Here is a 57,671-nt window from a genome sequence, read left to right on the forward strand (position 1 = left end):
TCATTTATAATCTCCATTGTCGTAAACATTGGAATGTGGTTTGAGCGTTTTGTGATTATTGTAACTTCTCTCGAAAGAGATTACTTGCCATCATCATGGTCGTCATTCTCTCCAACATTTGTTGACATAGGGATATTTATAGGTACGATTGGATTCTTCTTTGTATTGTTCTTGTTATATGCTCGGACATTCCCTGTAATTGCACAGGCAGAAGTAAAATCAATCTTGAAATCATCAGGGGAAAAATATAAAAAACTAAGAGACGGTAACCATGAGTAGCAAAGTAATACAAGCAATGTATACCGATGACGATGTGCTAATGGCAGCAGTCAAAAGAGTACGTCAAGAAAATCATCATATCGAAGAAGTGTTTACACCATTTCCGGTACACGGACTAGATAAGGCTATGGGACTTGCGCCTACGCGACTTGCCATTACATCATTTATGTACGGATGTGTTGGGTTGACTGTAGCAATCGTAATGATGAATTATATCATGATACAAGATTGGCCACAAAACATTGGTGGAAAACCAAGTTTTAGTTTCATAGAAAATATGCCAGCATTCGTTCCAATTATGTTCGAACTTACGGTATTCTTTGCAGCGCATTTAATGGTAATCACATTCTATTTAAGAAGTAGATTATGGCCATTTAAAGAAGCTGAGAACCCTGATCCAAGAACAACGGACGATCACTTCTTAATGGAAGTATCTGTTCATGGAGATGAAGAAGCACTAAAAGCACTGTTATTAGAAACAGGAGCTACCGAAATTAAAGTCACTGAAAAAAAGCATTAATAAGAATTATGAAAAGCCTTATAAAAATAGGAGTCGTTTTTGGAGCAGCATTGCTGATGACTTCATGCTTTAACAAATCACAGCCAAACTACCAATATTTTCCAAATATGTACGAGCCTGTGGGATATGAAACTTACCAAGAAGTTAATGGCGTTCCTTATGGAGGATATGCAGAAAACAACATGGAAGCACAAATTCCTGCCGAAGGAAGTATAAAAAGAGGTTGGTTTCCATATGAGTATGATAATACCAATGAAGGATACGAAGCTGCAAAAGCAGAATTGATGAATCCATTAGAAGCGACTGAAGAAAATCTTGCAAAAGGTGATGAGTTGTACGGAATCTACTGTGCTGTATGTCACGGTAACAAAGGAGACGGACAAGGAACTTTAGTAAAGCGTGAAAAATTCTTAGGGATTCCTAAATACAATGATCCAGGAAGAGCGATCACAGAAGGAAGTATTTACCATGTAATTATGTATGGTAGAAACAGCATGGGATCACACGCAAGTCAATTAAGTATAGAAGAACGCTGGCAAGTGGTACAACATGTATTAAAATTGAAAGCAGAATTAAAATAGACCAATAACGATATAGAATTATATACAATGTATACGTTTTCAAATAGATTAAGACTTTTTGCAATTATTTCCTTCGTACTTGGGGTTATCATGGTAGGCTATAGCCTTGCCGCTGTCCCAGATACTGTAGAAGAAATGAAAGCAATGGAAGCTGCTCACGGCGGTCACGGCGCAGAACATGCTAATGACGCTAAAACAGCAACTCACGACGATCACAAACCTGATGCTGCACACGCAACAATGGATCATCAAGTTGAAAAAGCACACGATGATGCACATGCTTCCGCAGAAAGTCACGGAGCAGAAGCTGGTCATCACGATTCAGCAAAGCATGACGAACACAAATTGCAACAATTGCAAAACAAGCCTTGGGCAGCAATATATGTTGCAGCTTTCTTCTTTATGATGATATCACTTGGAGTACTCGCATTCTATGCGATACAACGTGTATCACAAGCAGGTTGGTCTCCAGTATTATTCAGAGTAATGGAAGGAATTACTGCGTATATCATTCCAGGAACAATAAGTATCATAATATTAATCATATTATGTATGCCTAGCTTACACTTAAACCATCTATTTCATTGGATGGATCCAAATCTTGTAACTGTAGGACATGAAGATTTTGACAAATTAACTTATGGTAAAAAAGCTTGGTTAAATGTGCCTTGGTTCATTATCAGAGCATTTATATATAGTGCAATTTGGATTGGATATCGTCAAATATCTCGTCGTTTATCATTACGTCAAGACGAATCAAACGATAACAGCAACTTCAAGAAGAATTTCAGACTATCAGCAATGTTCCTAGTATTATTCTTAATCTCGGAATCTATAATGTCTTGGGATTGGATCATGTCTTTCGATCATCACTGGTATAGTACGCTATTCGGATGGTACGTATTCGCAAGTATGTTTGTATCAGGAATCACAGTAATTGCTTTAGTTACCATATATCTTAAATCAAGAGGATACTTAGAATATGTAAACGATAGCCACTTACATGATTTAGCAAAATTTATGTTCGGACTTTGTATTTTCTGGACATACTTATGGTTCTCTCAATTTATGTTAATCTGGTATTCAAACATTCCAGAAGAAGTAACATACTTTATCACAAGAATTGAAGATTACAATTTGCCATTCTTTGGAATGCTTGCATTAAACCTAATATTTCCAATATTAATCTTAATGAATAGTGATTACAAGAGACTTAATTGGATCATTGTAATTGCAGGAATCGTGATCTTATTTGGTCACTACATAGATGTATTCAATATGGTAATGCCAGCAACAGTTGGTCCACATTGGTCACTAGGAGTTCCTGAATTAGGAGCAGTATTATTATTCTTAGGATTATTCATCTTTGTTGTGTTTACAACACTAACAAAAGCACCATTATTGGCAAAAAGAAATCCGTTTATTGAAGAAAGTAAACAATTTCATTATTAATTAATTTCAAAACAGTATAAAATAAGATGACTACTGGTTTACTAACAATTATAGTACTTATCCTAATTGCAATCGCAATATGGCAGCTGACGAAGATATTTGACTTATCACAAGCGAAAGCAGATACTAGTCAAGTTGCAAATGACAAGGATAACAATATCAATGGATACCTCATGATGGGATTCTTGATGTTCATATACATTATCACAATCGTATGTTTTGTAAAATGGGGCGATTTACCATTAGTTAGCAATTCCGCTTCTGAACATGGAGATAGTGTAGATACATTAATGATCATATCAATGATATTGATCTTCTTTGTGCAAACACTAACACAAGGATTACTTCACTACTTTGCCTACAAATACAGAGGGAAAAAAGGAAGAAAAGCATTGTATTATGCAGATAATGATAAACTTGAATTTATTTGGACAATCATTCCAGTAATAACATTAGCAGGTTTAATTCTTTATGGATTATTTACTTGGAATGAAATCATGGATGTAAACATGGATGATGATCCAATTGTAGTTGAATTATACGCACAACAATTTAACTGGAAAGCTAGATATGCTGGAGAAGACAACGTACTAGGAAAAGCAAATGTTCGTTTAATTGACTTAGGAGATAATCCAAACATATTAGGTTTAGATAGAGAAGACAAATACGCACAAGATGATGTAATTACACAAGTATTACACTTGCCTGTTGGTAAAAAAGTAGTATTCAAAATGCGTTCGCAAGACGTATTACACTCTGCATACATGCCACACTTTAGAATGCAGATGAACTGTGTTCCAGGGCAAACTACTGAGTTCGCAATGAAGCCATCAAAAACGACGGAAGAAATGCGCGAAACACCTCAAATTATTAACAAGGTGAAGCGTATCAATGATATCAGAGCAGGAAAAAGTCAAAAATTACTAGCTGCGGGAGAAGAAGCATTAGCACCTTACGAATTTGATTTTCTTTTACTGTGTAATAAAATATGTGGTGAATCTCACTACAACATGCAAATGAAAGTTATCGTAGAAAGTCAAGAAGAGTACGATGCGTGGATCGCAGAACAAGCAACTTTCGGAGCAAAGAAATAAGTAAACAAAATAATTAAAAGATATAATATATAGATATGTCAGCAACAGCAGTACACGCAAAAGATCACGGAGACGATCACGGACATCATCATAAAGAAACTTTCATGACTAAATACATCTTTAGTCAAGATCACAAAATGATTGCAAAGCAGTACCTAATTACAGGTACTATTATGGGAGTCATTGGAGTCATGATGTCTATATTTTTCCGTATGCAAATTGCATGGCCAAAAGAATCGTTCACAATCTTTGAAATATTCTTAGGAAACTGGGCACCAGATGGTGTATTAAGCGCAGATAAGTACTTAGCATTAGTAACCATTCACGGAACTATCATGGTATTCTTCGTACTAACGGCAGGATTAAGTGGTACGTTTAGTAACTTGCTAATTCCATTGCAAATTGGAGCACGTGATATGGCTTCTGGATTCTTAAATATGATTTCATATTGGTTATTCTTCATCTCAAGTGTAATCATGGTTCTATCTTTATTTGTTGAAGGTGGAGCAGCATCAGCAGGTTGGACAATCTATCCGCCATTAAGTGCATTGCCACAAGCAATCTCTGGTTCAGGAATGGGAATGACGCTCTGGTTAGTATCGATGGCAATATTCATTGCATCATCATTGCTAGGTTCACTAAACTATATAGTAACGGTAATCAACCTTAGAACAAAAGGAATGTCTATGACAAGATTGCCACTAACAATTTGGGCATTCTTTGTAACTGCCATCATTGGTGTAGTTTCGTTCCCAGTATTACTATCAGCAGCATTACTATTAATATTTGACAGAAGTTTTGGAACATCGTTCTATCTATCAGACATATTCATACAAGGTGAAGTATTACACTATCAAGGTGGATCGCCCGTATTATTTGAACACTTATTTTGGTTCTTAGGACATCCAGAAGTATACATTGTATTACTTCCGGCATTAGGTATAACCTCAGAAGTCATCGCTACCAACTCTCGAAAACCAATCTTTGGATATCGAGCTATGGTTGCGTCTATCTTAGCAATTGCATTTTTATCAACAATTGTTTGGGGACACCATATGTTTATCTCAGGAATGAATCCATTCTTAGGATCTGTATTTACATTTACGACACTATTAATTGCAATACCTTCAGCGGTAAAAGCATTTAACTATATTACAACACTCTGGAAAGGGAATTTGCAGTTAAATCCAGCGATGTTATTCTCTATCGGATTAGTATCAACGTTCATAACTGGTGGTTTAACAGGAATTATTTTAGGAGACAGTACACTAGATATTAACGTGCACGATACATACTTTGTAGTAGCGCATTTCCACCTAGTAATGGGAATATCTGCACTCTACGGAATGTTTGCAGGAATATATCATTGGTTCCCTAAAATGTTTGGAAGAATGTTGAACAAAAACTTAGGATATGTACACTTTTGGGTAACAGCAGTCTGTGCGTACGGAGTATTCTTCCCAATGCACTTTATCGGAATGGCAGGATTACCAAGACGTTACTATACAAACTCTGAATTTCCATTATTTGATGACTTAGCAGATGTAAACGTAATAATTACATTATTTGCAATCGTTGGTGGAGTGTTTCAGTTAGTATTCTTATACAACTTCTTTAGTAGTATTTTCTTTGGAAAGAAAGCACCGCGAAACCCGTGGAGATCAAACACATTAGAATGGACAACTCCTGTAGAACACATGCACGGAAACTGGCCAGGAGAAATTCCTCATGTTCACCGTTGGGCATACGATTACAGCAAACCAGGTCATGATGATGACTTTGTTCCGCAAAACGTTCCAATGAAAGACGGAGAAGAAGAAATGCATCACTAAAATCTCCATGAAAATGCAGATCTCATGAAAACGGAGATCTAAGGAAAACGAAAATCTCAAAAATAACAACACATACAAAGAGTCGCTTTAAAATCTAAAGCGACTCTTTTCTTTTAAAGAATTTACAAATCTGTACAATACTGTCCTTGTTTAGGTCCGCTACTAAACACACAATAATCATTATAAGCATCTATACAATGGCAATAAGTTGGACATATGACATCACAAACAAAAGGAGGTCTTCTTCCTCCATTAATTTCCTGTTGTGATTTCTTTGATAGCGATTTAACACCATCTAACTTTAGAATGTTTTTTAACATAATTAAATAATTTTTTGGTTATACGTAATATAATAGTACATTTAGTATAAGATAATTCAAAATATATCCTGTTAATTGTGAGATAATTATCAATATCTAATTACATAATGATTCAAAAAGCAACTTTGCTTAAATCATGCCTTTATAAGCTTTTTCTCTTATCTTTGTTTTAATGAATGATAACTTAGACCCAACAAATGAGAACTTTTCTTCAGAAGAATTAGATGTTGAAAAGGCATTACGACCGCTTTCCTTTGAAGACTTTACAGGACAAGAGCAAGTATTAGAAAATCTCAAAATATTTGTGCAGGCGGCAAACCTACGTGATGAAGCACTCGATCACACACTTTTTCATGGACCTCCAGGATTAGGAAAAACGACACTTGCACATATTCTAGCGAATGAATTGGGCGCAAGCATAAAAGTAACCTCCGGACCAGTATTAGACAAACCAGGAGATTTAGCAGGTTTACTTACGAATCTAGATGAACGAGATGTATTATTCATAGATGAAATACACAGACTCAGTCCAATTGTAGAAGAATATCTTTACTCCGCAATGGAAGATTACAAAATTGATATCATGATTGAATCTGGACCAAATGCCAGAACGGTTCAAATCAATCTCAATCCATTCACACTCATAGGCGCAACAACGCGATCAGGATTACTAACTGCGCCAATGCGCGCACGTTTCGGAATTGCAAGCCGATTACAATACTACTCAACAGAATTACTTTCCACCATCGTACAACGAAGTGCGCAAATAATGGATGTACCAATAAGTATGGAGGCAGCTATTGAAATTGCAGGAAGAAGTCGTGGAACGCCACGTATTGCTAATGCTTTATTGCGTAGAGTGCGTGACTTTGCACAAATAAAAGGAAACGGAACTATTGATATTGCAATTGCGAAATTCAGTCTAAAAGCACTAAACGTAGACGCATATGGTTTGGATGAAATGGATAACAGAATTTTAGCTACCATCATAGACAAATTTAAAGGCGGACCCGTTGGAATTTCAACCATTGCAACGGCAGTTTCTGAAAGTGGCGAAACCATTGAAGAAGTCTACGAACCATTTCTCATTCAGCAAGGATTCATTCTCAGAACACCAAGAGGAAGAGAAGTCACAGAATTAGCATACAAACATTTAGGTAGAATAAAAGGAACAACACAAGGCGGACTTTTTTAGAAATTTTAAATTATAAATGTTGAATTTTAAATTTAAAAGTATTTCCATTAAATAAAGAATATAGAACGAAAAGTTAAAAGTTGAAAGTGAAAAAAAATTGATGAAGTAAAAGTCAAGCAAATCAACAAAATAACAAAATAACCAGCAACCAATGTACAAATACCCAAACAAAATCTCATTCTTCAAGTTGTTGTTAAAATCGTCTACAATCACACGAAATCCAATTCCATTTCATAAAGAAGGTTTTGATAAGCATGGCGATTCATTTGCGATTACGCCGCCGTTTGGGAAAACAATTATGTTAACGCGTGATGCGGAAATAATAAAATACATGCTCCGAAAAAATCATCGGAACTATAACAAATCGAAAATACAGACAAAATACCTTTCAAAATACGTTGGGAAAGGGTTACTAACGGCAAGTGGCGATTATTGGTTAAAACAACGAAGACTCATTCAGCCAGCATTTCATAAAGAAAAACTGCAAAAATTAGTTTCCATAATGGAAGTCGAAATTGGCAAACAGCTTCAAGCCATTAAAGAAGATAAAAAAGTAGACGTATATCCAATCATGAACGAATTGGCGTTTCATGTCGTAGCAAAATCATTATTCAATTACTCTTCGGACGATACTACAATGCATCGTTTGCAAGAAATTATTGAAAAACTACAAGACTTTATCATCAGAGAAATTCGTCAGCCACACAAAAAATGGTGGTATCAAGTCAGCGGATTAACTGCAAAACACATGATGTTAGTTCAAGAAAGTCGCGATATCATTAATAAGGTCATTGACGAACGTCGTCTATCTGATAAAGAACATGACGATTTATTAGATATGTTGCTCAAAGCAAAATACGAAGAAGATGGAACTTCGATGACCAACGAACAATTAATTGACGAAATCCTAATCTTCTTTGTGGCAGGACACGAAACTACGGCGAATGCGCTGACGTTTACATTTCATCTCATCGCAAAAAATACTGAAGTATTGCAGAAAGTAATCACAGAAGTTGATGCGATTGATGATAACTTGCCGCCGATGGAAAAATTGGCAAAACTCAACTACGTAAAAATGTGCGTAGAAGAAACGTTGCGTTTATATCCGCCAGCGTGGATTACGGACAGAGTTGCCATAGAAGATGATTCTTTCGAAGAGTACAACATTGAAAAAGGAACAATGATCGGAATTTCGTTTTACGAATTACACCGAAACGAAAAATACTGGAAAAACCCGAATGATTTTGTACCAGAACGGTTCTCGGAAGAAAATAGAAAAGAAACCGCAGGACATTACTTTCCGTTTGGCGCAGGACCAAGAATGTGTATCGGAAACGGTTTTGCACTCTATGAAATGATGTTGTCGGTTTGTGCGATGTTGAAAAAATATCATATCGAAACAGATCAATCAGAAGTGAAAATTGCGCCATTAATCACACTAAAACCAATTGATGTAACTTTAAAATTCACAAAACGAACTTCTTGAATTCAGCACAAAAACATACGGAACTCATCAAAGCAGAAGCAAAACGCTTAGGGTTTTTATCGTGTGGAATCTCCAAAGCAGGATTTTTAGAGGAAGAAGCACCACGATTAGAAACTTGGTTAAACAAGAATATGCACGGCGAAATGCAGTACATGGAAAATCACTTTGACAAGCGATTAGATCCAACGAAATTGGTAGAAGATTCAAAATCAGTAATTTCGTTATTATTGAATTACTTTCCATCGGAAACACAAAAAGATCCAGCAGCGCCAAAAATATCTAAATACGCATACGGAACCGATTATCACTTTATCATAAAAGACAAATTAAAACACTTACTAAACTTCATTCAAGAAGAAATTGGAGAAGTTTCAGGAAGAGCATTTGTAGATTCTGCACCTGTATTAGACAAAGCTTGGGCAGCAAAAAGTGGACTCGGTTGGATTGGAAAACACAGCAATCTGCTCACGCAACAAGTAGGTTCATTCTATTTTATTGCTGAATTAATTATAGATTTAGATCTCGAATACGATTCGCCAGTAACCGATCACTGTGGAAGTTGCACAGCGTGTATTGACGCGTGTCCAACGCAAGCAATCGTAGATCCGTATGTAGTTGACGGAAGCAAATGTATCTCGTATTTTACCATCGAACTAAAAAATGAAATTCCAACACACGTACAAGGACACTTTGACGATTGGGTATTTGGTTGCGATATTTGCCAAGATGTGTGTCCGTGGAATAAATTCTCAAAACCACACAACGAACCCTTATTCAATCCACATCCAGAATTGTTGTCGATGAGTAAAAAAGAGTGGGAAGAAATCACACAAGAAGTTTTTAATGAACTCTTTAAAAAATCTGCTGTAAAGCGTACAAAATACACAGGATTAGTACGAAATATTAAGTTTTTGAAGACAGAGTAGAACTGTGATTCCAAGGCTTTTCGTTAAATAATACTAAAGAAACCATATTAAATTTTTTCTTTCACGTACATACAATTAAATTAGCAAGTTCATATTGCCTATAATTTCACAACCAGCTATAGGCGATGAAACCCAAGAATATGAGTAACCAAGAACGTCTAAGAAGAGAAGCACTTATTTATCACGCGAAGCCGCGACCGGGGAAAATAAAAGTGGTTCCTACCAAAAGATATAGTACCCAACGCGATTTATCTTTAGCCTATTCTCCAGGAGTTGCAGAACCATGTTTAGAAATAGCAAAAGACAAAAAAAATGTCTATAAATATACCGCCAAAGGAAACTTAGTCGCTGTAATCTCTAATGGAACGGCAGTTTTAGGCTTAGGCGATATTGGTCCTGAAGCTTCAAAACCTGTCATGGAAGGAAAAGGATTGCTCTTCAAAATATTTGCAGATATTGATGTGTTTGATATTGAGGTTGATACGAAAGATGTAGAAAAATTCATTGAAACGGTCAAAAATATAGCACCAACGTTTGGCGGAATCAACCTAGAAGATATCAAAGCTCCAGAAGCGTTTGAAATCGAGCGTAGACTCGTAGAAGAATTGGACATTCCAGTCATGCATGACGATCAACACGGAACGGCAATTATCTCGTCGGCGGCATTAATCAATGCGTTGGAAATAACAGGTAAAAAAATTGAAGACATACGTATTGCGGTATCTGGAGCAGGTTCAGCAGCAATATCTTGTATGAACTTATATGTTACGCTTGGCGCGAAATTGGAAAACATTGCAATGTTTGATGCAGATGGTTTATTACATATTGGACGAACTGACTTATCGCCGATGCAAGCGCGTTTTAGAACGTCAAAACACTATGATTCGTTAGCTGACGCGATGAAAGGAGCCGATGTTTTCTTAGGGCTTTCTGTCGGAAACATTGTGTCGCAAGACATGTTACGTTCTATGGCAGATTCGCCAATAGTATTTGCAATGGCAAATCCGACACCTGAAATCTCGTATGAAGAAGCAATCGCTTCCAGAAAAGATATCATTATGGCAACAGGACGATCAGATCATCCAAATCAAGTAAACAATGTACTTGGATTTCCGTTCATATTTCGTGGAGCATTAGATGTTAGAGCAACAAAAATTAACGAAGCAATGAAAATGGCTGCGGTAAATGCATTAGCAGCACTCGCAAAAGAGCCAGTGCCAGAGCAAGTAAACATTGCATACGGAGAAACCAAACTCACCTTTGGAAAAGAGTACATTATTCCAAAACCATTTGATCCAAGACTTATTGGAAGAATTCCGCCAGCAGTTGCAAGAGCAGCAATGGATTCAGGAGTTGCCACAGAACCAATTGAAGATTGGGTCAAATACGAAGACGAACTTTTGCAACGTTTAGGATCGGACAATAAAATTATTCGATTACTGCATAACAGAGCCAAAACGAATCCGAAACGGATCGTATTTGCGGAAGCAGATCATTTAGATGTATTAAAAGCTGCACAATATGTATATGATGAAGGAATTGCAATTCCGATTCTCTTAGGGAACGAAAAAATAATTCGTGAACTTCGAGAAGAGCTTGAATTTGATGGTGATGTACAAATTATTGATCCGAAAAAAAGCGATCAAAAAGCAAAAAGAAAACAGTACGCAGAAATTTATTGGAAATCAAGAAAGCGAAAAGGAGTTTCTATGCTTGATGCAAAAAGTAGAATGCGAGAACGCAACTACTTTGCAGCAATGATGGTAAATGAAGGTGATGCTGACGGATTAATTTCAGGATATTCCAGAAGTTATCCAGCAGTAGTAAAACCGATGTTAGAACTTATTGGAACGGCAAAAGGTGTGCAAAAAATAGCGACCACAAATTTAATGATTACAGAGCGCGGACCCATTTTCTTGTCAGATACCTCTATTAATATTGATCCGTCTGCACGAGAATTGGCAAAAATTGTACAAATGACTGCGTTAACGGTAAAAATGTTCGGTTTAAAACCAAACATTGCAATGTTGTCCTATTCAAACTTTGGCTCATCTAATCATGAAAAAGTGAAAAAAGTGGATGATGCTGTTGATTATTTACACAGATATCACCCAGATATTACTGTTGATGGCGCTTTACAATCCGATTTTGCATTAAACAAAGAAATGCTTGCAGAAAAATTTCCATTTTCAAAATTAGCAGGAAAAGAAGTTAATACGTTGATATTTCCAAACTTAGACGCAGCAAACATTACGTACAAACTCATGAAAGAGTTAAACAAAGCGGATTCTATTGGTCCTATTATGTTGGGAATGAGCAAACCAGTTCACATTTTACAACTTGGTGCTAGTGTTGATGAAATGATAAATATGGCGGCTGTTGTTGTAGTAGATGCACAGGAAAAAGGAAAGTTGCAACAACGAAAAGAAGAAATATAAACCAAAGAAGTATACTGTATTAGTATATTAAAGGCACAAATGGTTAAATAAATGTGAATAAATTTATTACATTTGGGACTTTAACTAGTAACAAATAGATGATTACTCACATACAAGGGAAACTCATAGAGAAAAATCCAACGGATGTGGTTATTGAATGTAATGGAGTCGGATATTTCATCAACATTTCGCTAACTACCTTTTCTCAAATCCCGAACCAAGAAAATATAAAACTATTCACACATTTGTACGTTCGTGAGGATGCGCAAATGCTTTATGGTTTTGTTCAAAAAAGTGAGCGTGCTGTATTTCGGTTGTTAATTTCAGTTTCTGGAATTGGAACAAGCACAGCGCGTACGATGTTGTCGTCCTTAACTGCCGAGCAAATATGCGAAGCAATAGGATCAAGTGATGTAGCAACAATTCAAGGTGTAAAAGGAATTGGTGCAAAAACCGCACAGCGTGTTATTATAGAATTAAAAGACAAAGTCTTAAAATTATACGATCTTGACGAAGTTTCAATGTCTCAAAACAATACAAACAAAGAAGAAACGTTATCTGCTTTGGAAGTATTAGGTTATACAAGAAAACAATCTGAAAGAGTCCTCGATAAAATAATTAAAGAAATGCCAAACGGAACAGTAGAAGAAATGATAAAAATGGCATTAAAAAACTTATAATTACTTTGAAAAACAATACCAACCTAATAACGAAACATATTAAAAATGCGCTAGCCGTATTCGCTTTGTTATTTACCACCATACTAACGGCGCAAGAACCAACAACGCAGCCGCAAGACACAACTAAGACACAAACTGGCTATGCTATTGGGCAAATAAAACTCAAAAATCCATCCAGTATTGTATCGAAATATACCTACGATGCAAAAATAGACAGATACATCTACACGCAAACTGTCGGAGAATATGATATTAGATATCCGTTAATCTTAACGCCAAAACAATACCGTGATTTATTGTTGAAGGAAGGCATGAAAGACTATTTCAAGGAAAAGTTAGATGCAATTTCGGGTAAAAAAGATGGTTCGGAAGACGCACAAAAAAACTTATTACCAAAATTCTATATCAACTCAAATTTCTTTGAAAGTATCTTTGGAGGAAATACTATTGAAGTAATTCCACAAGGTTCGGTAGCAATGGATTTAGGAGTTCGTTTCCAAAAAAATGACAATCCAGCATTATCACCAAGAAACCGAAGCAATTTAAGTTTTGACTTTGACCAACGAATCAGTTTAAGCTTACTAGGTAAAGTTGGAGAACGATTAAAAATTAATGCCAACTACGACACAGAATCTACGTTTGACTTTCAAAATCAAATCAAATTAGAATTTACGCCAACAGAAGATGATATTTTGCAAAAAATTGAAGTTGGTAATGTAAGTATGCCTTTAAACAGTTCACTAATTACAGGTGCGCAAAGTTTATTTGGTGTAAAAACACAATTACAATTTGGGAAAACGCGTATTACAGGAGTTTTCTCTGAACAACGTTCACAAACTAGAACCATTACAGCTGAAGGCGGCGGAACTATTGAAGAATTTGCATTATTTGCATTAGATTATGATGAAGATCGTCACTTCTATTTATCACAATACTTTAGAGATCGCTATGATACGGCTTTAGAAAACTATCCATTTATCAACAGTCCTGTTGAAATCACAAGAGTGGAAGTTTGGGTAACCAACCGATCGGCACAAACAGCCAATGTTCGTAACATTGTAGGTTTACAAGATTTAGGAGAAGCAAATCCAGACAGAACAAGAATCGGTACAGCATTGGGAGGTGGTTTCTTTAACTCAGCAAACCCAACTGCTTTTCCAGATAACGAAAACAACGATTACAATCCAGAAACAATTGGTTCAGGTTCTGTTTTAACACAGCAAATCCGAGACATTGCAACCATTCAACAAGGATTTGGAACAGCTTCAGGAAACGTACAACAAGGATTTGATTATGTATATCTTGAAAATGCTCGAAAATTAAACGAAAACGAATACAAAATAAATACGAAATTAGGATACATCTCTTTAAATCAACGTTTAAGTAACGATGAAGTATTAGGAGTTGCATTTCAATATACGGCAAACGGACAAGTGTATCAAGTTGGTGAATTTGCCAATGGAGGAATTGACGCTACACAAGTAACAACGACAGACGCAAACGGGAATCCAACACAAATTCAAAATCAAAACTTAGTTGTAAAACTATTAAAAAGTGCGATCACTGAAGTAGAAGATCCAATTTGGGATTTAATGATGAAAAACGTGTATGCTACGGACGCATATCAACTAAGTCCAGAAGATTTCAGATTAAATATCTTATACACAGATCCTTCGCCAGTAAACTACATTACGGCAGCAGCATCTGGTCCAGCATTACCTGCGGATGTAGCTGATGAAATATTATTAAAAGTATTCAGTTTAGATCGATTAGATGTATATCAAAATCCACAAGCAGGCGGAGATGGTTTCTTCGATTATTATCCAGGTATTACTGTCGATCAAGAATTTGGACGCATCATATTCACAAAAGTAGAACCATTTGGAAACTATCTATTTGAGAAATTAAGAAATGCAGCTTCTGAAAACTATGACGTTCCTGCCAACTACAATGGCAACCAAACAAAATACGTATACAGAAGTATGTATGTTGAAACAAAAGCAGGCGCGTTAGATGATGCAGATTTAAATAAATTTCAATTAAAAGGACGTTACAAATCACAAGGTGGTGACGGAATTCCGTTAGGAGCATTCAACGTTCCAAGAGGTTCGGTAGTTGTTACAGCTGGTGGACGCGTATTACAAGAAGGAATTGATTACACCGTAAACTACCAATTAGGGCGTGTTCAAATATTAGATGAAGCGTTAAAAGCGTCAAACACACCAATTGATGTTTCTGTAGAAAATAACTCGCTATTCGGACAACAAAACAAACGATTCACAGGAATAAATGTAGAACATCAGTTTAATGATAAATTTTTAATTGGTGCAACTTATTTAAATCTCAATGAGCGACCAATTACACAAAAAGCAAATTACGGTGCAGAACCAGTAAACAATTCTATCTTCGGATTTAATGCAAATTACTCAACAGAAGTTCCTTTCTTAACACGATTGGTTAACAAATTGCCAAACGTAGACACAGATGTAATTTCTAATGTTTCGGTTCGAGGAGAATTTGCATATCTATTACCAGGAAGTCCCAAAAATGCAGATTTTCAAGGAGAAGCAACAGCATATGTAGATGATTTTGAAGGTGCACAATCTACCATTGACATCAAATCTCCGTTAGGTTGGTTCTTAGCAAGTACGCCAGGAACACCAGGAAACACTTTAGGCGATAACTTAGGTGGGCAATTTGGAAATGACCAACTTCAATACGGATATAACAGAGCAAAACTAGCTTGGTATACCATTGATCCTGTGTTCTACGGAAATCAAGCGCCAGGCGGAATTAGTGATAATGATCTCTCAAGAAGTGAAACACGTAGAGTATTTGTAGATGAAATATTTCCGCAAACAGACATTGCGCGTGGACAAACTACGATTCAAACTACGTTAGATTTATCTTATTTTCCAAACGAAAGAGGTCCATACAACAACAATCCAAACTTTGCAGGACAACCTGATCCAGATAGTTGGGGAGGAATTATGCGTCCTGTAACCACGACAAACTTTGAGCAAGCAAATGTTGAATACATTCAATTTTGGGTATTAGATCCTTATTTCTCTGACGGAAACACGACAAGTCCAGGTGGAGAATTGGTTTTAAACATCGGTAACATTTCTGAAGATGTACTAAAAGATGGTCGTAAACAATACGAAAACGGATTGCCAGAAGCAAATGCAATCAATCCATTAGTAACACAAACCATGTGGGCAAAAGTACCGCAAACACAATCATTAATATATGCGTTTGATGCTGATGATGCAAACCGACAAGTACAAGATGTTGGTTTAGATGGTTTGCCAGATGATGAAGAAGGTGCAAAATATACAAACTATGCAGGTGAAGCCGATCCGGCAGCAGATAACTATCAATATTTCTTAAATGCTGATGGAGATGTTTTAAATCGATATAAAAACTACAACGGTACACAAGGAAACTCACCAATTGCAGTTTCAGACACAAATAGAGGTTCAACAACGGTTCCGGATGTGGAAGACATTAACCGAGATCAAACCATGAATACGATTGATAATTACTATCAATTCAGAGTTCCTATCAATCCAGGAATTAGTTCATCGTCAACATACATCGCAGACGAACGTACTGTTGTAACTGAACTGCCAAACGGTTCGTCAATCAACTCGCGTTGGGTTCAATTCAAAATTCCAATCTCTGAATTCCATCAGTCGCCAGATGCTACGGTAACGCAAAATGAAAAAATTCCATTAAATGATTTACGTTCTATTCGTTTTATTCGTATGTATATGACAGGTTTTAACGAGCCAACAGTATTACGTTTTGCAACGTTAGATTTAATTCGTGGTGATTGGAGACGTTATAATCTTACATTACAAGACAATGGCGACAGTCCGCAAGATGGTGTAGATACAGGAACACAATTTGATGTAAATACAGTAAATATTGAGGAAAACGCTAACAAAGATCCAATTGGGTATGTAGTGCCTCCGGGAGTTGTGCGTGAACAATTAAACAATAATAACACCGTAATTCGTCAAAATGAACAATCGCTTTCAATGTCAATTTGCGATTTAGAATCGGGAGATTCCAGAGGTGTTTTCAAAAATATTGATATTGATTTACGACAGTATAAAAACTTAAAAATGTTTGTGCATGCGGAATCATTAGCTGGACAATCACAACAATTAGGAGATCAACAAGCAGTCGCTTTCTTGCGATTTGGAAATGACTTTACGCAAAACTACTATCAAGTTGAAATTCCATTAAATGTAACAGCAGATAATGAATCTTCGCCAGAAGATGTTTGGAAAAATGAATTTGACATTCCATTAGCATTATTAACACGAATTAAAGCAGCAAACTTCAACAATGCCAGTGGCGCTACAGAAGCAGCGTATTATAATGAGAATGCAGATGAAATTACGAATCAATTTGCAGATTACGCACCCGATGAGCGCATGAGAATTGCCATTATTGGGAATCCAACAATTGGTCGCGTACGTTCACTTATGGTGGGTATAAAAAATACAACAGCAATAAATTTAGATGCAACAAATACGCCAGTTGGTGGAATTCCAATTTGTGGGGAATTTTGGTTTAATGAATTGCGTTTGTCAGAATTAGAAAATCAAGGTGGTTGGGCAGCTGTAGGTTCATTAGATGCAAACTTAGCCGATTTTGCTACGATTTCTGCAACAGGAAGAATGAGTACAGTTGGTTTTGGAACCTTGGAGCAATCGCCAAATGAAAGAAGTAGAGAAGATGTAAAGCAATATGATATTGTGACCAATATAAGTCTTGGACAATTACTACCTAAAAAATGGGGAATTAAAATTCCTTTTAATTATAGTATTGGTGAAGAAGTCGTTACGCCAGAATATGATCCGTTTTATCAAGATATTCGTTTAGACGATCGATTGGATTTAGCCGATACGCAGGCAGAAAAAGACAGAATCACAGAAGAAGCTGTTGATTATACAAAACGAACAAGTATCAACTTTATTGGTGTTCGAAAAGAAAGAGGCGCAGAACAAAAGCCACATTTCTATGATGTAGAAAACGTTACACTTTCATATTCATATAACGAAACAGAACACCACGATTACGAAATAAAATCGTTACGCGATCAAAATGTACGTGCAGGTTTAGATTATAACTTCAACTTTCAGCCAACATCAATTGAGCCATTCAAAAAGAACGATTCTTTATTTACTGGAAAATATTGGAAATGGTTAAAAGATTTCAATTTCAATCCATTACCAACAAGTATTTCGTTAAACTCTAACATTACAAGAAGTTTCAACGATCAAGTGTATAGAGATCCATTATTGCCAGATGCAGAAACGGAAAACTTACCACGATTGCAACAACGTAACTTTTTATTCGATTGGTCATATGCGGTTAATTACAATTTAACAAACTCACTGCGTTTCAACTTCACGGCAGCCAATAACAACATTGTTAACAATTACTTTGATGAAAATGATGAAATAGATGTTGATTACGGAATTTGGGACGGATTTTGGGATGTTGGAGATCCAAATTTCCATACGCAATCATTACAATTGACATATGATTTGCCATTAAACAAAATTCCAACGTTTAGTTTCTTAAATGCAACCTATAGTTATACGGGAGATTTTAACTGGCAACGTGGTTCGGATGTGTTACAACAAGTTTCGGGAGAACGCTTAAACACGATTCAAAACGCAAACACACATACTATTAATGCTACGTTGGATATGACAAAATTCTATAAACACATAGGATTTGTGAGAAAACGTAAAACGAATCAGAAAACAAACTTGCGTTCAGGAAATACCAGTAAACCAGGTGTTCCGGGAAGTATTGCGACAAATCAAGACAAGGATAAAACATCGAAATCAAGTGCTGGAGCAAAAATTTTCAATACGGTTGTAGATGTTGTTGGAAGTGTAAAAAGAATCAATATAAGTTACTCAGAAAATAACGGTAAAGTACTACCAGGATATACACCTTCTATCGGATTCATTGGAACCTTAAAACCATCTATCGGATTCGTATTTGGTAGTCAAGCAGATGTTCGGTATGAAGCAGCGCGAAGAGGATATTTAACAGAGTTTTCAGAATTTAATCAGCAATTTACGCAAGTTCATAACAAAAACTTAGACATTTCAGCCTTAGTTGAACCATTAAAAGACTTAAAAATTGATCTAGTTGCCAATCGTAATTATTCTGAGAATTTCTCGGAACAATTCAACGTTCAAAACGGAGAGTACATTTCGTTATCGCCAAATGGCACAGGAAACACTTTTGGAAACTTCGGAATCTCTACATTATTATTAAAAACGGCTTTTCAACAAAGTGATGCAGACAAATCGATTACGTTTGAAGAATTTGAAGACAACCGACAAGTCATTGCAGAGCGTTTAGCCATTGCAAACGGTCAGCCTTTAACAGATACTGATGGCGACGGTTATCCTGATGGATACGGAAAAACGAATCAAGCAGTATTATTACCAGCTTTTTTAGCAGCGTATTCTGGGAAAGATGCAAATGACATCAAACTAGTAGCTTTTAGAGATGTGCCAATTCCAAACTGGACGATAAAGTATACAGGATTAATGCGATTAAAATGGTTTAAAAAACGTTTCAAGCGTTTCTCATTAGCGCATGGATATCGTTCAAGTTATACGATCAATTCATTCAGAAACAATTTAGATTACGAAGCAGATACACCATTTGCTGCCACAAACGTAGATCAAGGAGGAAACTTTCATAATCAAAATATATTCTCCAATGTAAATTTAGTAGAGCAATTCAATCCATTAATCAGAGTTGATTTTGAGATGAAAAATTCTATCAAAATATTAGCAGAGATCAAACGTGATCGAGCATTATCATTAAGTTTTGATAACAACCTACTTACAGAAGTATCTGGAAACGAATACATCATTGGATTAGGATATCGTTTTAAAGATGTTAGAATCGATACACGAATTGCAGGAAAGAAAACCACGCTAAAAGGTGACTTAAACTTAAAAGCCGATTTATCGCTGAGAGAAAACATTACTATCATTAGAAGTTTGGACTTATTCAACAATCAAGTAACAGCAGGACAAACACTTTGGTCGTTAAAATTCACGGCAGATTATGCACTAAGTAGAAACTTAACAGCAGTATTCTATTATGATCATACATTCTCTAAATTTGCAGTATCTACAGCGTTTCCACAAACCACTATTAGATCAGGAATTACCCTTCGATATAATTTTGGAAATTAACAATAATTGGTCTTGAAAACTTAGAGAGAAAGAAGTACATTTGCTTATACGATAACAAAAAATAAACATAAAAATGAATATACCAGCAGACCTAAAATATACAAATGACCACGAATGGGTTAAAATTGAAGGTGACGTTGCAACCGTTGGAATTACGGATTTTGCACAAGGTGAATTAGGAGACATTGTATATGTTGATGTTGATACATTAGATGAAGAAGTTGCCAAAGATGAGGTTTTTGGAACTGTGGAAGCTGTAAAAACAGTCTCTGACCTATTCATGCCATTATCTGGAGAAGTTATAGAATTCAATGAAGGTTTAGAAGATGAGCCAGAAGCTGTAAACAAAGATGCGTATGGTAGTGGTTGGATGATTAAAATTAAACTTTCTGATGTTTCAGAAGTAGAAGGTTTGTTGAGTGCTGAAGCATATAAAGAGTTAATAGTTGGGTAAGTATCTATTTTCAGCGCTAGCAATAGCTTGGACAATTACGATTACAATCCTTAGTTTAATATCGTTAGAAGGAGCGCCTAAAATGGGCATTTCTTTTGCAGACAAACTAGCGCACGGATTGGTATACTTTGTGGCTGCTATTGTTTGGTTTCTAGCATTTTCAAGAGGAATCACCAATACGTTTTTACAGAAAAATGCGCTACTACTAAGTGCTATTGTTTCTATTATTTATGGAATTTGTGTAGAAATCATGCAAGAAACATTAGTAGACAATCGACAAGGAGATTGGCAAGATGTTTTAGCAAATACAACTGGCACAATACTTGCAATACTACTCATAAAATACGCTGTTATAAACAGAAGAAAGTTAAAAATAGGAAATTAATTGTTTTTTTAGTTAATAAATAATTAAATTAGCGAACATTAAAACTAAAATATTATGGAAGAAAAAAAGAATCCAGATGTTGATCTAAGAAATAATAGTCTTTTCTATCTTGCCTTAGGTTTTGCATTCGTTACATTTTTTATCTGGCAAGGTATGGAATGGACAGCTTACGACGAAGTTGCAAAAGAAGAAGCAGTTACCATGATTGAAAATGAAGATGAAGAAATGATCATGACGCAACAGTTAACTCAACCACCACCACCGCCACCACCACCAGCTCCAGAAATAATTGAAGTTGTAGAAGATGAGGAAGAAGTGGAAGAAACTGTTATCGAATCTACAGAAACAACAGAAGAAGAAGTAATTCAAGAAGTTGAAACTGTTGAAATTGAAGAAGAAGAAGAAATTATTGAAGATGTACCATTCTCAGTAATTGAAGATGCACCAATTTTTCCAGGATGTGAAAAATACAGTAGCAAAGCGGAACGTAAAAAATGTATGTCTGAACAAGTGCAAAAGCACGTAAACAAAAAGTTCAATACGGAACTCGCGGGTGATTTAGATTTAACAGGTGTACAAAAAATATTTGTAGTATTCAAAATCGATAGACAAGGTAATATTACAGATGTACGTTCTAGAGCACCACATCCAAGATTAGCACAAGAAGCTGAAAAAGTAATTAGAAGCTTGCCTAAAATGAAACCAGGGAAGCAAAGAGGAAAGCCAGTAGGTGTAAACTACACGTTACCAATTGTTTTCAAAGTGCAAGATTAAATAAAAGTCTTTTAAAAATATACAAAAGCCCGAGCAATTTGCTCGGGCTTTTTTTTTGGTACGTTTCTTGTGTGGTTAACAGAACATTAACATTAAAACCGATATATTATGAAAAATGTCAATCACACAGAAAATGTGAACGCTATTGGTGTACAAGAAAGTCACCTAGCTAGAAAGAACGATTTAAAAATCCAACGAAATCCTTTGTTAAGATTCTCAGTAAGTCTCGCGCTGAGTTTATTTATTGTGTACACCGTATTTCAAATTCAAACTGAAACGGAAGTTGTAGAAGTAGTCACAGCAGAATTGATGGAGAAAGACACTACTCCGTATGTGCCAGTTTTTCAAGAAGAAGTTGTGGTGGTAAAACAGATTGATCCAGAGCCAACAATCAAACCAACATTGATTATTGATGTAATTGAACCTGTTGATAATGATACAAAACTCAAAAAACAGATTTTAGAAACAACTATAACGCCAAAAAAAGTTACTTCACTTGTAAATAAAGATGATGTGCCTGTAATGAGCGAAGGTCGTGATGAGAACATAGAAGTTCCTTTTGCATTTATAGAGGACGCGCCAATTTACCCAGGTTGTGAAAAATATAAAAGCAAAGAAGAACGTAAAAAGTGCATGTCAGAAAAGATTCAGAAGCATGTAAACAAAAAATTTAATACTGGTTTGGCACAAGACTTAGGGTTGGATGAAGGTAAAAAGCGTATTAATATATTATTTGTGATTGATGAAAACGGAAACGTAACAGGAATTCAATCGCACGCGCCGCATCCAGAACTACAAAAAGAAGCAGAACGTGTAATACGATTACTTCCTAAAATGGAACCGGGAAAACAACGAAATCAAAATGTAAAAGTGAAATATACATTGCCAATCATTTTTAGAGTAAATTAAAATAATAGAACAAAAAACTCATCTTAGCTATCTTTTAAGAAAAAGTCAAGATGAGTTCAATATATAAAAAAGGAAAACCGAGTTATTAACTCGGTTTTTTAGGTATACTTTCTGTGACATCTCATTACATTAACATTAAAACCGATTATTATGAAAAATGTCAACTTAAAGCCTTCAGTAAATGTTACCAAGACTTACCAAGGTCATTTAATCAGAAAGTACGCTACAAAAGTACGAAAAACTAACGTATGTTGCTTTTCTTGTGTCTAATTAATCCGTATTTATCAGCATAAACGTGCTTCTTCAAGCTAAAAAACGATCAATTTTCACACTTTTTATTATAAAATAACCAAAATAGCACTTTTGTTTTTTTCTAATGATGAAAAAAACAAACGTGCTTTTTTAAGATTCTAAGCGCATGATTATGGGGAATGAATCAATTTTAAGTATCTTTCGCTTTCATAAAATTCCCAAATATGCTTCGACTTAAAACGTCTCTTTTTATACTTATATTCTTAGCGTTTCAAATCGCGTTTGGACAAATATCAACGAACGATTACGAAAAATATCCTGTATTTACTGAATGTGAAAACGTAGAAATTGCAAATTTGGAAAGCTGTTTCAATACAACCTTGCAAGCGTTCATCAAGGAAAAATTCAAACTACCTGAAATTATCACAAAAGAAAATTATACAGGGGAACTCATCGTATTATTTGAAGTAACCAAAGAAGGCACATTTAAAGTTTTATATGTCGATGCAGTATATGAAGAACTCAAAGAGGAAATAAAACGTGTTTTTGGATTGCTTCCTAAAATTACGGCGCCAACATACAGCGGAAAACCTGCGTACATGCAGTTCACAATGAAACTCAACATTCCGTTGGGAAGTATAAATTCTATAGAAGCTCCAAAAACAATCCAAGAAAAAGAAAATGCGCTTGAAACTGCCGCCAAAAAAGAGTTTGGAAATGTAAATAAAGAATTAGAGCCGTATCAAGATGAATTATATAAAAGCAACTTGAATGTTCCGTTTTCGCATGACATGTACGCGTATTTTGATCGACAAATAAATGTAGTTGGTACAAACAGTCACACGGCTTCAAAACCATATTTGTATAACACAGTTACAAATTATTACGATTTTAACGCGCAACAAACAACACTCAAAAAAGAAGCTTCATCTTGGGTAGGACGTAAATTATGGAACGAACACTTAGTAACTGTCAAAGGAAAAAACTACTGGTTTGTAATAGATCCTATTTTAGACTTACAACTTGGGAAAAATACAGGCGGCGAAGTTGATTATACGTATAATAATACCAGAGGTGTTCAAGTGCAAGGTGGATTGGGCGAAGGATTAAACTTTTCGGCTACGATATTTGAAAGTCAAGGACGATTTGCAGATTATTACAACAGATATGCGGAAAGCATTAAACCATCTGGCGGAAATCCTGCGATAATTCCTGGGCGCGGAATTGCCAAAGATTTCAAAACAGATGCGTATGATTATCCTGTTGCAGAAGGATATATTTCGTATGCGCCAAACAAAATGTTTAATATGCAATTAGGTCACGGGAAAAATTTTATTGGCGATGGGTATCGCTCCTTATTTGTAAGTGATGCCACAAGTCCGTATCCTTTTGTAAAATTGAACACATCTTTCTGGAAAATAAAATACACGAATACCTGGATGTGGCTGCGCGATGTACGACCAGAAGTTACGGAAGATGGCGCTTTTCTAACAAAATATATTGCCAATCATTACTTAAGTTGGAATGTTTCCGAAAAATTAAACATTGGCTTATTTGAATCTGTTGTTTGGAAAAATGATAACAATCGCGGATTTGACTTTAACTATGTAAATCCGATCATATTTTACAGAGCAATTGAATTTTCAACAGGTTCACGAGCTGGAAATGCAATTGTCGGATTGAGTTCAAAATACAAATGGAATGACAATGTAAATTTTTATGGTCAATTTATTCTGGATGAATTCTCTTTAAATGATATCAAATCAGGAAATCAAAGTTGGAAAAATAAATATGGTTTTCAGCTTGGCGCGAAATATTACAACGCGTTTAACGTAGATAATTTATTAGTACAATTGGAATACAATCAGGTGCGTCCGTATACATATTCGCACAATCAAGTCGCTACAAACTACGGACACAATAATCAATCATTAGGGCATTTATGGGGCGCAAATTTCCGTGAAGTTATCGGAATTGGACGTTACAACTATAAACGTTGGTATGGAAGCGCGAAATTAATTTACGGACAAAGAGGATTGGATTTTGATCCAACAATAGATGCGGCAAGTTATGGAAGTGATATTTATATCGATAATGACGACAGAATAGGAGATACAGGCATTGAACTATTACAAGGAAATAAAACAAATGTATTTATTGGAGATTTGAACGTTGGTTACATTGTAAATCCAAAAACAAACTTAAAAATCTATGCCAATGTTACATACAGAAGTTTTAATCCAACTGCAAATACATTAGTAAATTTCAAAGAAAGTACCACATGGTTTAATTTTGGAATTCGAACCGATATTTTTAATTGGTATTTTGACTTTTAACAGTTGAAATTAATTTTTTTTTCTTAGATTTGTTGAATAGCCTCAAATAATTACAAACCACAAGATATCCTACATTTCTTGTACGCCCAAACCTATTAAAAATGATCGAGCCTTTTTTCGTTTTTTTATTGATTATTCCATTTGTATACTTAGGATTCAAATCACTTGATTTATCTGTTTATAAAAGATCCAAAGGATCAAATTATATGGTAAAAGAATACCCAGTATTTCTACTGGGCTGTGTATTTTTCTTGATTGCAGGAGTCATTATTGTAAATTTTGAAAGTTTACTCGGGTTTTTGTAAGCTTCTGTAAAAAGTTTTTCTTAAAACTTCTCCAGAAATAAACCAATCACCATATCCTAAATCATCATACTTTTTAGTAAGAGTCGTATTTTTTGTCACTTCTTCTTCTGTTTTCCCTGCTTTTATCTCAGCACTAATTTTTTTCTCAATGCTTTCTAGCATTCCTAGATATTCTTGTAATTCAGCTTTCGTAGATAGATTTCTATGTCCAGGAATCACTTTCGTATCTTCATTAATCAATAACAATGCTTTTTTAATAGCGGCAATATATCCTTGTGTGCTTCCGCCAGAATTCAAATCGATAAACGGATACTTTCCTTGAAAATACGTATCGCCCATATGTAATACGTTACTTTTCGTAAAATATACCATTGCATCACCATCTGTATGCGCTTCATGCACATGGAAAATAAAAATTTCTTCGTCATTAAAATGGAAAGAAACATCTTTTGAAAAAGTTACTACTGGCAAAGCTCCTTTTGGAGAAGCTGGCGTAGTTTTGTTTCGGTCTTTATTGAATTGCTCCACACTCATGCGTTTTCGTACATTCTCGTGCGCTACAATGACAGCACCTTCTTTATGTATATTTTCGTTTCCGCCAGTATGATCGCCATGCCAATGCGTATTAATTAAAAACTTAATAGGTTTGTCGGTAACAGTTTCAATAGCTTTTAAAATTTTTGGTGTCAAATGCGCAAACTGGTCATCAATCATAAAAACACCATCTTCACCAACTGAAATTGCGATATTTCCTCCTTGTCCGATGAGCATATATACATTGTCGGTAACTTTATTCACTTTAATTTCAACTTCTTTCTTTTGAGCAAAACCAACAGAAATGAACATGAGAAAAGTAAGTGTGAGCGTAATTTTTAGAAATTTCATAGGATCTTAATCTAGACAGTAGTCGTTTAAAAACGAGCTTTCTTTCCAAAGATAAAAATAGAAATACAATAACTATTCAGAAAAGCAGTAAAACTGTTTGAAAATCATTGCATACAACGGATTATACCAAATAACCTTTAAAATGATTGATACTAAATTTGAATTATAGTTGCTTTAGATGAAATAGAAAATAGAAGCATAGCCTTTGTTACGGTTCTATTTTATCTTGAAAATATAAAGAGAATAGAAACGAATTTAATCGGTTATTTTAAAGATTATTTGGTATTTGTCCTTTATCTTTGCAGAAAATTATCAAGGCAGATAAAATTGTATTGAATACACTCAAAAAAACATACACATTCTCTTCAATAGTAGAAGATTTTAAACAACTTACAAAAGTAGGATTAGCAATTAGTGTTGTTTTTTCTTCTTTGGCAGGATATTTATTAGGTGTCGATGCTGAAAATGGTGTAGATTTCAAAGTATTAGGTTTACTTGCCTTAGGCGGTTATTTCATGGTTGGTGCTTCTAATGCATACAATCAAATCATTGAACGTGATTTAGATGCTTTAATGGATCGCACAAAAAACAGACCAATTCCAGCAGGACGAATGTCTGTCACAACCGCTTTTATCATTGCCACTATATTTACTGTATTAGGAATAGGAATTTTATACACTATAAATCCTCAAACAGCGATGTTTGGCGCTATTTCTATTTTTTTATATACCTGTGTGTATACACCATTAAAAACAAAAACACCTTTAGCGGTATTTGTTGGCGCATTGCCAGGTGCAATTCCTTTTATGCTAGGTTGGGTAGCGGCTACGGATGATTTTGGAATAGAACCAGGAACACTATTTATGATTCAATTCTTCTGGCAATTTCCGCACTTTTGGGCAATTGGTTGGTTTTTATTTGAAGATTATAAAAAAGGTGGATTCTTTATGTTGCCAACAGGAAAAAAGAACAAAGCAACAGCATTACAAATTATTATGTATACGATTTGGTTAATTTTAATCTCAGTATTTCCCGTAACAGGACTTACTGGTGAATTGAAACTTTCTATAGTTGCAGCAATATTAGTATTCATTTCAGGAATTGGATTGTTATATTATGGAATCCGATTATACAAAAACATGGACAACAAATCTGCGAAAGCACTCATGTTGGCAAGTGTTGGTTATATCACATTAATACAAATACTATTTGTAGTAGATAAATTTTTACGCTAAAATATGGATTTAACGCAAGGAACATTTGAAGAAAAGCAAGATAGATCAAAGAAAATGATGTTGTGGTTTGCTATGATTAGTATGTTTATGATGTTTGCAGGACTCACAAGTGCATATATTGTAAGTCAAGAACGTCCTGATTGGTTAGCAAATTTCGAATTACCAACAGCATTTTTTTATAGTACACTCGTAATTGTAGCAAGTAGTATTACATTTCATCTCGCCAAAAACGCGATTCAAAAAGGAGTACATTCAACAACAACATTATATTTATTAGCAACCTTAGGACTTGGAATTGCATTTGTAATTTTACAATTTGCAGGATTCAATGAAATCGTAGAAAGCGGCTATTATTTTACTGGGAAAGGAAGTTCGGTAACGACTTCTTTCTTGTATATTGTGACAGTTGTGCATTTACTGCACGTTGCTGCTGGTATTTTGGTGTTATTAGTTGTAATTTATAATCATTTTAAACAAAAGTATAAACAAGGGCAAACGCTTGGTTTAGAACTAGGTGCAATGTTTTGGCATTTCCTAGATTTTCTATGGGTCTTCTTGTTTCTGTTTTTATATTTCTTAAGATAAGAAAAAAACGTAAATTTGAACAATTTTATTAAAAATGCATACTTTTTATGAAAGCTACTGTTTCAAATACAGATACTGAAGGTAAAGTTTGGGGAGGCGGAAATCAGCCGCTAAAAGCCAGCTACGGAAAATTGATGATGTGGTTCTTTTTGCTATCTGATGCACTGACATTCTCAGGGTTTTTAGCCGCGTACGGATTCTCAAGATTTAAATTTATCGATTCTTGGCCAATTGCCGATGAAGTGTACAATCACTTTCCGTTTTTTCACGGAGATCATCCAATGTACTTCGTTGCCTTAATGACATTTATATTAATTGCTTCCTCTGTAACGATGGTATTAGCTGTAGATGCTGGTCACCATATGAATAAGGCGAAAGTAACTTTTTATATGTTTCTTACCATTATTGGTGGAGCAATATTCTTAGGTTCACAAGCGTGGGAATGGACAAACTTTATTCAAGGTTCTTATGGAGCGTTGGAAACAAAAGGTGGTCAAATACTTCAGTTTGTGGATACTCACATGGAAGAAGGTGATGAAAAAATGCATCGCGTTTCTGTGGAAGATTTCGCAACAGCGTCACACAAAGAAAGAGTACGACACGAAAGCAAAGAAGGACTTTGGTTTACATCTGAAGCTGCATTGCCTACATATTCTGTACAAGATGTAATCACAGGATTTAACACAAAAGAAAACTTAGCCGTAAGAACGCAAGAGTTAATGCCAAATGTAGCAGACTTAAAAACTTCGGAAAATCCTGCAGATGTAGCGAAAGCAGCACGTTACGAAAGTTTATACATGAATGCTGATAAAACAGGGCAAAAAGGAGTGCTAACAAGAGCAGGATCTGAAAAAGCATTAAAAGACGCCGTTGTATATGTAAAAGGTGCAAACCTTGTTCACAACGAATACGGAAATAGATTATTTGGAGATTTCTTCTTCTTTATCACAGGATTCCACGGATTCCACGTATTTTCAGGAGTTATTTTCAATATCATTATTTTCTTCAATGTCATCTTAGGAACGTATGATAGAAGAAAAAATAACTACGAAATGGTAGAAAAGGTTGGACTTTACTGGCACTTTGTAGATTTAGTTTGGGTATTTGTATTTACATTCTTCTACCTAGTTTAATTATTTTATAAGAAAGATCATTATAGTATCATGGAACACGATAACACACATAAATTAGCAATATTTAGAGGAACATTAAAGTTCAAATCAAACACACAGAAAATTTGGGGTGTATTGATTTTTTTATCTCTAATCACAATTGTAGAAGTAGGATTTGGTATTGTAAAACCAGCTTTCCTTACAGAGAATCATTTCATTGGGATGAAATTGTTAAACTGGTTATTCATCATTTTAACATTAGTAAAAGCATATTATATTGCTTGGGATTTTATGCACTTGCGTGATGAAAAAAGTTCACTAAGAAGAGCCGTTGTTTGGACAGGTATTTTTTTAGTTGCCTATTTGCTTTTCATTTTATTGCAAGAAGGAACGTATATCGAAGGCATAAAAACAAATGGATATGTAAAGTGGAATTTCTAAAATGACACTAAAATATAGAAAAAGGCGGTACAATTAGTATCGCTTTTTTTATGCACATTAGTTTTGGTTGAATCTTTATGTAATAAAATGAAAACGATTAATATAAGTTTGTAAATAGATGATCTGAAAATCAAGTTGTTAAATCTTCTCAAAAAAGAAAAAAAACGAAAGATTATAGCGTTTACTAACGAATCGATTTTTATTTTTGTAGTCGATAAAGTTTTAGTAAAAAAATGTGTCAAAAGTACACTTGGTAAATTGCACATAACTGATTACAAATCTTAAAAAAGACACATGAAAAAGAAGATTACATTAGGAGTTTTATTCTTATTGCCCGTAACCATTGTACTTATTCTTCTTTTCACTTCACACAATTACACGCCGCTTCAAGTTATACATACAAACGTTCCTGAACTTGTAAATTATGAATCTATTGAAAAGAAAGATTCAATTCAATTTAAAGACGAAATTACAATTCTTGGTTTTCTCGGTGGAAACGTAAAAGACAGGAAAATTAATGTATTAAATCTTAATCAAAAAATATACAAACGCTTTAGCGGATTTAAGCGTTTTCAAGTTGTGATGTTGGTCACTCCTGGACAAGAAAAAGAAATTGAAGACTTAAAATATGAAATCAGTCGCTTCTCAGATGAATTAAAAGCGTGGAATTTTGTAGTAGTTGATAAAGAAGAATTGGAAAGAATTTTTTACGGATTAGAATCTCCATTAGTGTTAGATGGCTATTCAAGTTCAGATTATGTATACATTATTGACAAAGACAAAAATCTTCGTGGGCGTTTTGACGATCGTTCAACAGTGGAATTAAGAGAAGAAGCAAAACCATACATGTTATATGGGTACGATACAACGATGATTTCGGAACTTTCTGGAAAAATGACAGACGACATTCGGATTCTCTTTGAAGAATACAGAGGGAAATCTAGAAAAGAACAATCGCAAGAAAGAAGAGAGGAAATCATAGAAGTTGATAAAAAATAGAACATGAAAAAAAATTATTCATACATAGGAATTTCTCTTGTAATCTTGGTCTTTGGAATCATATTCATTCCTAAAATTATACAGAAAATAAAAGATGGTTCAACTGTCGAAAAAGACAGAATGAACATCGAAGGAACGAAGCGAAATACAAAATTGCTCTATTTAGAAATTAATGGAAAAGCGCGCAGTGTTCCTGAATTTCTATTTACAAATCAAGACAGCTTAGAGATTTCAAATTTAGATTTTAAAGGGAAAGTTACCGTGATGGAATTTTTCTTTGCGTCCTGTCCAACAATCTGTCCTGTAATGAATACAAACATGCGATTACTTGATGATGAATTTCATGAAAGAGACGACTTTGCAATTGCTTCTTTTACGATAGATCCTGAAAATGATACACCAAAAGCGTTAAAAGAATATGCGGAACGTTATGGTGTAAAATCGCTCAATTGGCATTTCCTTACGGGAGATATAGAAAAAATTCATGCGTTGTCTAATGTAGGTTTCAACATCTTCGCAAGCATTAATCCGGAAGTATCAGGCGGATTTGAGCATCAAGGATATTTTGCGCTAATAGATAAGAATGGGTTCATTCGTTCGCGAATGGGACAACAGGGAAATCCTAAAATTTACTATCAAGGAACAGATGAGAAAGAAGTAGAAATGCTCAAACAAGACATTAAAAATTTACTAGAAGAAGAATAGATATATTCACTATGGAAGCGACAACTGACATTGAAAAAAAATATAAAAAGTGGATTATTGTGCTATCAATAGCAATTCCGTTAGTAGTAGCAGTTTTATTTGGAGTAAAAATAGAAGGTGCAGAACCATTGCGGTTTTTGCCGCCAATTTACGCGACAATAAACGGAATCACAGCAGTTTTATTAGTTGCAGCCGTAATTGCTATTAAAAACAAAAAAGTCAAGCTTCATGAAATGCTCATGAAAACCTGTATTGGACTTTCGGTGGTTTTCTTAGGAATGTATGTGGCGTATCATATGACTTCCGAATCTACTGAATTTGGCGGAGAAGGAATGATCAGAACTGTATATTTCTTTATTCTAATCACACATATTGTATTAAGTATCGTCATTATTCCATTAGTATTAATAACCTTTGTAAAAGCATTGGCAAAACGTTTTGACAAGCACAAAAAAATAGCTAAAATCACATTTCCAATTTGGTTATACGTAGCAGTAACAGGCGTTATTGTGTACCTAATGATTTCACCTTATTACGCATAAATGAAAACAAAACACATCATACTCATTATCCTATTGTTAAGTGTTGTTTCGCTTGAAGCACAATGCGCCATGTGCAGAGCTGTCTTAGAATCTGGAGATGATCTTTCGCAAGCAAAAGGCGTCAATAAAGGCATTGTATATTTAATGGCAATTCCGTATATTTTAGTGGCTATCATTGGAATTTATATCTACAAAACCTACAATAAAAAAACTGGAATAAAAAAAACGTAATATTTTTGTAACGAAATCATTTTTGGATAGTCTTATTAGAAATAAGATTAACACAGTATTAATAATGTTTGTAATCGCAAATATGTAATATTGTTTAGAACTAATACTAAGCCAACCATGATTCGAATTGAAGAATTGCATAAGTCTTATCGTATGGGAAGTAACAATCTTCACGTACTAAAAGGAATCAATCTTGATATAAAAGAAGGAGAATTTGTTTCCATAATGGGTTCTTCGGGTTCAGGAAAATCTACACTACTAAACATCATCGGAATGCTTGATGAAGCTGAAAAAGGTTCATACGTATTAGATGGTGTTCCAATTAAAAACTTAAGTGAAAAAAAAGCAGCTGTATATCGTAACAAATTCTTAGGTTTCATCTTTCAATCATTCAACTTGATTAATTATAAAAATGCCACAGAAAACGTAGCATTGCCACTATATTATCAGGGAATGTCACGAAAACTCAGAAAAGAAAAAGCATTATATTACTTAGAAAAAGTTGGTTTAGCAGATTGGGCACATCACTTGCCAAGCGAACTTTCGGGAGGACAAAAACAACGTGTTGCCATTGCACGCGCATTGGCTTCAGAACCTAAAGTTTTACTTGCCGATGAGCCAACAGGAGCTTTAGATACCAAAACTTCCAATGAAGTAATGGAGTTTCTTCAAGGAATTAATGACGAAGGAAAAACAATATTAGTCGTAACACACGAACAAGACATTGCAAACATGACAAAAAGAATTGTGATGCTAAAAGATGGTAAAATTGTAGAAGATAAATTTATAGAACAAGTAAGAGCTTCACAATATGTTTGATTTAGATCGTTGGAGAGAAATATTCCAAACCATTAATAAAAATAAGCTAAGAACACTCTTGGCAGGTTTTACAGTGACGCTAGGTATTTTGATATTTACCGTGCTATTTGGAATGGGAAATGGACTCAAGAACACATTCTACGAATCATTTCAAGATGATGCACAAAATACCATATTCATATATCCTGGATTTGCTAAAAAACCATTTAAAGGTTTCAAAAAAGATAGGCGCATAGAATTCAAAAATGAAGATTTAGAATTACTAAAAGAAAAATTTGGCGATCGCATCGAATTTACAACAGCACGTATTACCAAAGGTATCATTGTAAAATACAAAAGTGAATACGGAAACTACACAGTAAGAGCAGTACATCCAGAACATCAATATTTAGAACAAACTGATATAGAAAAAGGACGTTATATCAATGCAAATGATATAAATACGGACGCTAGAGTTGCCGTCATAGGACGTTTGGTAGAAAAAGATTTATTTGGCAGAGAAAATGCAGTCGGAAAATATTTTACGCTAAACAAAATAGTATACAGAGTTATTGGCGTATTTAGTGATGAAGGTAGCGGCGACAGAGAAGAACGTAACATATATACGCCTGTAAGCACAACGCAACTCATCTACAAAAACACAGATAAAATTGATCAAATCAATTTGTCATATGATATGGCAATTGGTTCAAATGGCGCGCGTAGACTATCTAAAGACATTGAAAAATTATTAAAAAACAAACACAACATTGCACCAAGTGACCAAAATGGAATTTATGTGCAAAGTGTAATTGAAGATTTAGAACAAACCTTACAACTCGCAAACGTATTGCAAATCATTGTAATGTGGATTGGTATCGGAACGTTATTCGCAGGTGTTATTGGAATCAGTAACATTATGGTATACATCGTAAAAGAACGTACCAAAGAATTAGGAATCAGAAAAGCATTAGGAGCCAAACCAAGTTCCGTAATTGGAATGATATTACAAGAAACATTGGTCATTACCTTAATATTTGGATATTTAGGACTGCTCATAGGTAATTTTGTCCTCAATTCCATGGGAGACAAATTGAAAGATTGGTTTATTACGGATCCAAATGTAAGTCAAGGAACCATCATTGCTGCAACGATAATATTGATACTATCAGGACTAATTGCTGGATATATTCCTGCCAGAAGAGCCGCGAAAGTAAAACCAATTGTAGCACTAAGAGATGAATAACAAGGAACAAGCCATAAACAAAGCACACAGATGAAATTTATATTTTCAAGAGATACTTGGCAAGAAATATTCGGATCTATTCGTAAAAACAAACTACGAACAGCCATTACAATTATTGGTGTATTTTGGGGAATTCTACTCTTTATAGGATTACAAGGTGCTGCCAAAGGAATTGAAAACGGTTTTGAAGCAGCTTTTAAAGGAATGGCAACCAACAGTATATTTCTTTGGGGACAACAAACAGGAATTCCTTATGGAGGTTTCAACAGAGACCGAAGCATACGAATAGAATTAAGTGACACTTACAGAATTGCCAACCAAATAGAAGGTGTAAGTTTTGTAGCGCCTAGAAACGCAAAAGGAATTTTTGACGGATCGCCGCCTTTAGTTGTAAACAATCTAAAATCAGGTAATTACAAAGTTTTTGGAGATTATCCTGTACTTGATCTTATATCAAAAAAGAAAATACGGAAAGGACGTTTTCTAAATCAAAAAGACATCGATGAAAAACGCAAAATATGTGTGATTGGTGAGCGTGTTCAAAAAGAATTATTTGAAGAAGATGTAGATCCTGTTGGAAAATATATCAAAATAAGTAACATGTACTTTCAAGTAGTTGGCGTGTATAAAAGAAATAATACGGATTTTTTTGAAGGAGACAACTCTATTTTTATTCCTTTTACCACATTCAAAAAAGTATACAATACAGGAAACAAAATTGGTTGGATGATGATTGCAGGTTATCCCGATGAAGACATTGTTGCGATAGAACAAAAAGCAAAAGCATTACTAAAAAGAAGATACTCAGTACATCCAGATGACGAACGCGCTTTTGGAGCAGCAAACCTTGGAGAAATGTTTGGAAAAATCACAGGATTTGTCACAGGATTAAAATTTACTGCACTAATTGTTGGAATTGCTACCATACTTGCAGGCGTTATTGCTATTGGAAACATTTTACTAATTACAGTAAAAGAACGTACCAAAGAAATAGGAATCAGAAGAGCATTAGGCGCAACGCCAGCAGAAATAAGAGGACAAATTATTTTAGAATCAGTTTTCTTAACATTGGTAGCTGGAATTTTAGGAATGACGGTTGGCGGATTATTACTATCTAAGTTGAATGATATAGCACAAGGTTTGGACGATTTCCCATTTATCAATCCAACAGTAAGTTTAGAATACATAGGAATGGCAATAGCGCTTATGGTCGTATTAGGAACGTTAATAGGGCTTATACCAGCGCAAAGAGCCGTAAGTGTGAGACCAATAGAAGCATTAAGAGAAGAATAACATCAATCAATCAATAACATAATTTAAGAACTAAAAAAATGAAAAAAGTTTTATTAATCCTATTGCTAATCGTATTTATCTTAGGAGCATTTGGAGCTGCAACATACTTTATCAATTCTAACAAGAAAAGTATTGAAACGTTTGAAACGGTTACGCCTTTTAAGTCAGCAATCGTTAGGAAAGTAGTTGCTGCAGGAACTGTAATTCCTGAAGATGAAGTAGAAATCAAGCCTCAAATTTCTGGAATTATCGAAAAAATATTTGTAAAAGAAGGCGACAAAATCAAAACAGGAGATTTAATTGCTCAAATTAAAGTTGTTCCTAACGAACAATCATTAAACAGTGCAAGAAACAGAATCAAAAGTTCGCAAATTGTGTTAGATAATGCAAGAGTCGCATTCAACAGAAACAAAACACTTTTTGACAAAGGAATCATTTCAAGTCAAGAATTTGAAAGAGCTGAGTTGTCATACAGTCAGGCGCAACAAGAAATTCGCAACGCACAAAGTGACTTGCAAATAATCAAAAAAGGATCTGTTGGAGGTTCTTCTGCTAATACAAACATTAGAGCAACGGTTTCAGGAACCATTTTAGTAATTCCTGTAAAAGAAGGAGATCAAGTAATTGAAAGTAACACGTTCAACGCAGGAACAAGTATTGCAACAATTGCAGATTTAGGAAAAATGATTTTCGAAGGAAAAGTTGATGAAGCAGAAGTTGGGAAGCTAAAGCCAAGCTCTGAATTAAAAGTAAGTTTAGGAGCTATAGAAAATAAGGAATTTGACGCAAAACTTACATTTGTTGCGCCAAGAGGTATAGAAGAAAGCGGCGCAGTACAATTCAAAATAAAAGCAGACGTTTCTTTAGATGATAATTATTTTATTAGAGCTGGATATAGTGCAAATGCTTCTATTGAATTAGATAAAAAAGAAGATATTCTAGTGATCGATGAAGCATTGTTACGATTTGATTCAAAAAACGAAGACAAGCCATATGTGGAAATAGAAGTAGGAGACCAAAAATTTAAAAAGAGATTCATTGAATTGGGAATCTCTGATGGAATAAATATTGAAATTCTTTCTGGTCTAACATTAGAAGACAAAATCAAAGTCTGGAACATAAAAGCTCCGAAGAAAGATGATAAAGAAGATCCAGATAGTGAAAACAAAGACGGAGAAAATGAAGACGAAATAAATGACTAATACCCAATACCTAATATTATAACTAGTACACATGAAAAAAGTTTTTATATACATATTGCTCATCACAGTAACAATTACTTCTGTACATGCTCAAAAAAATTGGACATTAAAAGAATGTGTTGAATATGCATTGGAAAATAACATTTCCATCAAACAATCAGCCTTAGACCGACAAAATACAGAGTTAGACAAAAGTGATGCAATTGGGAACTTCTTGCCAACTGTCAACGTTTCTGCATCGCATTCTTGGAATATTGGTTTGAACCCAAACCCAGTAACAGGACAAAACATAACCGCAACAACACAAAGTTCTAGTGGTGGATTAAATGTTGGAATTGACATCTATAGAGGATTGCAAAATCAAAACAGATTGCATCGAGCAAACCTAGCACTTTTAGCCAATCAATATCAATTAGATGATATTAAAGACAATACTTCATTGCAAGTAGTGCAACGATTTTTACAAATACTATTCAACAAAGAATCGTTAAAAGTATTACAAACGCAATATCAAGTAACATTAGGAGAACTAAAGCGCACAAACGAATTGGTAAAAGAAGGTGTTGTGCCACGTGGAGACGCATTGGAAATTGAAGCAAACGCAGCAACGCAAGAACAACAAATTGTAAATGCTGAAAATGCATTGCGTTTCTCAAAAATATCATTAGCACAACTATTATTGATCAATGATTACGAAAACTTTGCTATTGCAGAAGGTAATTACATGATTCCGTCTACGACAATCATGAACAACACGCCAAAGCAAATCTTTGAAAAATCGTTAGAAGTACGAAACAATGTAAAAATATCAGAATCAAACATTGAATTGGCTGAATATGATTTAAAAATTGCAAAAGGTGCAAGATTGCCGAGTCTTTCAGGATTCTACGGATTCAACACAAGATACTTTGATACAGAATTAGGAAGTACACCACCATTTTTTGATCAAATATCAGACAACAAAGGACATTCTTTCGGAGTTCAACTAAACATTCCAATCTTAAACGGATTCAGCGCACGAAATAATATACGTAGAAATGTCATCAACATTGAAAGAGCGAAGTACAATCTTGATCAAGTAAAAATTGACTTAGAAGCTACGGTAAATCAAGCGTATAACGATACAAAAGGTTCGCTAAAAGCATACGAAGCTGCTGAAAAAACATTAATATCACGAACAGAAGCACACAAATACTCAGTAGAACGTTTCAATGAAGGAATGATGAATTCGTTTGATTTCAGTCAGTCAAAACAACGTTTAGAAAGTGCTGAATCAGATGTGGTACGTACTAAGTTTGATTACATCTTCAAACTAAAAATACTAGAATTCTACTTTGGACTTCCATTAACGGATTTAAAATAATACTCATACAAAACACGCAAAAAGCATCAATTCTTTCAAAAAGGTTGATGCTTTTTTGTGTTTAATGAAACTCACTGTTGAAAAGCCTGAAAAGTGGCATTCAATAGTGTAAGTTGAATTAACTCTGTTGAAGAGCTGAGTCTCGTTGAATAATTTAACGTCAGTTCAATATAATAAGAATTGGTTTTTTATGCAATCCGTTCTTTTTCCGAAGTGTAGCAGGCATTTTTCGTTAAGAATTTTTGAAGCCTTGGAGAAAATTTATTTAAAATAACGCAATGATTCTTTGTAAAACTTATATCGAACTCACGTTAATTTAGGTTCAAAAGGATATTTTTCGATTCAGAGTTTGTCCCAGGTTGTAATACCTTTTACATTTGTCAAACAAATAAAAATCAAATGGCATTACGATTATACATAGAAACGGCAACCACAAATTGTTCTGTTTGTTTAGCAAATGATGAGGAAGTTTTATATTTCAAGGAAGAAAATGATAAAAACTATTCGCATTCTGAAAAGTTACACGTATTCATCAAAGAAGCGTATACAACTGCGGGAATTCAGCCAAATGACGTAACAGCTATTGTTGTTGGAAAAGGTCCAGGATCGTACACCGGATTGCGGATTGGTGTCTCTACGGCAAAAGGATTATGTTTTGCTTCCGATAAAGAACTCATTGCTATGGAAAGTCTAGAAATTTTGGCACGTTCCATCAACATTAAAAATGGTGTTATTCTTTCATTACTGGATGCTCGCCGTATGGAAGTCTATTCGGCAGTATACAATTCAAACTATGAACAAATTAGGGGAACAAAGACCGAAATCATTACGGAAGAATCGTTTTCAGACTATTTAGCGAAAGGAAAAGTTCATTTCATTGGTAACGGAGCAGCGAAGTGCAAAGATGTCATTACGCATGAAAACGCAGTCTTTTATGATGAAATTTACTTTCCATCAGCCAAACACATGATTCCAATTGGAATAAAAAAACACAAAAATAACGAAACTGAAGATGTTGCTTATTTTGAACCATATTATCTAAAAGATTTTATGGTCACGAAAGCAAAAAAGAAATAACACGAAATATACTTTTGAAACAGGATATTTTTTCAATTTGCTCTAACAATCTAACAATCTAACAATCTAACAATCTAACAATCTAACAATCTAACAATCTAACAATCTAGACAAAAAATCGATTCATCAACAAGACGGCAAGTGCTAAAAATGCTGGCGTTCCTTGCACAATTAAAATTCGATTACTCTTTGTAGAATACGCGCCGTAAAGTGCCGCGACGCAAACGCAAATGATGAAAAATAGACTTACAGAAACATCTTCTGTGTATAATGACCAAAACAATCCTGCGGCTAAAAATCCGTTATATAATCCTTGATTGGCGGCTAACGTTTTCGTTTCTTCAGCAAAATCTTTAGACTTTAAACCGAAAGTTTTCATGCCTTTTGGTGACGTCCATAAAAACATTTCTAAATATAAAATGTATACGTGTTCTATCGCGACAAGCGCAATAAGAATAGTTTGTAAAATTTTCATACGTTGAAGATATGGAAAATCTATGAACATAAAAAAAGCGTTATCAATAATTGACAACGCTTTTTATATATGATAGGCAAACTTCGTTTACTTTACTTCAAAAGTAAGTTTCAAGTTTACGCGGAATTCTACAACTGCATCACCATTCACAATAGCACTTTGTTCTTGTACATATACCGATTTGATATTTTTCACAGACTTAGATGCTTGTTTTACTGCTTTTGCTGTTGCGTCTTCCCAACTTTTCTTTGAGTTTGAAAGGACTTCTATTACTTTTAATACTGCCATGATATTGGGTGTTTAAAGGTTAAAATAATAATTAGAGTTTCAAATTACGGTAATTCTTTCAATTATGAAAACTTGTGCTTACCCATTTATGGCAACAACTTCGTTTACGTGTCCTTTCAATAAACTTTTCAAAGTATTTTCAATTCCACTTTTCAATGTCATAGTAGATGATGGACAACCGCTACACGCGCCTTGTAATACTACTTTTACAACTTTAGAAACAGGATCGTAAGAATCAAACATAATATTTCCGCCATCACTTGCTACGGCAGGTTTTATGTATTCATCTAAAATATTCACGATTTCTTTTGAAATATCGTCCAAAGCTTCAAAACTTTCTTCCGATAATTCAATTTTCTCTTTTTGTTCTACAGGAATATCTTCTGAAATAACTTCTTTTCCTTCTTGAATATAATTTCGGATAAACTCGCGAATCTCCATCGTAATATCATTCCATTCCACCATATCGTACTTTGTGATGGAAATATAATTCTTATCAAGAAAAACTTCTTTTATAAACGGGAAATGAAATAATGCTTGTGCTAATGGAGCGTATTTAGTTTCGTCAATACTTTTAAACTCAAGCATGCGATCAATGATTTTCTTATTGGCTACAAACTTCATCACTGTCGGGTTTGGTGTGCTTTCTGCATAAATAGTGACAGGAACTACTTTTTTTGGTGTAGCAGTTTCGCTAATCACTTCTTTTCCTTCATTAATATAGGTTTGAATTTGCTCAGCGACTTCGTCTTGTACATCCGACCACTCAACAATATTATAACGCTCAATGGCGATAAAATTCCCAGAAATAAAGATGGTTTTTACAAATGGAAGATAAAATAATTGTTGTGCCAAAAGAGAATCTTTAGCATCATCAATATTTTTAAATTCGTAACTATTATGTCGTGTCAGAAACGAACTTGCTTCAAACTTTATAATTGCAGGATTGCTTGTTTTTTCTATACTTATAGTAATACCACTCATGGAATTATTTTTTTACAAAAGTAACCATTATCGCTGTATTTTGTAAATGCTACTGTGTAAATTATTCTATTGTTGAGGTGGCTTTTAATTATTTTTATATTTTGTGTTAAAATAATTAAGAAATAATTACGTTTTTAATAAATTGGGCACATAAAATAGCGGCTTATGAAACTCATTCTGTTAAAAAGAGAATCTTGTGGCAAACAATGAGTAATAAATTGAGATAAGAATTAAATACTTATCAAATAATTTATATATTTGACCAAATGTGTAGCATTTTGAAATGTAAAAACGTCTGTTTATAGGAGTATTGCATATAACTAACTGAAACACAACGAATAAAGACCTCGTTACCAAATAATTAAGTTGCATTGAACGTTCAATACAATTCAAAACTGTATTGACTGCTTAGTACACAAAAAGATAAACACTAATGAATTTTAAAAAATACTTAGCTATTGTTGCCATCGCATTTGGAGTGCAAAGTTCTTTTTCACAAGATGGACTTCCTGTTTATGTAGACTATCTTTCTGATAATTTATACTTAATTCATCCTTCAATGGCTGGAGCTTCCTCTTCATCTAAAATTAGATTAACAGCAAGACAACAATGGTTTGACGTAGACGATGCGCCATCTTTACAAACATTGAGTTTCAACACACGTGTTGGAGACAAAGTAGGTTTTGGAGCCATTCTATATAATGATGCAAATGGAAATTTTTCACAACAAGGAGCATATTTAACATTTGCATATCACTTATTACTTTCAAGAAATACAGTTGACTTAAATCAATTATCTTTTGGGATTAGCACAGGATTCACACAAGGAACTTTAGACGAATCAGGTTTCGATATTATCAACAATCCCGATCCAATTATTGGAGGAACACAAGCAAACGCAACGTATTTCAATGTAGATTTTGGAGCGTCATATTACTTTTTAGATTTCTATGCGCATTTAACAATCAAAAATGCACTACCAACAAAAAGAGATTTGTTCTCTCAAGAATTTGAATCAAAAAATCAACGTCGTTATTTAGCTTCCGCTGGATATGTCTTTGGTGGATACGGTAGCGATTGGAAATACGAACCATCTTTTATGTTTCAATACACAGACGAAACGCAAGAATCTTCTATTGATGCAAACATCAAAGTATACAGAAACATGGATTTCGGAAGTGTTTGGGGCGGATTATCATATAGAAGAAGTTTAGATGGAGCTGAATTTGTAAACGGAACACAAGTTGACAATCAAAAATTACAATACGTTACACCATTTATAGGATTGAACTATAACAAATTCATGTTTGCGTATACATATTCGTATCAAGCAAACTCGCTGGTACTTTCTAATGGCGGTTATCATCAAGTTACAGTAGGGTACAATTTTGGAAACAGAAGAGATCCTTACGATTGTAACTGTCCTGGAATTAATCAATAATTCAAAACACACAAAACAACATATAAAAACGGCTTGCAAATTATAGCAAGCCGTTTTATTTTTAATGAAACTCAATTTTAAGAAGTCTAAAAAGACGCACTTAAAATTGTAAATTGAATTAATCCCGCTGAATAGCGTGATCTAAGATTTGTTGTATTAGTATTCGATTAAAAGAGACTGTCTGAAAAGGTTTAAGCAACGTCATTACGAGAAATTTTTCATTTCGAAGTAATCTGTAAGTCAATAACTTAAATTTGACAGATTGCTTCATTGCATTCGCAATGACTGCTTTTCAGACAGCCTCTGATTTCTTTTTTAAAATAATTGCATAATTATATAACGATTTCTGCGAAGTCTAAAATCTAACAGCGCAAGCGATCTAACTTCTAAAAGCGAAGCAATCTAAACTTACCATACATAATTCTTACGCGCCGCTTGCGTTTTAATTGCTTTAATCATGGCACTTTCCAAATCAGTTTTAGAAGCGTTGTTCGTTTTAGAAGCAATATGTAATTTACGTTTTGCATCCAATTCACGAATTTTTGCCTGAATCTCTTTGCGTTCTTTTTGTTGCGTTGCTACATATGCTAAAATTTCTTCTTTCGATTTTCCTTTTAGTTCTGTTGGCAATTCATCTTTCTTTAACTCTTCAACCTTTACAGAATCGTTGGCAATTCCGTCTACCAAATCCCAAGAAGAATTTGTATAAAAACTGGAACTTTTAGAAACTGCTCTATCAACTGCAATTTCTTCATTAATAGAATTTGCATTAAAATCCTGTGTTGATTGATTCATCATTTTATACTGTCCTTGTCTTCCGTATGCAATATACGTTTTGTTCAAACGTGTATTATATTCCATAATTTTCTGATCGTACGGCGTTTTTACATATACAATATTTCTGTTATGCGCAATCGTCATATAATCGCCTTTTCCAATCATAGCGCCATCTTTCCACATACCAGAGATTCCTTGTTCGTAGTTTCCGCAAAAAATAGTATTAATCACAACATCTTTTTCGGTAGCATTTGTAATGGCATCTCTATAACTTACAGTTCCTTGTGTAAACGGTTCGTTTCCTGCAATAAAAAGGAGTTTCAAATCTTTTGGGTTGCTTCCCCAATTCAATTGATCTAGCGAAGTCTGAATCACGTGTCCGCAAAACTCACTTCCGCCACGTGTAGTGAGCGAAAATAATTTCTCAGAGATTTCATCCAAATCGTTACTAAAACCTAACACTTGTCGTATATAGCCTTCTTCAGAGGCTAAATTATCATTTCCGTATTCATACAAAGCAATTTCCAAACTTGGTTTCTCGCCGTCGCATTTTGCGTATGACAATTCATTAATAATTTCCCATAATTGCGCTTTCGCTTGATGAATCAATCCGTCCATACTATTACTCGTGTCTAACAACAACGCAACTTTAATAGTGTGTTGCTTTTTTGTTTCTAAAACTGTAGCTTCTGCAACAATTTCGGTTTCTGTTTCACTCAATAATGCGGTGTCAGCTTTTGAGTTTCCTTTGCAAGCCATTGTTAAAAACAGTGTGCTTACTAAAAATACATGTAGTGTTTTCATCTGTTATTCTTTTTTAGTTTTTAATTCAAATTTGGTTAAAACAGTGGCGGTTATGCTAATCTTTTGAAACGTTAAATCTTCTATTTTTGATAATGAGTTGTTGTCAAAATAGGCATTCGAAGTATTCATGCCTCTTACATTTATTTGCGCATACGAATTTTGGTCAACTTCTTTTATAAACAACGCTTTGCCGATTTCTTGGTCAATTGCTTCGGCATATTCTGTAGCTTTTTGTTTGGCAACAATGAGCGATTTAATCTTTGTTTCTCTACGAATTTTTTCAAGATCAGAATGACTTACTTTTGTAATGTTTACATTCGTAATATTCAATTGATCTAACACTAAATACGTTTTAGAAAGTGTCTTGCCATCATGAACAATCAATTGATATTTCTTTACTTTCTCTACTTCGTTACGTTTTAAAAATCGTTTTGTATAAATTCCCTCAAAGTTTGAAACTGACAATTCTTTATCGGTATCAACACCCAAACTCTTCAAATTTGCAAGTAGCAATTGTTCTTGTTCTTCAATTGTTTTCTTATGATTTTTCTCTGTCAGCGTAATTGCAATATAAATTTCATTAGGAGTTACGAGCGTTTCAGCAGTTCCTGTAATTTCTATATAATTTTGATCAATAAAATTTTTTTCGCTTTGCGCGATCACAAAAAAGTGACAACAAATAATTAAGATTGTACTAATAATATACTTTTTCATACCGTACTATTTATTTGTGTTTAATTCTTTTACGTCAATCTTTCCGTCTGGAGAAATCACATAATATTTATGTTCCGTTTTTATTTCTGTTTTTGGAGCTTGTTTCTGTTCTTTTGGTTTTGGCGAATACACCAATTTAATCTGCATTCCAACTTGAATTACAGGTTCTAAAATTGCAGCATTTAGTACGATGTCGTAATTCTCATATGAAATTGGTTGGTAATAATATGAGGTTTGCTTTTTTGCTTTGGTCACGCCTTTATTCTTCTGTAAAGCTTCTAAAGAAACACTATTGAATGCTTGGTAGTTTTTGTAGAAATCTTTTGGGAAATAACAATACTTATCATCCGCCATAATTGCATTGTAATCTGCTAAATCAAATCCTAAAAGCTTATAATATTCTTTCTTTTCTTTAATCAATTCGACTAAAGAATTTTGCAACTTTTTATACACTTCTCTAATATTTTCAATAAAATAATCAACTTTCACTAAGTTGTAAATTTCGTTAGAAGCACATGCGGCTAAAACCTTTTCAAATTGTTGTGTTTTGGTAAATTGAATGTGAATATTCTGTTGCAACTCAAAACCTTTGGGAACTTCATTATATTTTGTACTAAACAGTTTTTTCTGCACTTCAATTTCATATACTGGCACAAACGAAATCACATCAATAGCAATATCTTCTTTTTTAATTCCGATGGAAAGCAATTGTTTTCGAACATTATCAATTCGTTCATTAACTAAATTATTGGCGTCGTCGGCTGTTTTTCCAATCTGAGAAATATTAAAAATTGCTGTGTACGAAGTTGCTTTAGCGTTGTACAACGCATGTACATCTAATGTAATGTTAGCACTCGGATTCACATTTCGCGCCGGATTAGATGTTGGATTCCCATAACGTTGCGCATTTCCGTAAGCTGTTGACTTTACATTTTGCCTGGAAATTTGTTGATCGTAATTTCCTTTGTGTTGTGCAAAAATAATCTGGGTAATAAATAAGCACAGGATTAAATTTATTTTCTTCATGATGTTTTTAATTTTGCTTAAAAATACCTGCAAAGAAATTCGTAAAAAATAGGGAATGAGTAAACTGCGTTTCTCAATGAGTAAAACGGAAGATTAGCTGAGCAAAGCATAGAAAAATTACAGTAAAAACACCTAAAATGATGGTTTTTGCAAAGGTGACATTTTAGTATATCGCCGAAAGTGCGTAAGTTTATCATTCTTAATGAAAAAGAAAATGACAAAACTGCTATCTCTATTTCTATTCCTATGCTTGGTTTCGTTTCAAGAAAGTGTTGCGCAAAACGATTCTGATGAAGCGAAAAAAATATCCAGAGCTGTTTTTACAGTGCGAGGAGAAATTAGAGGAAAAACCGATAGAACTCCTGTGTCAGATGCCACCATTCGTGTTGTTGGCGGAGAAGTTGTGAAAACAAATGCGTTTGGACGATTTACCATTCGTACGCGAATTGGCGACCAATTAGTCATAGAACATCCGAGTTTTGGACAAGAGTTTCATACCATTTCCGACGGAGAACCTTTGCTTGTATTGGTTGATGGATTTGATGCACAAGATTTAGAAACGAAAAAACAAGAGCGCGTAACCAACTTTAAACGTCATAAAGTTTTATTAGATTCTGCTGTACTATTCAAAAAAAAGGACATTGATAAAAGTATTGAATACATAGAAAAAGCATTAGAAAATTTATACGATAACAACGATCAAAAGCAACTTTCAGATTCCTATACAATTCTCGGCGATATTTATGCGTATTGGAAACAGTACGATTTGGCAATAAGCAATTACAAAATTGCACTAGAAATGTATAGCACAAGTCGCTTATGGATTTCACTCGGAACCACACAATTACTCAATAAAGAATACGAAGAAGCGATTGTTTCTTTTACTACGATTCTACGAAACAACTTATCAAGATATCAGCAAACAACGTCATATGAAAGTTTGGGAGATGCACACAAAGCATTAAAAAAGTACGATAAAGCATTAGAATATTATAACAAAGCATTGGCAATTGCAAAAGAAGATTTAATCACACCAAAAATTACAGATTTAAACTCTAAAATTGCGGATAATTATGCCGCAAAAGGAGATGTGAAAATTGCAAACGGATTGTTTTTAAACTCATTGAATTTAGCTTCTGAAGAAAATGTAAATCGCGCCATTGTTGAACAGAATAGAGTAGCCGACTTTTACAATGCTACAAATTCATATGATAAAGAAATTGAATTGCGGAAGCAAAATTTGGTTGATTTAAAGAAATCTGGCGTTGAGGAAAAAGAAATTTCTGGACTTCTAAAAGATTCTACCACAATTACTTCGCAAAAAATTAATTATAAAATTGGAAATGCCTTCTTACTCCAAGAAAAATATGATGAAGCCATTCCATATTTCGAAAAAAGTATCTCAGAAGCAAACACAAAAGGAGATTTAATTGTAGAAAAAGATGCCACACGAAAAATTTCGGAAACCTACGAATCACTTGGTGCTTTTGAGAAAGCAAAGCAAGCATTTGAAGAATATGTGCAATTGGTCAACGAATTGGTTTTGGTAAAAGAACAGGAAATTTCACAAGCAAGTCGATTCACCAAAAGAATTCAAGAAAATCAAATTCGAATTTTAAGTTTAGAAGCTGATCGTGTGATTGAACGTTCTAGAAACGAAAACTATTTGCGCGAACAAGGATTGATCGAGGAAAGCAATACGCGACAGAAATACACTATTTATTCGTTGATTTTTGGAATGACGTTGTTGGTATTTACCATTTATCTGTTATATCGAAATAGCAAACAGCAAAAGTTGGCAAACAATTTATTAGCACTAAAATCATTGCGAACACAGATGAATCCGCACTTTATTTTCAATGCGTTAAATTCTGTAAATAATTATATTGCAATTAATGATGAACGCAATGCAAATCGGTATTTATCGGAGTTTTCTACGTTGATGCGTTCCGTTTTGGAAAATTCGGATGAAGATTTTATTCCATTATCAAAAGAATTGGAATTGCTTGAATTGTATGTGCGATTGGAACATATGCGTTTTCAAGATAAATTTGAGTATGAAATAAACGTTGACGAAAGCTTGAATGTTTCTGACTTTCAAATTCCGCCAATGTTATTGCAACCGTATATTGAAAACGCTATTTGGCACGGGTTGCGTTATAAAAAAGAAAAAGGATACCTGCGCATTTCCATTTCGGCAAAGACCGATGAAATGCTTGAAATTAGTATTGAAGATGACGGAATTGGCAGAAAACGTTCGATGGAATTAAAGACGAAAAACCAACTGCGTCAAAAATCGAAAGGAATGGGAAATATCAAAAAACGGATTGCCATTTTAAATGATATGTATAAAGATAAAGTGGATGTTTCTATCGCGGATGTTTCCGAAGACGGACACGGAACTAAAGTAATATTAACGCTTAAAAAAGACTAAATGCAACTACAAACTATTATTGTTGAAGACGAAGAAATAAGCAGAGAAATTCTCAAAAAATATCTTGCAAAATACTGTCCAAATGTACATGTTATTGGTGAAGCTTCTAATATTGATGATGCGCTTATTTTGATCCGAAACAACGAGTTGGATTTGGTTTTTTTAGATGTAGAAATGCCTTTTGGAAATGCTTTTGATTTGTTGGAAAAAGTAGGTGATCGTTCATTTGAAACCATTTTTGTCACTGCGTACGATCATTATGCGATTGAAGCATTAAACAGTCATGCGTCGTATTATTTATTAAAACCAATTTCGATTGACGAATTAATCAAAGCCGTAGATCATGTAATTGCTGTAAAAAGTAAAGAAGAACGTTTGGAAGAGAATGTAACGGCTACGAATATTGAAATGATTAATGGCAAAATTACCATTCCGCAACAAGATGGTTTTCAAGTGTTGAATGTTGCCGAAATTATTTATTGCAAAGCAGATGATAATTACACGGAAATCTACATTAACAATTCTAAAATTGTAGTGAGTAAAACCTTGAAACATTTTGAAGATATCTTAGAAAAATATCCTTTTGCACGTGTTCATAAATCGTTCTTAGTAAATGTAAACGAAGTTGTAAAATACAAAAAAGGAAAAGGCGGAAGCGTTGTATTGAGCAATGGAAAAGAAGTGATGGTTTCCTCGACTAAGAAAGCGAATTTGTTGTCGTATTTTAAATAATATGAAATTGTAAATGTTGAATGCTAAATTTTAAATTAAAAAATGATTTACGTCATTACGAACGAAAGTGAAGTAATCTGTTAGTCGAGAAGCAGATTGCCACAAGTTTTTTCAAAACTTTCGCAATGACGATTCAAAAGGTTATTGTGAAAAGTGAAAAAAATCACGAAAAAAAAATCACGAAAAAACAAATAAACAAATCCCCAAATCCACAAAAAAAGAGCAACACTTCGATAAATTCAGTGTCCTATGTTTAGATGATTTCACGTTATATTGAAGACCCAAAACCCAAAGCCCAAAAAAATGATAAAACCACTAAACAACAAACACCCAAAATTCGGAACCGATTGTTTCATTGCTGAAAACGCTACTATTATTGGCGAAGTCAGTATGGGAAATCAATGTAGTATTTGGTACAATGCAGTGTTGCGTGGCGATGTGCATTTCATTAAAATGGGCAATAAGGTAAATGTGCAAGATGGCGCAGTAATTCATGCTACGTATCAAAAATCACCAACAACGATTGGAAATAATGTTTCTATCGGACATAATGCAATTGTGCATGGTTGTACAATTCATGATAATGTATTGATCGGAATGGGAAGTATTGTCATGGACGATTGCGTAGTGGAAAGTAACAGTATTATTGCCGCTGGAGCTGTTGTGACTAAAAATACACATGTAAAATCGGGCAGTATTTATGCAGGCGTTCCCGCGAAAAAGGTGAAAGATATTAGCGAGGAATTAATTTCGGGAGAAATCAATCGGATTGCGGATAATTATGTGAAGTATTCGGGTTGGTATAAAGGAGACGATTAAATTGTGTTTTATCATAAATGTTTGTTTCGATATAAGTACGTGTATTATTAGTTGCGTGGTTTAGCAAAGTACTTTGTTGGTAAATCGTTTTTCTTGTTTATTAATCAATATTATCTTGCCAAGTTCCATCAGTTTCAATATCCCAACTATCTAATTCGTCATCATAGTGGTCAGAAATATTGACTTCTGGATAATCTATTGGTATTTGTCCTAAAGCTTCATTTCTTAAAAGCTCAATTTCTTCCTCAACTTTATCAATTAATTCTGCATTGAATTTTTCATTATGGAATTCCTCTTTTAAAAGTTTAAACCCAAAGTTTGACAATAAAGACTCATAAATATTGAATACGTCATTTTCCAAAGTGTCTCCAGTACACCAAATAATTTCCGTTAATAAATGCTGTAAATTCTTTACTTTAATCATTTTATCATTTCCCCTTGGATACCATAAAGAAGAGCTCATTTCTTTAAAATAAAGAAGATGACATAAACAAGGAATACTATTATTGCAATTAAATGTTGTAGAATCTTTAAAGTCGATATACTTATTAGAATAATGAATAAAAAATGCCATTTGTCATATATATTATTAATATTTTTTTTCTTAATTCTATCTTGGCGGATTCAATTTTGATTCCATTTCGTCATTTGCTTGGTAAATTATCCATCAAAACACCAAACCTTCCACCAAAAAATCATCCTGTAAAATTTCATTCAAAATTTCAGGATTTCCATTGCTGTAGAAAAGGCAATCACCACTTGTTTTTTCTTGCGTAGACAAGTTAAGTGATTCTAAAATAGAAGCAGTTTGTTTGGCAACTGCAATTCCAGAATCGATAATCGTTACATGTTTTGGAAGTAAGGTTTTTAATTTTGGAATTAAATACGGATAGTGACTGCAACCTAAAACGAGATAGTCAATATTTGCTTCTAGCATAGGTTTTAAATATATTTTCAATAAATTTTCCATTTCAGGCGTATCAATTTCGCCATTTTCAATTAATGGAACTAATCCTTCACCAACTTGTTCAATGATTTTAATGCCATTGGTGTATAAATCCGTCGTTTTGTGAAACAATTCGCTCGACAACGTTCCTTTTGTTGCCAAAATTCCAATCGCTTTGGATTTCGTCTGTAAAGCGGCAGGTTTAATAGCAGGTTCAATTCCTATAAACGGAACATCGTAGTTTTCTCTGAGGTATTTTATAGCATTTGTAGTAGCGGTATTGCAAGCGACTACAATTAGTTTGCAACCTTTTTCCAGAAGTAATTCTGTGTTTTTTATGCTGAGTTCGGTAATTCTGTCTTTCCCTTTTGGTCCGTACGGCGCATTTTTACTATCTGCTAAATAGATCGTGTTTTCGTGCGGCAACAGTTTGTGAATTTCTCGCCAAATTGAAGTGCCGCCAACGCCTGAATCAAATATACCAATCGGAGAATTGTTCATAGTGAACTCATTTAATTGTAAAAATAAGTAAAAATATACTGGAGTTTTAATGATTTGATGTTTTTTGGCTGTTGCCTAATTGAAAACGGAACTACACTCATTTTGTATATGTAGTTTATAGTAGAAATAGTAACTTCATCAATAAATTAATAGAAGTGATGAAGAGATATGTGTTAATAACAGTTTTGTTATGTGTCGGAACAATTTTAAATGCGCAACCTGGTCCAAGATATGAAAACTTAAATGATGGAATATTCGATGTTATTATTATTGATTCTACAACGAATTTATCGCGTGTAGCGTTGTTAAAAGATATGAGAAACCTCAATTTAATTATTCAACTTCCTAAAATTCCTGTTGAGTTTAAAAATTTTGTTCATACAGAATCATTAACAATTACTATTGCAAATGATTTGTCTGATTTAGTATATTTTCCAAATTTGAAATCACTGAGTATTCACAGTTACTTAGGAAAAGAAATTTCGCCAAATAACATACAATTAGATTCTTTACAATCATTGTATATTTCAGATGCTAAAAATTTAGAACGTATGGATGCGTTTTCTGAAAATATAGCTATTGAGCGACTTTTTATTCAAGGAACACCAAATTTGATTCGGTTTCCAAAATTCGCCAAAAATAATAGGATTAAAGAGTTGAAAGTTGATCACGGAATTACATTTAGAAAAAATTACGGCACCAATTATTTGAAAGCGATTAAGCATTTATCCAGACTTAATAAGTTAACGTTGGCAAATATTTATAGTATTACCGAAGTTCCTTCATATCTTCCTGTATCAATTCAATATTTGGAAATTAATAGTTGGGCACTTCACAATCGAACTACAAAAATTACAAATCTTCGCCATTTAAATAAGTTAAAAAATTTAGAAGAACTGAGGTTATACGCTATTGAATTGGATAGTGTGGAAACTACTTTTCCGAACCTTTCTTTAAAAGGATTATATCTTGATAGAGTTCAAAATTTAAAAGATGTTTCTTGGGTATTTACTTTTGATGCTATTGAACACCTTCGCATTCGAAATTGTAATGATTTGTATGTAATAGAAGGTAATTTAGAGAATGATAACATTTCGGAAATAGATATCAATAAAGCTAACAATTTGACTTCAATAGATTTTTTGTTTAAGCTTACTAATTTGAAGTTTTTGGAAGTGCGAAATTGTTCAAAATTGATAGTGCCATCTACGGATGTGATGTATAAAATTCCGCATATTATGATGGCAGGAACTAAGTATCATTTTTATAGAGAAAATTACATTTGGGAATTGATTGAATATTATGATTAATTTATTTTTAAAATTAAAGCATAAAAAAACCGCCAAGTAGCGGTTTTTTTATGAAATATAGTAAGTGTTAGTTACTGAATTCCTAATTCTTTCTTTACAGAAGCCATTAAGTTAGTTCCGTCAGCAAGTAATAAACCTGAACCTGGAGTTTCGTCTAATACATATGCAAATCCTTCTGCTCTTGCTACTTTTTGAATGGCAGCTAATGCTTTATCTTGGATAGGCTTCGTTAAAGCGATATACTTATCTTCAGCTGTTTTTTGAGCTGCAGCTTGTGCTTCTTGAATTCTAGCTTCTAATTCAGCTAATTCTTTTTTTCTGATTTCGTTTTCAGTAGCCGTTTTTGTTGGAGCTTCGTTCGTATACTGTGTTAATTTATTTCTGTATTCAGTAACTGAAGCTTGAATATCTGCTCCTAATGATTGTTGTAATTTGTCAAATTCTGTCTTTGCTGATTTCATTTCAGGCATTGAACTAATTAGTTCTTGCGTGTTGATGTGAGCAACTTTTGTCTGTGCATTAGTTAAACTTACTACTCCAAAAAATAATATTGCAATAGCAATTAGCTTTTTCGTCTGTTTCATGATTTTCAATTATTTACTTTAAGTGTTATTTATATTAATTGTTGTTATTTTCCATTTCCGGCACCGCCGCTACTTTTTTCTTCTTGTTCTTTTTTACGAGCTTCTTCTTTCTTTTTCTTGTCTTCTTCTCGCTTTTTACGTTTTTCTTCCGCTTCTTTCTTTTTAGCTTCACGTGCTTCAATTAGCTTTTGACGCTTTTCTTCGTACGCTTTCTTTTTAGCTTCACGTTCTTCTTCTCGTGTTTTTTTTCGTTCGTCTAATAGTTTCTGACGTTCTTCTTTTTTGGCAGCAGCAGCTTCCTCTTTTTCTGCTACAGCTTCTTCTCGCTCTTTTTTTCTAGCTTCTATTTCAGGATTTGGTTCTTTATCTTCATCGTCAAATTTAGATTTTTCACTTGCTTCCTTAAGTTGAGCAGCTCTACCTTCTCGTTTTACATCTCTATTAATTGTGCGTAATACAAGATCACTTATATCGAATTTCTTCGAAGAAAAAAGCATTACTACATCAGCTGATTTGTCAAATATGAAATCGTAACGTCTCTTTTTTGCAATATCTTGAACAGCATTTAATACTTGGTCTTGAATAGGTTTTACCATATTCTGACGTTGTACCATCAAACTTCCATAAGGACCAAAACGGTCTTGCTGATACGTTTGTAATTCCTGCTCTAAGATTTCTACTTCTTCTACACGCTCGTCAACTAATTCTTTGGTAAGTAAAACACGTTCTGCACTTAGATTTTTTTTCATTTGATCTATAGTGTTTTGCTTTTTCTGAATTTCGCCTTTCCAGCGTTGCGCTTTTGCTTCTAGTTGTGTGTTTGCTTCTTTGTATGCAGTTACATTTTCTAAAATGTATTCCATATCAATGTAGCCTACTTTTGCACCAGTTACACGTTGCGCGTTTACGGTAGATAGTGTTAGAAGCACTGTTAATAAAAAAAGAACTTTAGTTTTCATATCTGTTGGTTTGTTAATAGAAAATATCGTGCCAAAATTTAAAATGACTTAAAATTGTTGTCCGATTATGAAATGAGTTTCCCATCCATTTCGTTGTGTTGTCCCTGGAATTGGATCAAATCCGTATCCAAAATCAATACCTAATAATCCGAATGCTGGCATAAATATACGTAATCCTGCACCAGCAGAGCGATTTAGATCAAATGGACTATATTCTTTAAACGAATTAAATGATCCACCAGCTTCTAAGAATGATAGTACATAAATAGATGCCGTTTGTTTCAAAGTTATCGGATAACGTAACTCTAACGAAAATTTATTGTAAATAGTACCTCCATCTACATCAGATAGTGCTTGATTTGGATATCCACGTAATGCAATGGCTTCTCTACCATCTAAACTATAGTTTCCTAATCCGTCTCCACCGACGAAGAATCTTTCAAATGGAATGATTCCTCTATCATTGTCATACGCTCCTAAGAAACCAAAATTCGCTTCTGTTTTTAGCACTAATTTTCCTGAAATACTTTGATACCAAGCTCCTTTGAATTTGACTTTGTAAAATTCTAACCACTTGAATTTTTCTTGATCTACTTTCGCTTGATCTGTGATAGAAACTTCTCCTGGCTCTAAAGTTGGCCCTAAGTTTGCAGGTTGTCCTGGTTGATTTGCGTTTGCATTTAAGAAGTTACCATTGGCATCTCTTAATTGATAGTCGTTTTGGTTTCCTAACTCTCCGTAATCTACATTGTTGAATAAAGAATATGGAGGCGTTATTTTTGCACTTATAGAGAATTCTGATCCAGACATTGGATATATTGGGTTTGGACCTGATGAGTTTCTGCTCAATGCAACTGTGTATGAGAAGTTGTTTGAGAATCCATTACCAAATGTAAATAATCCTGTGTTGTAATTTTTTAAGTTATAATGTTGAAAGCTTAATGCTTGCGACAATACGAAATAATCATCTGGTTCTGCTAAACGTTTTGCCAATCCTACGGATAATCCTGTAATTAAGAAACGTCGGTCTTTGTCAGCATTGTTTGTTTGTGGATTGAATAAAAACTGAACCGTATGTGATAATGATGTTGTAAACTGGACAGGTTTTTTTCCTCCTAACCACGGTTCCGTAAACGAGAAACTAAATGTTTGGAAAAATCTACTTGCCTGCGCACGTAATGCTAATTTTTGTCCATCTCCAGTTGGAAGTGGTTTGTATGCGTCACCTTTAAATAGGTTTCTGATAGAGAAGTTATTGAACGATAATCCTAAAGTTCCGATGAATCCACCGCCACCATAACCACCTTGTAGTTCTATTTGACTTCCGCCGCGTTCGGCTAAACTGTATTCAACATCAACAGTTCCGCTATTTGGATCTGGATTTTTGATTTCTGGCTTAATTTGCTCTGCATCAAAGAATCCTAACTGACCTAATTCACGAATGGTACGAATGATTTTGTCTTTACTATATAATTCTCCCGGCTTCGTACGAATCTCACGATAGATTACGTGATCGTTTGTTTTTTCGTTTCCAACTACTGAAATGTTGTTAAAATACGCAGGTTTTCCTTCAATGATACGAATTTCGAAGTCGATGGTATCATTTTTCGCAGAAACCTCAACTGGGTTAATGTTAGAGAATAAATACCCGTTGTTTTGATATAAGTTTGTTAAGTCGGCTGCATCAGGATCAGTTTCATCAGCAATACGCTTTTCTAGTAAAACACCATTATAAGTATCTCCTTTATTGATTCCTAACAATCGGTTTAAATCTCTATCTGTATATGCAGCGTTTCCTAAGAATGTAATATCTCCGAAGTAGTATTTTTTTCCTTCTTCTAAAGCTATGTCAACATTTAAAGTATTGTCTTCATTCCAAGTGATCGTATCTTTTGTAATACGCGCATCACGATATCCGCTTTCTTTATATTTTTCAATAATAGAAGCTAAATCTGCTTTGTAGTCTTCCGGAATAAGTTTTGAAGCTTTGAATACACGAAACAGAAATTTCTCTTTTGTGTTACTCATTGCTCTACGAAGCTTTTTATCACTAAATTTTTCGTTTCCAGTAAAGTTGATATTTTTAATTTTCACTTTTTTGCCACGATCAACATTCACAATGATTTTCATTGAGTTTTTTGCATTGTTCGTCGTATCAGCAACTGTAGTCATGTCTACTTTTGTGCTGTAATATCCTAACTTTTTATATTTGTTTTGGATAAAGTTTTTTGTGTCTGCCAAGAAACTTTCGGTAACTTTCTTCCCTTTTTTAAGTTTCGATTCTTTGATAATAGTTGCCGCTTTGCTTTCTTTCAAGCCGCGTACTTCTACATCTGACAATGTTGGTAATTCTTGAATGTCTAATTCTAAGAAAACGGTGTTACCTTCTACACGAGCAATATAAAAGTTGATATCACTAAAAAGTTCCAATCCCCAAAGTTTTTTAATAACGGCACTAATTTCCTCTCCAGGAATTAAGATTTCTTGTCCTTCACGCAATTGTGTGTAGGTTACAACGGTTTGTTCGTTGTAACTTTTTAATCCAGTAACTTTAATGCCTCCAATTACATATTTCTTTCCTTTATCAAAAGTAGTTTCTTGTGCATGTGTGGTGATACTGCAAAACAGTAATACTACTAGTAATAATGATTTTAGGTACTTCTTTTGCATTAAAATTCTAATTAATTTGTTCGCTTGTTTTTCCAAATCTTCGTTCTCTATTTTGATAATTAATCAACGCTTCATATAAGTGCTCTTTGCTAAAATCTGGCCATAGTACATTTGTGAAGTATAATTCAGCATATGCTATTTGCCATAACAAAAAATTACTTATACGATGTTCACCACTGGTGCGTATAAGTAAATCTACATCGGGTAAATTTTGCGTGTAAAGATGCTGATTAATAATGGATTCATCAATAGATTCCAATAAAATTATATTATTTTTAACTTTATGACAGATTTCTTTAACAGCATTTTTTATTTCTTCCCTAGAACCATAGCTAAGTGCTAGTGTCAGTGTCATGCGTGTATTATCTTTTGTCTTTTCCATAACTTCAAATAACTCCTTTTTCGCCTTTTTTGGAAGCGTATCTAAGTTGCCAATTGCTTGAAGTTTAATGTTGTTTTTAAGAAGTAATTTTAGTTCTTTTTTCAAGGAAGAAACTAACAATCGCATCAAGGCATCTACTTCTAGTTTTGGGCGATTCCAGTTTTCGGTGGAAAATGCATATAAAGTAAGATATTGTATACCGAGTTCGGCACATGTTTCTACGGTTTGCTTTACTGACTTAGTTCCGCTTTCATGACCAAATACACGAAGTCTCCCTTTTAGTTTTGCCCAACGACCATTTCCATCCATAATAATGGCTAAATGTTTCGGCAAAAAGTCTTTCTGTATTTTATTAGCTAAACTCATTTGTGTTCGTGCTTGTTACATTAGTAACAGTAGCAGGGTTTTTTTCCAAAAGTATATGTTAGGGTAATTCCCGTAAACATATACCAATCATTACTATTTATGTTTCCGAACTTTAAATTGTCGAAATCTTCTTTATCATTTACAGGGTTACTTCCATCCAAATCATCTGTAAAAGTATACCGAGCGCCAATCTCAAAAGCTATAATCATTTTTTCTGAAATAGTTGCTTTGTATCCAAGTACCATCGGAATGGCAAAAGCGGCGTCATCTCCATACG

The 57,671-nt window shown here is 34.2% G+C and carries 50 protein-coding genes (2 of these 50 cut by a window edge); 36 read left to right on the forward strand and 14 right to left on the reverse strand.

Features of this window, described 5'->3' with window-relative positions; translation table 11 throughout:
• From nrfD to IMCC3317_RS17310, 17 genes are all read left to right on the forward strand, one after another.
• Positions 1 to 279, forward strand: partial view of an NrfD/PsrC family molybdoenzyme membrane anchor subunit gene (gene nrfD / locus IMCC3317_RS17230; protein WP_160130727.1) — the 3' end only. The gene continues 1,113 nt to the left of window position 1, outside the view; the window shows 279 of its 1,392 coding nt (coding positions 1,114-1,392); its start codon lies beyond the left edge, outside the window; it ends in the stop codon at positions 277 to 279.
• Positions 272 to 799, forward strand: a complete 528-nt coding sequence (locus IMCC3317_RS17235) for a DUF3341 domain-containing protein (protein ID WP_160130728.1) — start codon at positions 272 to 274, stop codon at positions 797 to 799. Before nrfD ends, IMCC3317_RS17235 begins: the two co-directional genes overlap by 8 nt.
• 8 nt (positions 800 to 807) lie before the next feature.
• On the forward strand, positions 808 to 1,380 hold the full coding sequence (locus IMCC3317_RS17240) for a c-type cytochrome (RefSeq protein WP_160130729.1): 573 nt from the start codon (positions 808 to 810) through the stop codon (positions 1,378 to 1,380).
• Between the two features lie 27 nt (positions 1,381 to 1,407).
• Complete coding sequence (locus IMCC3317_RS17245) at positions 1,408 to 2,832, forward strand: quinol:cytochrome C oxidoreductase (RefSeq protein WP_160130730.1); 1,425 nt, start codon at positions 1,408 to 1,410, stop codon at positions 2,830 to 2,832.
• Between the two features lie 26 nt (positions 2,833 to 2,858).
• Entirely contained in the window at positions 2,859 to 3,926 is a 1,068-nt protein-coding gene (locus IMCC3317_RS17250; protein ID WP_160130731.1) for a cytochrome c oxidase subunit II, read from the forward strand.
• Positions 3,927 to 3,961: 35 nt separating this feature from the next.
• Positions 3,962 to 5,758 (forward strand): cytochrome c oxidase subunit I, encoded by a 1,797-nt coding sequence (locus IMCC3317_RS17255; RefSeq protein WP_160130732.1) that lies wholly within the window; start codon positions 3,962 to 3,964, stop codon positions 5,756 to 5,758.
• 492 nt (positions 5,759 to 6,250) lie between these two features.
• Positions 6,251 to 7,273 (forward strand): Holliday junction branch migration DNA helicase RuvB, encoded by a 1,023-nt coding sequence (gene ruvB, locus IMCC3317_RS17260; protein ID WP_160130733.1) that lies wholly within the window; start codon positions 6,251 to 6,253, stop codon positions 7,271 to 7,273.
• 151 nt (positions 7,274 to 7,424) lie between these two features.
• Positions 7,425 to 8,759, forward strand: coding sequence for a cytochrome P450 (locus tag IMCC3317_RS17265; RefSeq protein ID WP_160130734.1), 1,335 nt, complete (start codon positions 7,425 to 7,427; stop codon positions 8,757 to 8,759).
• Positions 8,756 to 9,685 (forward strand): tRNA epoxyqueuosine(34) reductase QueG, encoded by a 930-nt coding sequence (gene queG, locus IMCC3317_RS17270; protein WP_160130735.1) that lies wholly within the window; start codon positions 8,756 to 8,758, stop codon positions 9,683 to 9,685. Before IMCC3317_RS17265 ends, queG begins: the two co-directional genes overlap by 4 nt.
• 140 nt (positions 9,686 to 9,825) lie before the next feature.
• Positions 9,826 to 12,123, forward strand: coding sequence for an NADP-dependent malic enzyme (locus IMCC3317_RS17275; RefSeq protein WP_160130736.1), 2,298 nt, complete (start codon positions 9,826 to 9,828; stop codon positions 12,121 to 12,123).
• A 98-nt stretch (positions 12,124 to 12,221) separates the two neighbouring features.
• Complete coding sequence (gene ruvA / locus IMCC3317_RS17280; protein WP_160130737.1) at positions 12,222 to 12,803, forward strand: Holliday junction branch migration protein RuvA; 582 nt, start codon at positions 12,222 to 12,224, stop codon at positions 12,801 to 12,803.
• A gap of 5 nt (positions 12,804 to 12,808) precedes the next feature.
• Complete coding sequence (sov, locus tag IMCC3317_RS17285; protein ID WP_160130738.1) at positions 12,809 to 20,053, forward strand: T9SS outer membrane translocon Sov/SprA; 7,245 nt, start codon at positions 12,809 to 12,811, stop codon at positions 20,051 to 20,053.
• Positions 20,054 to 20,126: 73 nt separating this feature from the next.
• On the forward strand, positions 20,127 to 20,507 hold the full coding sequence (gcvH, locus tag IMCC3317_RS17290; protein ID WP_160130739.1) for a glycine cleavage system protein GcvH: 381 nt from the start codon (positions 20,127 to 20,129) through the stop codon (positions 20,505 to 20,507).
• Entirely contained in the window at positions 20,500 to 20,892 is a 393-nt protein-coding gene (locus IMCC3317_RS17295; RefSeq protein WP_160130740.1) for a VanZ family protein, read from the forward strand. Before gcvH ends, IMCC3317_RS17295 begins: the two co-directional genes overlap by 8 nt.
• A gap of 54 nt (positions 20,893 to 20,946) precedes the next feature.
• Positions 20,947 to 21,666 carry an energy transducer TonB gene (locus tag IMCC3317_RS17300; protein ID WP_160130741.1) on the forward strand — a complete coding sequence of 240 codons (720 nt, stop codon included), beginning with the start codon at positions 20,947 to 20,949 and terminating at the stop codon, positions 21,664 to 21,666.
• A gap of 108 nt (positions 21,667 to 21,774) precedes the next feature.
• Positions 21,775 to 22,575 (forward strand): energy transducer TonB, encoded by an 801-nt coding sequence (locus IMCC3317_RS17305; RefSeq protein WP_160130742.1) that lies wholly within the window; start codon positions 21,775 to 21,777, stop codon positions 22,573 to 22,575.
• Positions 22,576 to 23,051: 476 nt separating this feature from the next.
• Positions 23,052 to 25,163, forward strand: coding sequence for a gliding motility protein RemB (locus IMCC3317_RS17310; RefSeq protein WP_160130743.1), 2,112 nt, complete (start codon positions 23,052 to 23,054; stop codon positions 25,161 to 25,163).
• 287 nt (positions 25,164 to 25,450) lie between these two features.
• Here the strand turns inward: IMCC3317_RS17310 and IMCC3317_RS17315 are convergent, their stop codons facing one another.
• Positions 25,451 to 26,353 (reverse strand): MBL fold metallo-hydrolase, encoded by a 903-nt coding sequence (locus IMCC3317_RS17315; RefSeq protein ID WP_160130744.1) that lies wholly within the window; start codon positions 26,351 to 26,353, stop codon positions 25,451 to 25,453.
• A 332-nt stretch (positions 26,354 to 26,685) separates the two neighbouring features.
• Here IMCC3317_RS17315 and cyoE point away from each other — a divergent pair, with 332 nt between their 5' ends.
• The 14 genes from cyoE (at position 26,686) to tsaB (ending at position 39,182) form a co-directional block, all read left to right on the forward strand.
• The gene (cyoE, locus tag IMCC3317_RS17320; protein WP_174805965.1) at positions 26,686 to 27,588 is read left to right on the forward strand and encodes a heme o synthase; all 903 of its coding nucleotides are present in this window, start codon (positions 26,686 to 26,688) and stop codon (positions 27,586 to 27,588) included.
• Positions 27,589 to 27,591: 3 nt separating this feature from the next.
• Positions 27,592 to 28,173 (forward strand): cytochrome c oxidase subunit 3, encoded by a 582-nt coding sequence (locus tag IMCC3317_RS17325; RefSeq protein ID WP_160130745.1) that lies wholly within the window; start codon positions 27,592 to 27,594, stop codon positions 28,171 to 28,173.
• Between the two features lie 47 nt (positions 28,174 to 28,220).
• On the forward strand, positions 28,221 to 29,306 hold the full coding sequence (locus IMCC3317_RS17330) for a cytochrome c oxidase subunit 3 (RefSeq protein WP_160130746.1): 1,086 nt from the start codon (positions 28,221 to 28,223) through the stop codon (positions 29,304 to 29,306).
• A gap of 30 nt (positions 29,307 to 29,336) precedes the next feature.
• Complete coding sequence (locus tag IMCC3317_RS17335; protein ID WP_160130747.1) at positions 29,337 to 29,726, forward strand: cytochrome C oxidase subunit IV family protein; 390 nt, start codon at positions 29,337 to 29,339, stop codon at positions 29,724 to 29,726.
• Positions 29,727 to 30,020: 294 nt separating this feature from the next.
• Positions 30,021 to 30,725 (forward strand): hypothetical protein, encoded by a 705-nt coding sequence (locus tag IMCC3317_RS17340; protein WP_160130748.1) that lies wholly within the window; start codon positions 30,021 to 30,023, stop codon positions 30,723 to 30,725.
• Between the two features lie 3 nt (positions 30,726 to 30,728).
• Positions 30,729 to 31,430, forward strand: coding sequence for an SCO family protein (locus IMCC3317_RS17345; protein ID WP_160130749.1), 702 nt, complete (start codon positions 30,729 to 30,731; stop codon positions 31,428 to 31,430).
• Between the two features lie 11 nt (positions 31,431 to 31,441).
• The gene (locus IMCC3317_RS17350; RefSeq protein WP_160130750.1) at positions 31,442 to 31,972 is read left to right on the forward strand and encodes a DUF420 domain-containing protein; all 531 of its coding nucleotides are present in this window, start codon (positions 31,442 to 31,444) and stop codon (positions 31,970 to 31,972) included.
• Positions 31,973 to 32,203, forward strand: coding sequence for a hypothetical protein (locus IMCC3317_RS17355; protein WP_160130751.1), 231 nt, complete (start codon positions 31,973 to 31,975; stop codon positions 32,201 to 32,203). It begins immediately after the preceding gene.
• Between the two features lie 117 nt (positions 32,204 to 32,320).
• Positions 32,321 to 33,022: an ABC transporter ATP-binding protein gene (locus IMCC3317_RS17360; RefSeq protein WP_160130752.1), complete on the forward strand. Its 702-nt coding sequence runs from the start codon at positions 32,321 to 32,323 to the stop codon at positions 33,020 to 33,022.
• Complete coding sequence (locus tag IMCC3317_RS17365) at positions 33,015 to 34,247, forward strand: ABC transporter permease (RefSeq protein WP_160130753.1); 1,233 nt, start codon at positions 33,015 to 33,017, stop codon at positions 34,245 to 34,247. The genes IMCC3317_RS17360 and IMCC3317_RS17365 overlap by 8 nt, the downstream gene beginning before the upstream one ends.
• Before the next feature lie 30 nt (positions 34,248 to 34,277).
• The gene (locus IMCC3317_RS17370; protein ID WP_160130754.1) at positions 34,278 to 35,540 is read left to right on the forward strand and encodes an ABC transporter permease; all 1,263 of its coding nucleotides are present in this window, start codon (positions 34,278 to 34,280) and stop codon (positions 35,538 to 35,540) included.
• Positions 35,541 to 35,578: 38 nt separating this feature from the next.
• Positions 35,579 to 36,742, forward strand: coding sequence for an efflux RND transporter periplasmic adaptor subunit (locus IMCC3317_RS17375; RefSeq protein ID WP_160130755.1), 1,164 nt, complete (start codon positions 35,579 to 35,581; stop codon positions 36,740 to 36,742).
• A 31-nt stretch (positions 36,743 to 36,773) separates the two neighbouring features.
• Entirely contained in the window at positions 36,774 to 38,105 is a 1,332-nt protein-coding gene (locus tag IMCC3317_RS17380) for a TolC family protein (RefSeq protein WP_160130756.1), read from the forward strand.
• A gap of 399 nt (positions 38,106 to 38,504) precedes the next feature.
• Positions 38,505 to 39,182, forward strand: coding sequence for a tRNA (adenosine(37)-N6)-threonylcarbamoyltransferase complex dimerization subunit type 1 TsaB (tsaB, locus tag IMCC3317_RS17385; protein ID WP_160130757.1), 678 nt, complete (start codon positions 38,505 to 38,507; stop codon positions 39,180 to 39,182).
• A 106-nt stretch (positions 39,183 to 39,288) separates the two neighbouring features.
• Here the strand turns inward: tsaB and IMCC3317_RS17390 are convergent, their stop codons facing one another.
• From IMCC3317_RS17390 to IMCC3317_RS17400, 3 genes are all read right to left on the reverse strand, one after another.
• Positions 39,289 to 39,657 (reverse strand): DUF1304 domain-containing protein, encoded by a 369-nt coding sequence (locus IMCC3317_RS17390; protein ID WP_160131953.1) that lies wholly within the window; start codon positions 39,655 to 39,657, stop codon positions 39,289 to 39,291.
• A gap of 87 nt (positions 39,658 to 39,744) precedes the next feature.
• Positions 39,745 to 39,945: a dodecin family protein gene (locus IMCC3317_RS17395; protein ID WP_160130758.1), complete on the reverse strand. Its 201-nt coding sequence runs from the start codon at positions 39,943 to 39,945 to the stop codon at positions 39,745 to 39,747.
• Positions 39,946 to 40,023: 78 nt separating this feature from the next.
• Entirely contained in the window at positions 40,024 to 40,929 is a 906-nt protein-coding gene (locus IMCC3317_RS17400; protein ID WP_160130759.1) for a NifU family protein, read from the reverse strand.
• 433 nt (positions 40,930 to 41,362) lie between these two features.
• On the opposite strand from IMCC3317_RS17400, the gene IMCC3317_RS17405 reads away from it, so the two are divergent.
• Positions 41,363 to 42,370, forward strand: coding sequence for a PorP/SprF family type IX secretion system membrane protein (locus IMCC3317_RS17405; RefSeq protein ID WP_160130760.1), 1,008 nt, complete (start codon positions 41,363 to 41,365; stop codon positions 42,368 to 42,370).
• Positions 42,371 to 42,778: 408 nt separating this feature from the next.
• Here IMCC3317_RS17405 and IMCC3317_RS17410 read toward each other — a convergent pair whose 3' ends face one another.
• Genes IMCC3317_RS17410 through IMCC3317_RS17420 form a run of 3 tightly spaced genes read right to left on the reverse strand, consistent with a single transcriptional unit; the run spans position 42,779 to position 45,691 of the window.
• Positions 42,779 to 43,951 (reverse strand): VWA domain-containing protein, encoded by a 1,173-nt coding sequence (locus tag IMCC3317_RS17410; RefSeq protein ID WP_160130761.1) that lies wholly within the window; start codon positions 43,949 to 43,951, stop codon positions 42,779 to 42,781.
• A 3-nt stretch (positions 43,952 to 43,954) separates the two neighbouring features.
• Positions 43,955 to 44,665: an SIMPL domain-containing protein gene (locus tag IMCC3317_RS17415; RefSeq protein ID WP_160130762.1), complete on the reverse strand. Its 711-nt coding sequence runs from the start codon at positions 44,663 to 44,665 to the stop codon at positions 43,955 to 43,957.
• 6 nt (positions 44,666 to 44,671) lie between these two features.
• Positions 44,672 to 45,691: an SIMPL domain-containing protein gene (locus tag IMCC3317_RS17420; protein ID WP_160130763.1), complete on the reverse strand. Its 1,020-nt coding sequence runs from the start codon at positions 45,689 to 45,691 to the stop codon at positions 44,672 to 44,674.
• Positions 45,692 to 45,905: 214 nt separating this feature from the next.
• On the opposite strand from IMCC3317_RS17420, the gene IMCC3317_RS17425 reads away from it, so the two are divergent.
• The 3 genes from IMCC3317_RS17425 (at position 45,906) to IMCC3317_RS17435 (ending at position 49,676) form a co-directional block, all read left to right on the forward strand.
• Positions 45,906 to 48,125: a tetratricopeptide repeat protein gene (locus IMCC3317_RS17425; RefSeq protein WP_160130764.1), complete on the forward strand. Its 2,220-nt coding sequence runs from the start codon at positions 45,906 to 45,908 to the stop codon at positions 48,123 to 48,125.
• Positions 48,126 to 48,857, forward strand: a complete 732-nt coding sequence (locus IMCC3317_RS17430; RefSeq protein WP_160130765.1) for a LytR/AlgR family response regulator transcription factor — start codon at positions 48,126 to 48,128, stop codon at positions 48,855 to 48,857.
• 303 nt (positions 48,858 to 49,160) lie between these two features.
• Positions 49,161 to 49,676 (forward strand): gamma carbonic anhydrase family protein, encoded by a 516-nt coding sequence (locus IMCC3317_RS17435; protein WP_160130766.1) that lies wholly within the window; start codon positions 49,161 to 49,163, stop codon positions 49,674 to 49,676.
• Positions 49,677 to 49,776: 100 nt separating this feature from the next.
• On the opposite strand, the gene IMCC3317_RS17440 is transcribed toward IMCC3317_RS17435, so the two are convergent.
• Positions 49,777 to 50,139, reverse strand: coding sequence for a hypothetical protein (locus tag IMCC3317_RS17440; RefSeq protein WP_160130767.1), 363 nt, complete (start codon positions 50,137 to 50,139; stop codon positions 49,777 to 49,779).
• A 204-nt stretch (positions 50,140 to 50,343) separates the two neighbouring features.
• The gene (gene murI / locus IMCC3317_RS17445; RefSeq protein WP_160130768.1) at positions 50,344 to 51,123 is read right to left on the reverse strand and encodes a glutamate racemase; all 780 of its coding nucleotides are present in this window, start codon (positions 51,121 to 51,123) and stop codon (positions 50,344 to 50,346) included.
• Between the two features lie 155 nt (positions 51,124 to 51,278).
• On the opposite strand from murI, the gene IMCC3317_RS17450 reads away from it, so the two are divergent.
• Complete coding sequence (locus IMCC3317_RS17450) at positions 51,279 to 52,433, forward strand: disease resistance family protein (protein ID WP_160130769.1); 1,155 nt, start codon at positions 51,279 to 51,281, stop codon at positions 52,431 to 52,433.
• A gap of 71 nt (positions 52,434 to 52,504) precedes the next feature.
• Here IMCC3317_RS17450 and IMCC3317_RS17455 read toward each other — a convergent pair whose 3' ends face one another.
• The 5 genes in view from IMCC3317_RS17455 to porG are tightly spaced (at most 48 nt apart) and all read right to left on the reverse strand, a layout consistent with a single transcriptional unit that may run on beyond the window.
• Entirely contained in the window at positions 52,505 to 53,017 is a 513-nt protein-coding gene (locus IMCC3317_RS17455; protein WP_160130770.1) for an OmpH family outer membrane protein, read from the reverse strand.
• Positions 53,018 to 53,061: 44 nt separating this feature from the next.
• Positions 53,062 to 53,976, reverse strand: coding sequence for an OmpH family outer membrane protein (locus IMCC3317_RS17460; RefSeq protein ID WP_160130771.1), 915 nt, complete (start codon positions 53,974 to 53,976; stop codon positions 53,062 to 53,064).
• 48 nt (positions 53,977 to 54,024) lie between these two features.
• Positions 54,025 to 56,646 (reverse strand): outer membrane protein assembly factor BamA, encoded by a 2,622-nt coding sequence (gene bamA, locus IMCC3317_RS17465; RefSeq protein WP_228054834.1) that lies wholly within the window; start codon positions 56,644 to 56,646, stop codon positions 54,025 to 54,027.
• Positions 56,647 to 56,653: 7 nt separating this feature from the next.
• Positions 56,654 to 57,394 carry an isoprenyl transferase gene (locus tag IMCC3317_RS17470; protein ID WP_160130773.1) on the reverse strand — a complete coding sequence of 247 codons (741 nt, stop codon included), beginning with the start codon at positions 57,392 to 57,394 and terminating at the stop codon, positions 56,654 to 56,656.
• Between the two features lie 20 nt (positions 57,395 to 57,414).
• A protein-coding gene (gene porG, locus IMCC3317_RS17475; protein ID WP_160130774.1) for a type IX secretion system protein PorG crosses the window boundary here: on the reverse strand, positions 57,415 to 57,671 show its 3' portion. The gene runs 430 nt beyond the window's last position; the window shows 257 of its 687 coding nt (coding positions 431-687); the start codon falls outside the window, past its right edge; it ends in the stop codon at positions 57,415 to 57,417.

Source organism: Kordia antarctica (assembly GCF_009901525.1).
Taxonomy (GTDB): domain Bacteria; phylum Bacteroidota; class Bacteroidia; order Flavobacteriales; family Flavobacteriaceae; genus Kordia; species Kordia antarctica.

What these genes read in the sequence shown, in the direction of transcription:
- IMCC3317_RS17235 (WP_160130728.1), top strand. Translation starts at nt 272, where the DNA reads ATGAGTAGCAAAGTAATACAAGCAATGTATACCGATGACGATGTGCTA.
- IMCC3317_RS17240 (WP_160130729.1), top strand. Translation starts at nt 808, where the DNA reads ATGAAAAGCCTTATAAAAATAGGAGTCGTTTTTGGAGCAGCATTGCTG.
- IMCC3317_RS17245 (WP_160130730.1), top strand. Translation starts at nt 1,408, where the DNA reads ATGTATACGTTTTCAAATAGATTAAGACTTTTTGCAATTATTTCCTTC.
- IMCC3317_RS17250 (WP_160130731.1), top strand. Translation starts at nt 2,859, where the DNA reads ATGACTACTGGTTTACTAACAATTATAGTACTTATCCTAATTGCAATC.
- IMCC3317_RS17255 (WP_160130732.1), top strand. Translation starts at nt 3,962, where the DNA reads ATGTCAGCAACAGCAGTACACGCAAAAGATCACGGAGACGATCACGGA.
- ruvB (WP_160130733.1), top strand. Translation starts at nt 6,251, where the DNA reads ATGAATGATAACTTAGACCCAACAAATGAGAACTTTTCTTCAGAAGAA.
- IMCC3317_RS17265 (WP_160130734.1), top strand. Translation starts at nt 7,425, where the DNA reads ATGTACAAATACCCAAACAAAATCTCATTCTTCAAGTTGTTGTTAAAA.
- IMCC3317_RS17275 (WP_160130736.1), top strand. Translation starts at nt 9,826, where the DNA reads ATGAGTAACCAAGAACGTCTAAGAAGAGAAGCACTTATTTATCACGCG.
- ruvA (WP_160130737.1), top strand. Translation starts at nt 12,222, where the DNA reads ATGATTACTCACATACAAGGGAAACTCATAGAGAAAAATCCAACGGAT.
- gcvH (WP_160130739.1), top strand. Translation starts at nt 20,127, where the DNA reads ATGAATATACCAGCAGACCTAAAATATACAAATGACCACGAATGGGTT.
- IMCC3317_RS17300 (WP_160130741.1), top strand. Translation starts at nt 20,947, where the DNA reads ATGGAAGAAAAAAAGAATCCAGATGTTGATCTAAGAAATAATAGTCTT.
- IMCC3317_RS17305 (WP_160130742.1), top strand. Translation starts at nt 21,775, where the DNA reads ATGAAAAATGTCAATCACACAGAAAATGTGAACGCTATTGGTGTACAA.
- IMCC3317_RS17310 (WP_160130743.1), top strand. Translation starts at nt 23,052, where the DNA reads ATGCTTCGACTTAAAACGTCTCTTTTTATACTTATATTCTTAGCGTTT.
- IMCC3317_RS17315 (WP_160130744.1), bottom strand. Translation starts at nt 26,353, where the DNA reads ATGAAATTTCTAAAAATTACGCTCACACTTACTTTTCTCATGTTCATT.
- IMCC3317_RS17325 (WP_160130745.1), top strand. Translation starts at nt 27,592, where the DNA reads ATGGATTTAACGCAAGGAACATTTGAAGAAAAGCAAGATAGATCAAAG.
- IMCC3317_RS17330 (WP_160130746.1), top strand. Translation starts at nt 28,221, where the DNA reads ATGAAAGCTACTGTTTCAAATACAGATACTGAAGGTAAAGTTTGGGGA.
- IMCC3317_RS17335 (WP_160130747.1), top strand. Translation starts at nt 29,337, where the DNA reads ATGGAACACGATAACACACATAAATTAGCAATATTTAGAGGAACATTA.
- IMCC3317_RS17340 (WP_160130748.1), top strand. Translation starts at nt 30,021, where the DNA reads ATGAAAAAGAAGATTACATTAGGAGTTTTATTCTTATTGCCCGTAACC.
- IMCC3317_RS17345 (WP_160130749.1), top strand. Translation starts at nt 30,729, where the DNA reads ATGAAAAAAAATTATTCATACATAGGAATTTCTCTTGTAATCTTGGTC.
- IMCC3317_RS17350 (WP_160130750.1), top strand. Translation starts at nt 31,442, where the DNA reads ATGGAAGCGACAACTGACATTGAAAAAAAATATAAAAAGTGGATTATT.
- IMCC3317_RS17355 (WP_160130751.1), top strand. Translation starts at nt 31,973, where the DNA reads ATGAAAACAAAACACATCATACTCATTATCCTATTGTTAAGTGTTGTT.
- IMCC3317_RS17360 (WP_160130752.1), top strand. Translation starts at nt 32,321, where the DNA reads ATGATTCGAATTGAAGAATTGCATAAGTCTTATCGTATGGGAAGTAAC.
- IMCC3317_RS17365 (WP_160130753.1), top strand. Translation starts at nt 33,015, where the DNA reads ATGTTTGATTTAGATCGTTGGAGAGAAATATTCCAAACCATTAATAAA.
- IMCC3317_RS17370 (WP_160130754.1), top strand. Translation starts at nt 34,278, where the DNA reads ATGAAATTTATATTTTCAAGAGATACTTGGCAAGAAATATTCGGATCT.
- IMCC3317_RS17375 (WP_160130755.1), top strand. Translation starts at nt 35,579, where the DNA reads ATGAAAAAAGTTTTATTAATCCTATTGCTAATCGTATTTATCTTAGGA.
- IMCC3317_RS17380 (WP_160130756.1), top strand. Translation starts at nt 36,774, where the DNA reads ATGAAAAAAGTTTTTATATACATATTGCTCATCACAGTAACAATTACT.
- tsaB (WP_160130757.1), top strand. Translation starts at nt 38,505, where the DNA reads ATGGCATTACGATTATACATAGAAACGGCAACCACAAATTGTTCTGTT.
- IMCC3317_RS17390 (WP_160131953.1), bottom strand. Translation starts at nt 39,657, where the DNA reads ATGAAAATTTTACAAACTATTCTTATTGCGCTTGTCGCGATAGAACAC.
- IMCC3317_RS17395 (WP_160130758.1), bottom strand. Translation starts at nt 39,945, where the DNA reads ATGGCAGTATTAAAAGTAATAGAAGTCCTTTCAAACTCAAAGAAAAGT.
- IMCC3317_RS17400 (WP_160130759.1), bottom strand. Translation starts at nt 40,929, where the DNA reads ATGAGTGGTATTACTATAAGTATAGAAAAAACAAGCAATCCTGCAATT.
- IMCC3317_RS17405 (WP_160130760.1), top strand. Translation starts at nt 41,363, where the DNA reads ATGAATTTTAAAAAATACTTAGCTATTGTTGCCATCGCATTTGGAGTG.
- IMCC3317_RS17410 (WP_160130761.1), bottom strand. Translation starts at nt 43,951, where the DNA reads ATGAAAACACTACATGTATTTTTAGTAAGCACACTGTTTTTAACAATG.
- IMCC3317_RS17415 (WP_160130762.1), bottom strand. Translation starts at nt 44,665, where the DNA reads ATGAAAAAGTATATTATTAGTACAATCTTAATTATTTGTTGTCACTTT.
- IMCC3317_RS17420 (WP_160130763.1), bottom strand. Translation starts at nt 45,691, where the DNA reads ATGAAGAAAATAAATTTAATCCTGTGCTTATTTATTACCCAGATTATT.
- IMCC3317_RS17425 (WP_160130764.1), top strand. Translation starts at nt 45,906, where the DNA reads ATGACAAAACTGCTATCTCTATTTCTATTCCTATGCTTGGTTTCGTTT.
- IMCC3317_RS17430 (WP_160130765.1), top strand. Translation starts at nt 48,126, where the DNA reads ATGCAACTACAAACTATTATTGTTGAAGACGAAGAAATAAGCAGAGAA.
- IMCC3317_RS17435 (WP_160130766.1), top strand. Translation starts at nt 49,161, where the DNA reads ATGATAAAACCACTAAACAACAAACACCCAAAATTCGGAACCGATTGT.
- IMCC3317_RS17440 (WP_160130767.1), bottom strand. Translation starts at nt 50,139, where the DNA reads ATGAGCTCTTCTTTATGGTATCCAAGGGGAAATGATAAAATGATTAAA.
- murI (WP_160130768.1), bottom strand. Translation starts at nt 51,123, where the DNA reads ATGAACAATTCTCCGATTGGTATATTTGATTCAGGCGTTGGCGGCACT.
- IMCC3317_RS17455 (WP_160130770.1), bottom strand. Translation starts at nt 53,017, where the DNA reads ATGAAACAGACGAAAAAGCTAATTGCTATTGCAATATTATTTTTTGGA.
- IMCC3317_RS17460 (WP_160130771.1), bottom strand. Translation starts at nt 53,976, where the DNA reads ATGAAAACTAAAGTTCTTTTTTTATTAACAGTGCTTCTAACACTATCT.
- bamA (WP_228054834.1), bottom strand. Translation starts at nt 56,646, where the DNA reads ATGCAAAAGAAGTACCTAAAATCATTATTACTAGTAGTATTACTGTTT.
- IMCC3317_RS17470 (WP_160130773.1), bottom strand. Translation starts at nt 57,394, where the DNA reads ATGAGTTTAGCTAATAAAATACAGAAAGACTTTTTGCCGAAACATTTA.